The sequence below is a fragment of the Mesorhizobium sp. LSJC280B00 genome (assembly GCF_000502835.1).
GTDB lineage: Bacteria > Pseudomonadota > Alphaproteobacteria > Rhizobiales > Rhizobiaceae > Mesorhizobium.
In genome coordinates, this window is record NZ_AYVL01000015.1 from 1 (window position 1) to 54,161 (window position 54,161).

Annotated in this window: 56 protein-coding genes, 1 tRNA gene, 3 pseudogenes and 1 riboswitch (1 of these 61 running past the window's edge); of the genes and pseudogenes, 31 read left to right on the forward strand and 29 right to left on the reverse strand. The window is 63.1% G+C overall.

All coding sequences use genetic code 11. The features are described 5' to 3' along the window. Together X773_RS0138235 and X773_RS59595 are read right to left on the reverse strand one after the other, a co-directional pair. A pseudogene (locus X773_RS0138235) lies at positions 1–402 on the reverse strand (alpha/beta hydrolase); the annotation flags it as partial. An 11-nt stretch (positions 403–413) separates the two neighbouring features. Then, entirely contained in the window at positions 414–1,148 is a 735-nt protein-coding gene (locus tag X773_RS59595) for a phosphoribosyltransferase (protein ID WP_023677861.1), read from the reverse strand. A 316-nt stretch (positions 1,149–1,464) separates the two neighbouring features. On the opposite strand from X773_RS59595, the gene X773_RS59600 reads away from it, so the two are divergent. Continuing rightward, positions 1,465–1,875: a CBS domain-containing protein gene (locus tag X773_RS59600; protein WP_245274741.1), complete on the forward strand. Its 411-nt coding sequence runs from the start codon at positions 1,465–1,467 to the stop codon at positions 1,873–1,875. 88 nt (positions 1,876–1,963) lie between these two features. On the opposite strand, the gene X773_RS59605 is transcribed toward X773_RS59600, so the two are convergent. Then, on the reverse strand, positions 1,964–2,506 hold the full coding sequence (locus X773_RS59605; RefSeq protein ID WP_245274742.1) for an Hsp20/alpha crystallin family protein: 543 nt from the start codon (positions 2,504–2,506) through the stop codon (positions 1,964–1,966). Positions 2,507–2,708: 202 nt separating this feature from the next. Here X773_RS59605 and X773_RS59610 point away from each other — a divergent pair, with 202 nt between their 5' ends. Both X773_RS59610 and X773_RS59615 read left to right on the forward strand, forming a co-directional pair. After that, on the forward strand, positions 2,709–3,146 hold the full coding sequence (locus X773_RS59610) for a DUF2267 domain-containing protein (RefSeq protein WP_023677864.1): 438 nt from the start codon (positions 2,709–2,711) through the stop codon (positions 3,144–3,146). Positions 3,147–3,195: 49 nt separating this feature from the next. Continuing rightward, positions 3,196–3,666 (forward strand): YbhB/YbcL family Raf kinase inhibitor-like protein, encoded by a 471-nt coding sequence (locus X773_RS59615; RefSeq protein WP_023677865.1) that lies wholly within the window; start codon positions 3,196–3,198, stop codon positions 3,664–3,666. 21 nt (positions 3,667–3,687) lie between these two features. On the opposite strand, the gene X773_RS59620 is transcribed toward X773_RS59615, so the two are convergent. The 7 genes from X773_RS59620 to X773_RS59650 form a co-directional block, all read right to left on the reverse strand. After that, positions 3,688–5,163, reverse strand: a complete 1,476-nt coding sequence (locus X773_RS59620) for an FAD-dependent oxidoreductase (RefSeq protein WP_023677866.1) — start codon at positions 5,161–5,163, stop codon at positions 3,688–3,690. 1 nt (position 5,164) lies between these two features. Further along, positions 5,165–6,160 carry a hypothetical protein gene (locus X773_RS59625; RefSeq protein ID WP_023677867.1) on the reverse strand — a complete coding sequence of 332 codons (996 nt, stop codon included), beginning with the start codon at positions 6,158–6,160 and terminating at the stop codon, positions 5,165–5,167. 362 nt (positions 6,161–6,522) lie between these two features. After that, the gene (locus X773_RS59630; RefSeq protein WP_023677869.1) at positions 6,523–7,893 is read right to left on the reverse strand and encodes a TRAP transporter large permease subunit; all 1,371 of its coding nucleotides are present in this window, start codon (positions 7,891–7,893) and stop codon (positions 6,523–6,525) included. A gap of 3 nt (positions 7,894–7,896) precedes the next feature. Beyond that, the gene (locus X773_RS76470) at positions 7,897–8,946 is read right to left on the reverse strand and encodes a TRAP transporter small permease subunit (protein WP_023677870.1); all 1,050 of its coding nucleotides are present in this window, start codon (positions 8,944–8,946) and stop codon (positions 7,897–7,899) included. Between the two features lie 109 nt (positions 8,947–9,055). Further along, entirely contained in the window at positions 9,056–10,174 is a 1,119-nt protein-coding gene (gene dctP / locus X773_RS59640) for a TRAP transporter substrate-binding protein DctP (RefSeq protein ID WP_023677871.1), read from the reverse strand. Between the two features lie 572 nt (positions 10,175–10,746). Next, positions 10,747–10,823: transfer RNA gene (locus X773_RS59645), tRNA-Arg, on the reverse strand. 47 nt (positions 10,824–10,870) lie between these two features. Further along, positions 10,871–11,563, reverse strand: coding sequence for a helix-turn-helix domain-containing protein (locus X773_RS59650; RefSeq protein ID WP_023677872.1), 693 nt, complete (start codon positions 11,561–11,563; stop codon positions 10,871–10,873). 339 nt (positions 11,564–11,902) lie between these two features. Here X773_RS59650 and X773_RS59655 point away from each other — a divergent pair, with 339 nt between their 5' ends. The 4 genes from X773_RS59655 to X773_RS77405 all read left to right on the forward strand — a co-directional run bounded on the left by X773_RS59655 (position 11,903) and on the right by X773_RS77405 (position 13,477). Further along, positions 11,903–12,229: a DUF1330 domain-containing protein gene (locus X773_RS59655; RefSeq protein WP_023677873.1), complete on the forward strand. Its 327-nt coding sequence runs from the start codon at positions 11,903–11,905 to the stop codon at positions 12,227–12,229. A gap of 121 nt (positions 12,230–12,350) precedes the next feature. Next, the gene (locus X773_RS59660; protein ID WP_084641262.1) at positions 12,351–12,881 is read left to right on the forward strand and encodes a hypothetical protein; all 531 of its coding nucleotides are present in this window, start codon (positions 12,351–12,353) and stop codon (positions 12,879–12,881) included. A gap of 120 nt (positions 12,882–13,001) precedes the next feature. Then, on the forward strand, positions 13,002–13,292 hold the full coding sequence (locus X773_RS59665) for a DUF768 domain-containing protein (RefSeq protein WP_023677875.1): 291 nt from the start codon (positions 13,002–13,004) through the stop codon (positions 13,290–13,292). 41 nt (positions 13,293–13,333) lie between these two features. Continuing rightward, complete coding sequence (locus X773_RS77405) at positions 13,334–13,477, forward strand: hypothetical protein (protein WP_198023575.1); 144 nt, start codon at positions 13,334–13,336, stop codon at positions 13,475–13,477. Between the two features lie 72 nt (positions 13,478–13,549). Here the strand turns inward: X773_RS77405 and X773_RS59670 are convergent, their stop codons facing one another. Beyond that, the gene (locus X773_RS59670) at positions 13,550–14,713 is read right to left on the reverse strand and encodes a M20 aminoacylase family protein (RefSeq protein WP_023677877.1); all 1,164 of its coding nucleotides are present in this window, start codon (positions 14,711–14,713) and stop codon (positions 13,550–13,552) included. A 270-nt stretch (positions 14,714–14,983) separates the two neighbouring features. Here X773_RS59670 and X773_RS59675 point away from each other — a divergent pair, with 270 nt between their 5' ends. Together X773_RS59675 and X773_RS59680 are read left to right on the forward strand one after the other, a co-directional pair. Then, positions 14,984–16,162 (forward strand): D-alanyl-D-alanine carboxypeptidase family protein, encoded by a 1,179-nt coding sequence (locus X773_RS59675; RefSeq protein WP_023677878.1) that lies wholly within the window; start codon positions 14,984–14,986, stop codon positions 16,160–16,162. Between the two features lie 4 nt (positions 16,163–16,166). Beyond that, complete coding sequence (locus tag X773_RS59680; protein WP_023677879.1) at positions 16,167–17,294, forward strand: GTP-binding protein; 1,128 nt, start codon at positions 16,167–16,169, stop codon at positions 17,292–17,294. Positions 17,295–17,487: 193 nt separating this feature from the next. Here the strand turns inward: X773_RS59680 and X773_RS59685 are convergent, their stop codons facing one another. From X773_RS59685 to X773_RS59705, 5 genes are all read right to left on the reverse strand, one after another. Next, positions 17,488–17,763, reverse strand: a complete 276-nt coding sequence (locus X773_RS59685) for a sulfurtransferase TusA family protein (protein ID WP_023677880.1) — start codon at positions 17,761–17,763, stop codon at positions 17,488–17,490. Between the two features lie 5 nt (positions 17,764–17,768). Continuing rightward, the gene (locus tag X773_RS59690) at positions 17,769–19,094 is read right to left on the reverse strand and encodes a murein L,D-transpeptidase family protein (RefSeq protein ID WP_023677881.1); all 1,326 of its coding nucleotides are present in this window, start codon (positions 19,092–19,094) and stop codon (positions 17,769–17,771) included. A gap of 212 nt (positions 19,095–19,306) precedes the next feature. After that, positions 19,307–20,257, reverse strand: coding sequence for an acetyl-CoA carboxylase carboxyltransferase subunit alpha (locus X773_RS59695; RefSeq protein WP_023677882.1), 951 nt, complete (start codon positions 20,255–20,257; stop codon positions 19,307–19,309). A gap of 99 nt (positions 20,258–20,356) precedes the next feature. Then, positions 20,357–21,274, reverse strand: a complete 918-nt coding sequence (locus tag X773_RS59700) for a site-specific tyrosine recombinase XerD (protein ID WP_023677883.1) — start codon at positions 21,272–21,274, stop codon at positions 20,357–20,359. Beyond that, positions 21,271–21,420 carry a hypothetical protein gene (locus X773_RS59705; RefSeq protein WP_023677884.1) on the reverse strand — a complete coding sequence of 50 codons (150 nt, stop codon included), beginning with the start codon at positions 21,418–21,420 and terminating at the stop codon, positions 21,271–21,273. The genes X773_RS59700 and X773_RS59705 overlap by 4 nt, the downstream gene beginning before the upstream one ends. Before the next feature lie 158 nt (positions 21,421–21,578). Here X773_RS59705 and X773_RS59710 point away from each other — a divergent pair, with 158 nt between their 5' ends. The 4 genes from X773_RS59710 to X773_RS59725 are packed head-to-tail and all read left to right on the forward strand — an operon-like array spanning position 21,579 to position 25,060. Continuing rightward, entirely contained in the window at positions 21,579–22,181 is a 603-nt protein-coding gene (locus X773_RS59710; RefSeq protein WP_023677885.1) for a shikimate kinase, read from the forward strand. Next, positions 22,178–23,320, forward strand: a complete 1,143-nt coding sequence (gene aroB, locus X773_RS59715) for a 3-dehydroquinate synthase (protein ID WP_023677886.1) — start codon at positions 22,178–22,180, stop codon at positions 23,318–23,320. The genes X773_RS59710 and aroB overlap by 4 nt, the downstream gene beginning before the upstream one ends. Further along, positions 23,317–24,213 carry an HlyC/CorC family transporter gene (locus X773_RS59720; RefSeq protein WP_023677887.1) on the forward strand — a complete coding sequence of 299 codons (897 nt, stop codon included), beginning with the start codon at positions 23,317–23,319 and terminating at the stop codon, positions 24,211–24,213. Before aroB ends, X773_RS59720 begins: the two co-directional genes overlap by 4 nt. 40 nt (positions 24,214–24,253) lie before the next feature. After that, positions 24,254–25,060, forward strand: a complete 807-nt coding sequence (locus X773_RS59725; RefSeq protein WP_023677888.1) for an alpha/beta hydrolase — start codon at positions 24,254–24,256, stop codon at positions 25,058–25,060. A 3-nt stretch (positions 25,061–25,063) separates the two neighbouring features. Here X773_RS59725 and X773_RS59730 read toward each other — a convergent pair whose 3' ends face one another. After that, positions 25,064–25,366: a BolA family protein gene (locus X773_RS59730; protein WP_023677889.1), complete on the reverse strand. Its 303-nt coding sequence runs from the start codon at positions 25,364–25,366 to the stop codon at positions 25,064–25,066. A gap of 133 nt (positions 25,367–25,499) precedes the next feature. On the opposite strand from X773_RS59730, the gene X773_RS59735 reads away from it, so the two are divergent. The 6 genes and pseudogenes from X773_RS59735 to X773_RS59760 all read left to right on the forward strand — a co-directional run bounded on the left by X773_RS59735 (position 25,500) and on the right by X773_RS59760 (position 31,296). Further along, positions 25,500–26,129 (forward strand): J domain-containing protein, encoded by a 630-nt coding sequence (locus X773_RS59735; RefSeq protein WP_036238769.1) that lies wholly within the window; start codon positions 25,500–25,502, stop codon positions 26,127–26,129. A gap of 123 nt (positions 26,130–26,252) precedes the next feature. Beyond that, positions 26,253–27,312, forward strand: a pseudogene (locus tag X773_RS59740) (AAA family ATPase). Between the two features lie 11 nt (positions 27,313–27,323). Further along, positions 27,324–29,222, forward strand: a complete 1,899-nt coding sequence (cobT, locus tag X773_RS59745; RefSeq protein WP_023677891.1) for a cobaltochelatase subunit CobT — start codon at positions 27,324–27,326, stop codon at positions 29,220–29,222. Next, positions 29,219–30,244: an esterase-like activity of phytase family protein gene (locus X773_RS59750; protein WP_023677892.1), complete on the forward strand. Its 1,026-nt coding sequence runs from the start codon at positions 29,219–29,221 to the stop codon at positions 30,242–30,244. Before cobT ends, X773_RS59750 begins: the two co-directional genes overlap by 4 nt. A 201-nt stretch (positions 30,245–30,445) precedes the next feature. Beyond that, entirely contained in the window at positions 30,446–30,814 is a 369-nt protein-coding gene (locus X773_RS59755; RefSeq protein ID WP_023677893.1) for a metalloregulator ArsR/SmtB family transcription factor, read from the forward strand. Beyond that, entirely contained in the window at positions 30,811–31,296 is a 486-nt protein-coding gene (locus tag X773_RS59760) for an SRPBCC family protein (RefSeq protein ID WP_023677894.1), read from the forward strand. Before X773_RS59755 ends, X773_RS59760 begins: the two co-directional genes overlap by 4 nt. A 56-nt stretch (positions 31,297–31,352) precedes the next feature. Here X773_RS59760 and X773_RS59765 read toward each other — a convergent pair whose 3' ends face one another. From X773_RS59765 to rpmB, 3 genes are all read right to left on the reverse strand, one after another. Next, complete coding sequence (locus X773_RS59765; RefSeq protein WP_023677895.1) at positions 31,353–32,027, reverse strand: spermidine synthase; 675 nt, start codon at positions 32,025–32,027, stop codon at positions 31,353–31,355. A 62-nt stretch (positions 32,028–32,089) separates the two neighbouring features. After that, entirely contained in the window at positions 32,090–32,770 is a 681-nt protein-coding gene (locus X773_RS59770; RefSeq protein WP_023677896.1) for a queuosine precursor transporter, read from the reverse strand. A gap of 81 nt (positions 32,771–32,851) precedes the next feature. Beyond that, positions 32,852–33,148, reverse strand: a complete 297-nt coding sequence (gene rpmB, locus X773_RS59775; RefSeq protein ID WP_006328411.1) for a 50S ribosomal protein L28 — start codon at positions 33,146–33,148, stop codon at positions 32,852–32,854. Between the two features lie 644 nt (positions 33,149–33,792). On the opposite strand from rpmB, the gene X773_RS59780 reads away from it, so the two are divergent. Genes X773_RS59780 through X773_RS59790 form a run of 3 tightly spaced genes read left to right on the forward strand, consistent with a single transcriptional unit; the run spans position 33,793 to position 36,181 of the window. Continuing rightward, the gene (locus X773_RS59780; protein WP_023677897.1) at positions 33,793–34,584 is read left to right on the forward strand and encodes a DUF3108 domain-containing protein; all 792 of its coding nucleotides are present in this window, start codon (positions 33,793–33,795) and stop codon (positions 34,582–34,584) included. 41 nt (positions 34,585–34,625) lie between these two features. Further along, positions 34,626–35,513 carry an EamA family transporter gene (locus X773_RS59785; protein ID WP_023677898.1) on the forward strand — a complete coding sequence of 296 codons (888 nt, stop codon included), beginning with the start codon at positions 34,626–34,628 and terminating at the stop codon, positions 35,511–35,513. Further along, positions 35,513–36,181 (forward strand): lysoplasmalogenase family protein, encoded by a 669-nt coding sequence (locus X773_RS59790; RefSeq protein ID WP_023677899.1) that lies wholly within the window; start codon positions 35,513–35,515, stop codon positions 36,179–36,181. The genes X773_RS59785 and X773_RS59790 overlap by 1 nt, the downstream gene beginning before the upstream one ends. A gap of 96 nt (positions 36,182–36,277) precedes the next feature. On the opposite strand, the gene X773_RS59795 is transcribed toward X773_RS59790, so the two are convergent. Continuing rightward, the gene (locus X773_RS59795) at positions 36,278–37,798 is read right to left on the reverse strand and encodes an FAD-dependent oxidoreductase (RefSeq protein WP_023677900.1); all 1,521 of its coding nucleotides are present in this window, start codon (positions 37,796–37,798) and stop codon (positions 36,278–36,280) included. A 44-nt stretch (positions 37,799–37,842) separates the two neighbouring features. On the opposite strand from X773_RS59795, the gene X773_RS59800 reads away from it, so the two are divergent. Then, positions 37,843–38,340, forward strand: coding sequence for a MarR family winged helix-turn-helix transcriptional regulator (locus X773_RS59800; protein WP_023677901.1), 498 nt, complete (start codon positions 37,843–37,845; stop codon positions 38,338–38,340). A 229-nt stretch (positions 38,341–38,569) separates the two neighbouring features. Here X773_RS59800 and X773_RS59805 read toward each other — a convergent pair whose 3' ends face one another. Together X773_RS59805 and gloB are read right to left on the reverse strand one after the other, a co-directional pair. Further along, positions 38,570–38,998, reverse strand: coding sequence for a cupin domain-containing protein (locus X773_RS59805; RefSeq protein WP_023677902.1), 429 nt, complete (start codon positions 38,996–38,998; stop codon positions 38,570–38,572). A 21-nt stretch (positions 38,999–39,019) separates the two neighbouring features. Next, positions 39,020–39,787, reverse strand: coding sequence for a hydroxyacylglutathione hydrolase (gene gloB, locus X773_RS59810; RefSeq protein WP_023677903.1), 768 nt, complete (start codon positions 39,785–39,787; stop codon positions 39,020–39,022). Between the two features lie 98 nt (positions 39,788–39,885). Here gloB and X773_RS59815 point away from each other — a divergent pair, with 98 nt between their 5' ends. From X773_RS59815 to X773_RS59825, 3 genes and pseudogenes are all read left to right on the forward strand, one after another. Next, positions 39,886–40,668 (forward strand): methyltransferase domain-containing protein, encoded by a 783-nt coding sequence (locus tag X773_RS59815; RefSeq protein WP_023677904.1) that lies wholly within the window; start codon positions 39,886–39,888, stop codon positions 40,666–40,668. A 222-nt stretch (positions 40,669–40,890) separates the two neighbouring features. Continuing rightward, a pseudogene (locus tag X773_RS59820) lies at positions 40,891–42,809 on the forward strand (ABC transporter ATP-binding protein/permease). Between the two features lie 76 nt (positions 42,810–42,885). Then, positions 42,886–43,692: a DUF1194 domain-containing protein gene (locus tag X773_RS59825; protein WP_023677905.1), complete on the forward strand. Its 807-nt coding sequence runs from the start codon at positions 42,886–42,888 to the stop codon at positions 43,690–43,692. 18 nt (positions 43,693–43,710) lie between these two features. Here the strand turns inward: X773_RS59825 and X773_RS59830 are convergent, their stop codons facing one another. Together X773_RS59830 and X773_RS59835 are read right to left on the reverse strand one after the other, a co-directional pair. Beyond that, positions 43,711–44,736 (reverse strand): RNA polymerase subunit sigma-70, encoded by a 1,026-nt coding sequence (locus X773_RS59830; protein WP_023677906.1) that lies wholly within the window; start codon positions 44,734–44,736, stop codon positions 43,711–43,713. 42 nt (positions 44,737–44,778) lie between these two features. Next, positions 44,779–45,525 (reverse strand): SDR family NAD(P)-dependent oxidoreductase, encoded by a 747-nt coding sequence (locus X773_RS59835; RefSeq protein WP_023677907.1) that lies wholly within the window; start codon positions 45,523–45,525, stop codon positions 44,779–44,781. 234 nt (positions 45,526–45,759) lie between these two features. On the opposite strand from X773_RS59835, the gene X773_RS59840 reads away from it, so the two are divergent. Beyond that, on the forward strand, positions 45,760–46,080 hold the full coding sequence (locus tag X773_RS59840) for a DUF1330 domain-containing protein (RefSeq protein WP_023677908.1): 321 nt from the start codon (positions 45,760–45,762) through the stop codon (positions 46,078–46,080). 25 nt (positions 46,081–46,105) lie between these two features. On the opposite strand, the gene metW is transcribed toward X773_RS59840, so the two are convergent. Continuing rightward, complete coding sequence (gene metW / locus X773_RS59845) at positions 46,106–46,720, reverse strand: methionine biosynthesis protein MetW (RefSeq protein ID WP_023677909.1); 615 nt, start codon at positions 46,718–46,720, stop codon at positions 46,106–46,108. A 115-nt stretch (positions 46,721–46,835) separates the two neighbouring features. Next, a complete protein-coding gene (locus X773_RS59850; RefSeq protein ID WP_023677910.1) occupies positions 46,836–48,005 on the reverse strand; it encodes a homoserine O-acetyltransferase in 1,170 nt (389 codons plus the stop codon). 92 nt (positions 48,006–48,097) lie between these two features. After that, a riboswitch (SAM riboswitch) is annotated at positions 48,098–48,175 on the reverse strand. 138 nt (positions 48,176–48,313) lie between these two features. Here X773_RS59850 and hisC point away from each other — a divergent pair. Together hisC and X773_RS59860 are read left to right on the forward strand one after the other, a co-directional pair. Beyond that, positions 48,314–49,423: a histidinol-phosphate transaminase gene (gene hisC, locus X773_RS59855; RefSeq protein ID WP_023677911.1), complete on the forward strand. Its 1,110-nt coding sequence runs from the start codon at positions 48,314–48,316 to the stop codon at positions 49,421–49,423. Between the two features lie 6 nt (positions 49,424–49,429). After that, complete coding sequence (locus X773_RS59860) at positions 49,430–50,365, forward strand: prephenate/arogenate dehydrogenase family protein (protein ID WP_023677912.1); 936 nt, start codon at positions 49,430–49,432, stop codon at positions 50,363–50,365. A 134-nt stretch (positions 50,366–50,499) separates the two neighbouring features. On the opposite strand, the gene X773_RS59865 is transcribed toward X773_RS59860, so the two are convergent. Continuing rightward, the gene (locus tag X773_RS59865) at positions 50,500–51,501 is read right to left on the reverse strand and encodes a DUF2125 domain-containing protein (RefSeq protein ID WP_023677913.1); all 1,002 of its coding nucleotides are present in this window, start codon (positions 51,499–51,501) and stop codon (positions 50,500–50,502) included. 113 nt (positions 51,502–51,614) lie between these two features. On the opposite strand from X773_RS59865, the gene X773_RS59870 reads away from it, so the two are divergent. Next, positions 51,615–52,148 carry a gamma-glutamylcyclotransferase gene (locus X773_RS59870; protein WP_023677914.1) on the forward strand — a complete coding sequence of 178 codons (534 nt, stop codon included), beginning with the start codon at positions 51,615–51,617 and terminating at the stop codon, positions 52,146–52,148. 44 nt (positions 52,149–52,192) lie between these two features. On the opposite strand, the gene X773_RS59875 is transcribed toward X773_RS59870, so the two are convergent. Further along, the gene (locus X773_RS59875; RefSeq protein WP_023677915.1) at positions 52,193–53,173 is read right to left on the reverse strand and encodes a zinc-binding dehydrogenase; all 981 of its coding nucleotides are present in this window, start codon (positions 53,171–53,173) and stop codon (positions 52,193–52,195) included. A 345-nt stretch (positions 53,174–53,518) separates the two neighbouring features. On the opposite strand from X773_RS59875, the gene X773_RS59880 reads away from it, so the two are divergent. Then, positions 53,519–54,161 carry the 5' portion of an aldo/keto reductase gene (locus X773_RS59880; RefSeq protein ID WP_023677916.1) on the forward strand. 305 nt of this gene lie beyond the right edge of the window, so the window shows 643 of its 948 coding nt (coding positions 1–643); its start codon is at positions 53,519–53,521; its stop codon lies beyond the right edge, outside the window.

The window sequence follows — 54,161 nt, forward strand, 5'->3', positions numbered from 1 at the left end:
CGCGGCCTGGTCGGGCCGCTCGGCCGCCGCCACCAGGGCGGCACCGGCGCCCGTGCTCGCGCCGAAATAGCCAAGACGCAACCCCGACGTGTCCGGCGAGGCGCCGAGCCAATCCGTGACGCCGACCAGCCGGTCGGCGAGCAGTCCGATATTGAAGCGCAACTCGGCCGTGACCTGGTCGATCCGCTCCTCTTCGGCCGTCAACAGGTCGATGAGGAAGGTGGCGAGGTTCGCCTCGTTCAGCCTTTCGGCCACGTGGCGGTTGCGCGGGCTGTGGCGGCTGCTTCCGCTGCCGTGGGCGAAGAGCACAAGGCCGCGAGCATCCGGGGGCAACGAAAGATTGCCCTCAAGCGTGACAAGCCCCGCGGGAACATGCACGACGTGCTCGCTATCCCGGTCCATATCCACCTCCGCTATGTCGATCTGGTGCCAGGCGCCGGACCCGCGCTCGCGCGCCCAGCCAATTCCTCTTCGGAAGCGGCAGGCTTGTGGGAAGCCGCAGGCTTGGGCACGGACCTGGCGAGGAGCGCGCGGACCTCTTCATCGCTCGTCTGCGAGAAATCCACGTACCAGCGCCCGACACCCAGCAACGGCTCTGGTGTCGTCGCGCAAACGACCTCGTCGGCGTCCGCCCGCATCGCGTCGCAAGTGTCGGGGCTACCGACGGGAACGGCCGCGACAATATGGGCGGCGTGGTTTTTTCGCAGCGCCTTGATCCCGGCCCGCATGGTCGATCCGGTCGCAAGCCCGTCATCCACGAGGATAATGGTTCGTCCATTCAACTGCGGTGGGGGTCGCCCGTCCCTATAGAGGTGCTCGCGGCGCAGAAGCTCTTTTTCCTCCTTTGCAGCGACCGCGTCGATGACATGTGGCGGGATCGCGAGACCGTTGACGATTTCGTCGTTCAGGACACGTACACCTGAGGGCGCGATCGCCCCCATGGCCAGTTCCTCGTGACCGGGGACGCCGAGCTTGCGCACGACGAAGACGTCGAGCGGTGCCTTGAGTGCCTGCGCGACCTCGTAGCCGACCGGCACGCCGCCTCGGGGCAGCGCCAATACGATCACATCGTCGCGGCCGGCAAAGCGAACGAGTTCCCCGGCGAGTTGCCGCCCGGCCTCGCGGCGATCTGAAAAGATGATAGCCATGACCTTCAATCCGCGTGCATCTGTTTTCCCGGTGGATGTTTTTTTCACCAGCCTGCGGCCACATTCCGTGGGATGGCTGCGGCACCGGTACCATTTTGGAACTCGCTCGCTGCCTGGACGTTCCAAGAATAGTTTCGATCGCGAGGTGCCGGCACCGGCACGCGCCTCAGCGCGGATCGGGAAGATCGAAGATAGTGATCCGTACATGCCTCGTCCGGCCAGCTGGCAATCTAGCGATGCGTGGCAACAGGCCCGTCTGGCGACTTGTTGCCTCAGCAATCAGGGAAAGGAATATCCCATGCAAGTTCAGGAGATCATGAGCCGTCGGACCGAACTGGTCGGCCCGAACACGACAATCAGGGATGCCGCCCGGAAAATGCGGGCCGACAATCTCGGCGCCCTTCCGGTCGGCGAGAATGACAGGCTGGTCGGCATGGTGACAGACCGCGACATCGTGATGCGCGGCGTCGCCGAGGAGCGCTCAGCCGGCAACACGACCGTTCGCGAGGTCATGTCCGAGCATGTCTATTGGTGCTTCGATGACGCCGATATCACCGATGCGGCGAAGATCATGGCCAAGCATCAGGTGCGTCGTCTTCCGGTGATCAATCACGACAAGCGCCTCGTCGGCGTCATTGCCCTGGCCGACCTCGGGCGGACCGATGAGGAAGCCGCCAAGATCGCTCTCGAAGGCGTTTCCGAGGCAACGGACGATCCCCGGCGGTAGACGCTCGCCTGGGCGGTTGCCGCCGTGCTTGCCGTTCTTCTCCATCTGGGCTGAACGCCGCCTGCTCAGGCAGCCTTCAGTTTGGCAACTATCGCGCTTTCACTTCTATGCGGCGTGTCTTGTCCTTTGCAGCGGGGTTCTTGGGAAGCTCGACAGCCAAAACGCCGTTCCTGAAAGTGGCCTGCACCTTGTCGGCATCGATCTCCGCTTCCAGGGGGATGGTCCGCTGAAACCGGCCATAACTGCGTTCGCTGTAGGTGCGGCCGCCGTCGCCTTCCTTGTGCTCCGAACGCTTCTCGCCCGTGATAAAAAGGGTGTTTTCGCGCAGCTTGAGCTCAACGTCCTTCTGCTCGAGCCCCGGCAATTCGGCGGTGACCTTATAGGCTTGGTCTGTTTCATGTACGTCGACGCTCGGCCAAAGATCGCCGGCCGTAGTCGCTTCGGCCATCGGCGCGAAGAAGTCGTCGAACAGGCGGTCGATCTGCCGGTGGAATGACGTGAGCGGATCGCGCGCGGATGGGTAGAGGCTGCGCGATGGCGTCCGGGGCGCCAAATCGTGATGTGCCATGGTTCTTCTCCTGTTTTTTGTGTCTGCATCACTCGTCGCCATGTGATCGGCGACGGCAAACAAAACTCGTCCACCCATGAGGATGTTCCGGGTGCCGGCCAAGAAAGGTGGTCGAAAAACAGCGGCAAAAAAGCCGGCCCGAATTCCCCCATGACGGGACCTCCGACAATAAATGCGCATCAGGACATGCGCATCGGGGAACAACGGGCAGGTACGGCTGTTTGGTCACATCACCTAGTCGGATTTGAACGGAAGGAGGATTTCGATGAATGCCACCGGACTCGACGTATTCGACAAGACACTGCAGACCACGAACATCTGGCTCGACGAGATCATGGACGAGATTGGACCGGATCGGCAGGTCGCCTGGCACGTTCTCGGAGCGGTGCTGCACGCCCTGCGCGACCGTATGCAGCCGGATCTTGCAGCCCACCTCGGCTCGCAGCTGCCGATCCTGGTGCGCGGCGCCTTCTATGACCAATATCAGCCTTCCAAAGCTCCCGAGAAGATGCGGTCGCTCGACGAGTTTCTGGCCAAGATCAAGGCGGAGCTGGAATTTACCCGTCCGGTCGATTCCAAGGATGCATTCAGGGTCGTGTCCAAGGTGCTCGCCCATCACGTCGGAGAAGGACAGATGCACAAGGTCTGGGAATCCCTGCCAGGCGAGATAAGACGCGTCGCCGAAGCTCAGCAAGCGGCGTGAACGGCGCAGGCGCGGGCTTCTCGGTCGCAACCTCCTTGGGGAAATAGCAATGCCACTCACCCTTATCAGCCCGGCGTTCCGGGCAGGCGGAAGACTTCCCGAAAAATATGCGCGTGACGGCCAGAACGTCTCGCCGCCGCTGAAGTGGTCCGGTGTCCCGGATGGTACCAAGAGCCTTGTTCTTGTCGTGCGGGATCCCGATGCACCAAGCGGAATTTTCGGGCACTGGGCGGTGTTCAACATCCCGCCGGATGCCGGCGGACTCGCCGAGGCCGAAGACGGCAAGCCCGGCCCGTCGGCACTCAGGCAAGGCACCAACGATTTCGGCAATGCCTATTACGATGGTCCGCAGCCGCCTGCAGGGCACGGCGTCCACCATTACCACTTCCTGCTGGCCGCGCTCGATGTGCCGAGCCTCAGCGTACCAGGACAGGCGGGCGTGCATCAGGTCTGGAAGCAAGCCCAGAAACACGCATTGGAGGAGACGGAGTTGGTCGGAACCTACGAACGGCCGGCGTGACGCGGGCCGTGTCGGCCGCCTTCACAATGTAATCTGGGCAAGCGGTTTTCGGGCAGGGCCGTGGATGACCGAACCGTCGGCGGCGAAGATCGAGCCGTGGCAGGGACAATCCCAGGTGTGGTCCGCATTGTTCCAGGTTACGGTGCAGCCCTTGTGGGTGCAAATCGCCGAAACCGCCTGGAGTGCGCCTTCGGTGTCTCTCCACGCCGCAATCTTTTCGTCTCCCCTGACGATCACGCCACCCATGCCAGGCGCAATGTCGTGGGTGCTCGAGACGATCGATTGACTGCGGCCGTTCTTGTGGAAGTCCTCGGGATAGGGCCGCGCCGGATCGTAGAGTTTTTGCCAAGGGCTCGGGCGGCCGCAGATCAGGTCGGCGATCATCGTGCCCACGGCCGTCCCGTTGGTGATGCCCCAGGCGTTGAAACCCATGGCAATGTGGAAGCCGGCGGCCTTGGCGGGATCGGGCTCGCCGGCATATGGAATCCTGTCGGCCGTATCATAATCCTCGTTGCACCAGCGCCACGCGACGTCGCCGACCGGAAGGTTCTTTCTTGCCCATTTTTCCAGTTCGACAAACCGCCTCGCCACGTCGCCGTCCCAGCCGGTGTTGAACTTGGGGCCGAGCGTGACCAGCAGTGGACCTTCGGCATCACGGCCCGTCCGGATGGAATGCGTCGGGTCGTCGATGCCGATGAACATGCCGTCGGCAGGGAGGGGATCATCGATCCGAAAGGCCATGGCGGTGTGGCAGCGCGGTTGCGTCCGGTTCGCCATGCCGACGGGGCTCTTCACCGTCATGTTGGTGGCGACGACGACGTGCCCGGCATCAACGGCGCCGCCATCTGTGACGACGCGCCAGCGGCTTGCCTCGTCGATCGAGGTGGCGCGGCTGTTTTCGAAGATCCGACCGCCACGGGCCGTCACCGCTTCCGCCAGGCCAACCAGATACATCGCCGGATTGAACTGCGCCTGGTCGGGGAACCGTAATGCCGCCGCCGTTTCGAAAGGCAGCGGTACGCGTTCGAGGACCTCGGCCTCCAGCCCGACCTGGCGCGCTGCCTTCGCCTCGGCCGCGACCTCCGCGCGCCGGCTTTCATCGCAGGTGTAGCTATAGGCGTCCTTGCTCTCGAGATCGCAGGCGATAGCGTAGTTGTTAACCCAGTCGCGGATTTGTCGGGCGCCGGCGGAATTCGCATCGGCATAGGTCTGCGCCAGGTCCCGGCCTACGCTGTCAATGAGATGACGATAGATCAGCGCATGCTGCGTGGTGATCTTGGCCGTCGAGCGGCCGGTCACCTGGCCACCTGTCCGCAAGCCTTCCAAGACGATCACCGACCGGCCCGTCTCGCAAAGGCGAAGCGCCGTCGTCAGCCCGACGATTCCAGCCCCCACGACAACGGCGTCCGCACGGACCAAACCTTCGAGCTGGGGATAGTTCGTGGAGGTGGCCGTCGCCACCCAACAGCTCCCCGGTTTTCCCAAGAGAGTGGCCATTTCAACCGCGTTCCTTGCTTTTGCTTTTCGATGCACTTTCATCGACAACCGCGCCGGCTGAGGAACGTTCCCGAGCTTGGTCGCTTTCAATCATTGTCTCGCCACCCCGGGTTAGAAAAGCACCGGGAAGGTGCGAGGTGCAGGCCATCACCCAGGTGATCGCCTCGCGGTCGTATTCGTCGCCGGAGCGCCAGTCCTCGAAGAAGGCGTTCAGCCTATCGACACGCCCCGGCCAGATACCGGCGGCCTGCAGGCCGAGCGAAACGCCGTAATTGGTGAAGGCGAACTTGGTATCGCGCAGCCATGGCGCGCGGCTGAAATAACCGGGCGGGTCGACCCACATCGTTTCCAGAGTTCGCAGCGAACGCCTCGTCTGGGCCTCGGCCCACGGCTCGTCGGGAAAGAAATGGGCGAGCCACAGCATCATGCCGAGGCCGAGGTCCTGGTCGATGTCGAGGCTGCGCCAATCGCGCTCCATCAGGTCACGCATCTGCGCGATCTCGGGCGCCAGTTCCTCGTCGTCGAGCATTCGGTAAGCGACGTAGCCGTCATAGGCATCCATGCTGCCGAGGCCGTAGCCGGGGTAAGGACCGCTCAAATCCTCCTGCATCTTCCAGATCACGCCGCGGCCGGGGACCACAAACGCCGGGTGAATGTCCCGCGCCAGCGTAATGCCGCGCTTGCGGTATTCCGGCTTCAGATCGCCGAGACGCGCCAAGGCGAACAGCCACATCGCCAGATAGTGGAAATACTGGCCGTCGCGATCCGCCGCTTCGCCGATCCTCAGTCCGCGCCGGCGGCCGAGCATACGCTCGACATCGGCCACCAGCCGCTCGGCTTCGCCCAGCCAGCGCTCTTCGCCAGTTTCCGCATAAAGCGAGACGTAGAGCACGACCCCGAATGCATCGGTCCACAGATATCGCAAGCCGTTGGGCCAGATGCCTTCGCCGCGCATCCAGTCGAGTTTTTGCAGGACATAATCGACGTCACGCAGCATCGTCACGCAGCATCGCGCCAAGCCCCGAACTGGCAGAGCCGGCCCGTGTTCGGTGTCCCGCGATTGTGAGCATGCAGAATTTCGAGCATGTCTCTCCTCGTCCGGTTGATCTATCGCGAAACGATCTGATCGGCGGCGGGTTCCTTGGCCATCTCGGCAAGGACAGATGGCGCGGCATTCGCGGGGCGGCGTAGGCGAGATAACCAAGACTGGTCGAGTGCGATACACCCGCACTCGCAGCCAGGATTGTTTCAAGAAGCGATCTCATGACGACGCGCAAAGGAAGGCAAAAAGGTGACGCCGTTCAAGCGAAAAGCTATCAAATTCGACTGATCCTCGGTGTCGGCAAGCCGCAAATGTGGTCAATTGCCTCCGTACATGACCTTCGGGAGCCAGACGACGATTGAGGGGAACACGATGCACAGTCCCACTCCGATCGCCTGCAGGCACAAGAAGGGGACTGCGGATCGAAAGATCGTCGCCATCGAGATCTCCGGCGGCGCAACGCTCTTCAGATAGAACAGCGAATAGCCGAAAGGCGGGCTAAGGAACGCCATCTGCATGTTGACCATGAAAATGACACCATACCACAGTGGCACGTCTTCAGGAGCCACACCGGCTAGCCCAAACGTGCCGCCGAATTCGAGTGTCTTTAGGATGGGCAGAAATATCGGTACGGTGAGAAGGAGAATGCCCACCCAGTCCAGAAACATGCCCAGGACGAACAGAATGATCATCATCAGAACAAGAACGCCGTAAGGCGCCAAGCCTGTTCCGAGTATCGATTCGGCTACGAAGTTCTGCCCACCTTTCAGGATGAAGAAACCGACGAACATGGTGGCGCCGAAGAATATCCACATGACCATCGCCGTGGCCTTGAGCGTCGCGACACAGGCCTCCCGGATCGTGTCCCAGGTCAGGCGCCGATGTGCGGCGCAGACGATGAAAGCCCCGAACGTACCGATGCCCGCGGCTTCGACCGGCGTGGCAATGCCCATGAAGATGACCCCGAGCACAAGCAGGATCAGCAGTATCGGCATGAACGTCCGGCGCAAAAGCTTGAGTTTTTGGGCGAAGTCAATGCGCTCGTTCGGCGGCAACGCCGGGCCGAGTTTGGGGTCGATGTAACAGCGCGCCGTCACGTAGGCGACATACATCCCGGACAGCAGCAGCCCGGGAAATACCGACCCGATCAAAAGCTCGCCCAGCGACTGCTGCGCCACGACGGCATAGACGATCGCCATGACGGAAGGGGGTATGAGAATGCCAAGGGTCCCGCCAGCAAGAAGCGAGCCGCAGGCAAGCTTGGCGTCGTAGTTGCGGCGCAGCATGGCCGGGAGCGCGATCATGCCCATCGTCACTTCCGTCGCCCCGACGACACCGACCATCGCGGCCAGCAGAGTGCAGGAGATCACCGTGGCCGATGCGAGCCCGCCTTTGAGTCCGCCCAGCCATTTGTAGACGACATCGAACAGCTCCTCGATGATGCCCGCCTTCTCGAGAATCGCGGCCATGAAGATGAAAAGCGGCACCGCCGAGAGCTGATAATCCGTCATGAACGGGAAGACCCGAGACGGCAGCATGTTCAGCATGGCCGAATTGCCGAACAGAAAGAGGAAAAGCACGGCAAGGCTGCCGGTGCAAAAGGCCATCGGTAATCCGAGCAGCAAAAGTACGCCCAGACCCCCGAACATCAATATGCTGAGCCACAGGATCGGAAGCTCGAGGCCCATCGCTCAGCCGATCCTTCCAAATGCAGTGGCGATGTCTCGCATCAGCCGGGATAGGCCCTGAAGCAACAGGAGCGCTGCCCCGATGGGGATCGCGAGCTTTACCGGCCAGTATTGGATGCCCCATTCGGTGAATGAGCGTTCGCCAACCGCCGTGGCATCGCTCGCAAATCGCCATCCTGTGACCAGCATGGTGCCGGTGAACAAGAAGAAGAAGGCCGAGGTGATGATGTCGCAGACAGCACGACCGCGTTCGGAGAGATGGCTGTAGACGATGTCTACCCTGACATGCGTTTCGTCACGGTAGGCATAGGCGCCTGCCAGCATGTACTGGATGCCGAACATAAGAAACATGCTTTCATGTACCCAGTTGGTCGGTGAGTTGAAAACAAAACGGGCCACCACTTCGTAGTAGTACGCCACCACTGCGAGAACCGACCAATACGCGACGAACTCGCCCGTCACGCGTACCAGCCAGTCGACCGGCTGGAACAACGCGAGCGGTTGCTTGACGGGCGTGGCTGGCACATCGACTACGAGCGGATGGTCGGCCGCGGCGCGCGCGATCTCACGGGTGCGGGTGCGCCGCACAAGACCGGGTATTAGAAGGGCGTCGCCTGCGAGAGCGAGACCAAGCAGGAGTCCGGCAATTCGGCCAATGCTGTTGGCGCGCTCGAGCCCATGGGCGGCGGCGCTCAGATTATCGCGCGCCACCGTGGCGTCTGCCTCAGCTTTCGCCAGGCGATCGGCAGCGCCTTCTTTGCTGGCTGCTACATCTGCCTTGGCACGCGGCAACAGCCTTTCGGCGTGTTCGCTCAGGGATCGCGCGAGCGACACTGCCTCACGTCCGTCGCGTACCTGGGCGCTCGTCCAAAGCACTGCAATGAACAGCGGGATAAAAATGAATCCCCACCTGCTCTTCAGATAAAACCGGTGCATGCCGAGGAAGCCTGCAGTGACCAGGAACAGGTAAGCAAGAAAGAGATTTGGACGGCCGGCATCGCGCTGTGCCCGCTCGCGATGGACAAGGAAGACCGCAACGAGCGGGAAAAGCACGAGGCTTGACCAGTATAGCCAGTGCGGCAGCACAAATGTGAGTGAGGGCATCGGCGACTGCCTCTTGCAGGAGAGTGCGCCCGCCCGGACAGGACGGGCGCGGAGAGCCTCAGAGGTCGATCGACAATCCCTGATACATGTCCGGCGTCACGTAACCGACGGTCGGGTTCTCCATCACCTCAAGCTGCAGTTTGAAGATGCGCGCCGCGTCCTTATCCTTGTTGGCCCACTCGAACCAGATTGGCACCGCGATTTCCTGGAACTTCTGGAGGTCCTCCGGTCCAAGCCGATTGATTTCAATGCCGGCATCCAGGAATTTCTGCCAGGCCTCCATGTCGGCCTTCTGGATGGCCCCGAAATGGACATTGGAATAGACTTGGATTTCGTCTTCCACGAACTTCTTGAGGTTGTCCGGGAGTTGGTTCCAGACATTCATGTTGACGGCAAAGTCCATCAGGTCGACGGGCTGGTATACGGACATCAGACCGGCTGGGCCCATGGAAATGTACTTGGTCACCTGCTGGAACCCGAGCGCCCAGTTTACCGCCGGCCCAGTGTAGTCGGCTGCATCGATCGTGCCTTTCTCCAGCGCGGAGAACACCTCGCCGCCCGGCAGCAGCGTCGTCTTGGCGCCGGCTTTTGCGAATGTCTCGGCGATCATGCCGCCAGGCACGCGCAGCTTCAGGTCTCTGAAATCCTCGATCGAGCGGATCGGTGTCTTTGAGTGGATGATGTTCGGGCCGTGATGAATGCGGTTGACGTAGTAAAGACCTTGTTTCGCATAAAGGTCGCGCGCGGCCTGCAGACCACCTTTCGAATAGAAAAAGATGTCCCATTCGTGCGGATAGCGTAGCCCCATCGTGTAAGAGGAGAGGAACGCCGCAGCGGGAAGCTTACCGGCCCAGTAAAGTGAAAACGAGTTCATCGCTTCCAGAACGCCGTTCTTCACCCCGTCGAGGAGTTCGAAGTCACCAACGATGTCCTTTGCCTTGAACGGCTGAAATTCGAGTTGGCCTCCGGTCTTTTCCTTGATGGTCCCACTCCAGCTCTGGAAAGTTTCAAGTCCGACGCCAGCCGGCCACGAGGTTTGAATTTTCCAGATGATTGTGTCAGCGGCTCCTGCCCTTCGAACCCAGGGAGCGGTAACCGCCGTCGCCGTCAGCCCGGCGACAAGTCCGCTCAACTTCAGAAAGCTTCGCCTTGATTTGGAATGCGATTCTCCGTCCATTGTCTTCCTCCCTGTTCGGCAAGCGGACAAACGATAGGCCCACCGCCGGTCTCAAAAACTGAAAACTAATGACACACCCTTTTTGAGGGATCAGAGCATGCCAGCGCCACGAACGACAGAGAAAGAAACGGCGCAGCATCCAAATAACATAGCGCGACGCAAGCATTTTCAACCACTGCGCGCCCGACCCGTAATATGCTCGTGCGTTTCAATAAATCCACGGTTTTAGTGGGTTATCGGCTAGTCAACGCGGCGTTCCTTCGGCTTATACGAAGCTCGGTGCGGCTTCCGTCCCTGCTTCTCAAGCCGAAACATTGGCCGGGTGACTGCACTCCATGGTCCTGGTCTGCGTCGAAACGCCAGCGGTGCTGACTGCCGCCTTGGTGGCAAAGGCAATGCAACGGATTTGGAGCGCTGACTGCATTGCGGCTTGGATTTCATTCCAAAGAACTCTCCAACTTCCGGTCGTGCGGCGCTGATCGTGCCAGAACCATGGGATCTGCAAAAAATTCGTCGTACTATTCCTCAGAAAAAAGTACGGCGGCGATTTCGCGCTAAGTACTTGAAAAACATGGTGATCCCGACAGGAATCGAACCTGTGACCTACAGATTAGGAATCTGCCGCTCTATCCTACTGAGCTACGGGACCATCGCGCCCGACACATAACCGCTTCGGATCGTTTCGCCAAGAGGTAGCTAGGCCGCTCGCTTGGGTTCGACCGCGAACGGGCTCAGGCCCAGCCAGGTCTGCATTTTACGGGCGATATCCTGGTCTCCCGTCAAGATGACTTTCGTCCCTGCCTTCTCGACGGTGATCAGCCCCATCCAGATTTCGGTCATGGTGTGCAGGTCGGTCGAGACGTAGAGATCGACATCGAAGCCCGGGTCGTACCAGCAGAGGTCGACCTCGCCGTGCTTCTCGACGATCAGCCACCATGACCGTTTCGAGGCGGGGAGCTCCTGATACAGAAATTGTATCACCGTGCGCCCGTCGGGCAGCGGCGACGCGTTGAGGTTGCGCCGCATGTCCCACATCAGCAGCGACGGATCGAGGTTCTTCAGCGACAGCCGCGACTCGACCCATTTCTGCCCCCAAAAGCCCATCGCCTCGACAACGGAACGCAGATCCCTGCCTGCCTCGGTCATCCGGTATTCGAAGATGCCTTTCTCGCCGCGCACCTCCTTGCGCTCGACGATCCCGGCCAGCTCGAGCTCCTTGAGGCGTTGCGACAGAAGGGTCGGCGACATTTTGGGGACGCCGCGGCGCAGATCGTTGAAACGGGTCGAGCCCGCCACCAATTCGCGAAGCAGAACCATGGTCCAGCGGGTGCACAGCACCTCGGCGGCCATCGATAGCGGGCAGAACTGCTTGTATCCGGACTGGGTCATGATGTTGCCTTCCCCTCAAACTCAGCCGGGATCATAGGCCTTCCCCGGCGGCACGGCGAGTACAGAAACTGTACCGGCCCAGTGTGGTGGATTTGAAGTTCCTGCTTTCTGGGTGGCATCAGCGTTAGGAACTTCAAATCCAAAACCACACTGGAAATCCAAGCACTTGCTGGTGTGGCTTTTGAATCCGAAATTCGCTCGCTGCGTTGCTCCAAAGTGAATGCGAATTTCGGATTCGCCACACCAGTACAGATCGCGGACTGGCTGGCGCCGGCCTTGCCGTGCGAGCCCTTGGCCGCTGCACGGGATACCCCTGTGCACGACCAGGAGACATGACCCATGACCGCTTACGTTATCGCAGACATCAAGGTGAGGGACCCGAAGTGGATGCCGGCCTATGCCGCGTCGGTCCACGACCTCGTTCACAAGCACGGCGGCAGATATCTGTCGCGCAGCGGCAATGTGAAGACGCTCGAAGGCAAGCCGCTCGACACGACGCTGATTGCCTTGATGGCGTTCCCGACCGAGGCCGCGGCGCGCGCCTTCACCGACGATCCTGCCTACGCGCCGTTCGTTTCGGCCCGTCAGGGCGGCAGCGACAGCCGTTTCCAGCTGATCGACAACTCCGATCTGGCCGGAACCATCCCGTATTTGCCGAAGGGATGATCTTCCCCTGCATTCGTCGCATCGGGATAGGGATCTCCCAGCAACAACAGCCACAGCGCCCACCTGCCGGACCTCCTTACTTCCGGCGGCCGGCCGGGCTGTGCTTTTCAAGAAGAATGGAATGACTATGACAATCAACTTTCGCAATAGAGTTCTCGCTGCCGCGGCGCTGCTGTCGGCCTGCACTGCGTTGGCGCAGGCGCATCAGGCAGCGCCCGCGTCCGGTCCCAATCCGCTGGCCGACAAGGTACGCGCGGCCAACAGCCGCTTCGAGAATGTGGCGGCGGCGACCGCTGAGGGCTATGCGCCGATCCCCTGCGCCAGCGGCATCACCGGCGGCGCCATGGGCATCCATTACGTCAATCCCGACTACCTCAAGGACGACGCTGTCGATGTCGCCAAGCCGGAAGCCGTGATGTACGAGCCGATGGCCGACGGCACGCTAAAACTGATCGCGGTCGAATACATCACCTCGAAAGGCCCGGCCTCGCTCGATGGGCATCTGTTCAACTTCAACAGCGCGCCCAATCGCTATGGCCTCGGTCCGTTCTATGAGCTGCATGTCTGGGCCTGGAAGGGCAACCCGACCGGCGCGTTCGCGGATATGAACCCGAACGTGTCGTGCGAACCGACGACTGCTGTCAGCCAGTAAGCAGCCGAGCCAGGCGGCGCCAACGCCGCCTGGCCGAATGTGGGAGCAGGCCCCAAAGAGGTCGGGATAGCGGAACTTTCGGGACGCCGGCGCGCTTTAGTGTCCCGAAGGAGACACCGCATGAGCGCCACCAAAGAGTTCTTTCAAACGTGGCTGCAGGAGAATGTCGGCAATCTGCCGGCCGAGAGCGAGGTGAGCGTCGCCGTCCTGGCGCAGCAATTCGAACAGGATGCCGACGCTGCCGGCTATGGCCACGAGGTTCGCGAAGACGAGCTCGGCAATATCCAGGAGGCGATCGAGGCAGCCCTGACGAAGGCGAGGACAGGCGAAGAGCCGCAACCTGCCGACGACAATGAGCTGGCGCCGGTCATGGAGGCGCTGGAGGTCGAGGATCCGAAGAGCGGACCGTAGCGGTTGCGGCTCTTCCCTTCCACGCTACATGACCGGGCATAATGGATGCCAAACACCTCACACTCGGCGTCGTGATCGGCGTGGCTATCGGCGTCGTGTTGGACAACATTGTTGCGGGCATCGGGATAGGTATTGCTCTGGGCATTGCCTTCGGCCTTGCCCGGAAGTCGTCCGGCCGGAAGTGACCAGCAGAACATGTCCTGCCCGGTTTTGCCGCCCAGAGGTGCGGCGGTTGCCGCACCGCCGATGCCGAATGGCTACGCCGCCAGCGCTGTTTCCGCCAGCTTCACCCAATAGCTCATGCCGTGCGGGATGACCTCGTCGTTGAAGTCGTAGGCTGGGTTGTGCAGGCCGGCGGTATCGCCATTGCCGATGAAGATGAAGGCGCCCGGCCGCGCTTCAAGCATGTAGGAGAAATCCTCGCCGCCCATCACCGGCTGGATCGCGCGGTGCACATGGCTTTCGCCGGCGACGTCGGCCGCGATGTCGCTGGCAAAGACCGTCTCTTCCGGATGGTTGAAGGTGACGGGGTAATTGGCATTGTAATCAACCTCGATTGTCGCGCCGAAGGCAGCGCCCAGGCCTTGGCAAAGTGCGCGGATGCGCTCTTCGGCCTTCTTGGCGACTTCCTTCTTCAGCGTGCGTACGGTGCCGGCGATCTCGGCGGTCTCGGGAATGACGTTATAGGCGTCGCCGGCGTGGAATTTCGTCACCGAGACGACCACCGCCTCGACCGGATCGGTGCTGCGCGAGGCGATCGTCTGCAATGCGCCGACGAGCTGGCTGGTGATGACGATCGGATCGATGGTGCCGTGCGGCATCGCCGCGTGGCCGCCCCGGCCCTTGACGGTGATGGTGAATTCGGCGGTCGCCGCCATGATCGGGCCCGGCCTGATGGCGAACTGGCCGACCGGCAGGCCCGGCATGTTGTGCATGCCGAAAACCTTGGAGATACCGAAGCGCTCCATCATACCGTCCTTGACCATCTCGTTGCCGCCGCCGCCGCCCTCTTCGGCCGGCTGGAAGATGACCGCGACGGAGCCGGCGAAATTGCGCGTTTCGGCGAGGTATTTGGCGGCACCCAACAGCATCGCGGTGTGGCCGTCATGACCGCAGGCGTGCATCTTGCCGGGGACGGTCGAAGCATAGGATTTGCCGGTGATCTCGTTGAGCGGCAGGGCATCCATGTCGGCGCGCAGGCCGATGGTCGAGCCTTCGCCGTGGTGGCCGCGGATGATGCCGACAACGCCGGTCTTGCCCAAACCCGTCACGATATCGTCGCAGCCGAAAGCCTTCAGCTTCTCGGTGACGAAAGCGGCGGTCTTGAAGACGTCGAAATTCAGCTCCGGCGTCTGGTGCAAATGGCGGCGCCAGCCGGCCACCTCGTCCTGCATTTCGGCGGCTCGGTTCAGGATCGGCATGATGGTTCCATTTCGCTGTTGGAGCAGGCGGTCTTGGCCTGCTGCTTTGCAATTGTGCCTGCTGCCTTGCAACCATGCACGCTGCTTTGCATTGTGCTGCTGCTTCCACATTGTGATCGGCAGCACTTTGCCATGTTGACGTCACATAGAGTAAATAGCACCGCGACTGTGGTCCGGGAACAGAGGGCCGGACCATTATCCTGGCGATCGTGTAACGAAATCTTACGGAGCCAGGTGGGACTGCGGCAAGAGGCTATTTCGGTTTTCATGATGCGCTACAGGCATTTCCTCAAACTGTTGGTGGCGGGCACGGTGGTGCTTGCGTCGCTGGCCGGGCCCGCCTTGGCCAATCCGACAATCCTGTTCGACCTGAACAGCGGCAAGATCCTGCAGCACCAGGAGGCGTTCAGGCGCTGGTACCCGGCTTCGCTGACCAAGCTGATGACCGCCTATGTGGCGTTTCGGGCGATTGCCGCGGGCGAGGTCCAGCTCGATTCGCCGATCAAGGTAACGAAACATTCTGCCGGCGAGCCGCCGAGCAAAATGGGCTTCGAGCCGGGCTCGGTGATGCGGTTGGACAATGCGCTGAAGATGATGCTGGTCAAATCGGCCAACGATATCGCCATGGCGGTCGGCGAGAATATCGGCGGTTCGCAAGCGGCTTTCGCCGAACGCATGAACGCCGAAGCGCAGAGGCTCGGCATGAGCGGGTCGCATTTCGTCAATCCGAACGGGCTCTATTCGCCGGACCAGTATACGACAGCGCGCGATCTCGCTTTGCTGGTGATGGCGATTCGCAAGGAATTTCCGCAATATGCCCCCTGGTTCTCGATCGAAGGCCTTGCCGTCGGCAAGAAGGCGATCTCCAACTACAACCTGCTGATCGGCCGCTATCCGGGTGCCGACGGCATGAAGACGGGTTTCGTCTGCTCGTCCGGCTTCAACATGATCGGCTCGGCGACCCGCAACGGCCGCACCCTGGTCGCCGTGGTGCTCGGCGAGCAATCGGCCATTACCCGCGCCGAGGCGGCGGCAAAATTGCTCGACCAGGGCTTTGCAACGCCGGCGCCGAGCTGGCTGACGGTAGCGGCGCTACCCACCTATGGCGATACCATGTCGGCCAACGACATGAATGACGAAATCTGCAAGAAGAAGCCGGTCGAGGAGCAGTCGGAAACCGCACCCGCCGTCGGCGACAAGGGCAAGGACGTGCCGAAATCGCCCTATCAGGAAAAGCTCGACCATGTACCGACGCTGATCGCCGTCGGCCTCGGCGGCGCCACGGGACCGAAGCCGAAGGCGATGCTCGACGCCTCCGGGCAGGAATATGCCGACGTGCCGCTGCCGACATGGCGGCCGGACCGGGCGCCGCCGGCCGGCGCCGAGCCAGTTGTGGCCGGATCCGCCACCGCCGCGCAGGTCCAGCAGCCGGCCAAGGCGCTGAACTAGCCGCATGGCCGGCTTCCCGATCCCCGTTTCGGTGCTCACCGGCTTTCTCGGTGCCGGCAAGACGACGCTGCTCAACCGGCTGCTCCGGGATCCGGCGCTCGCCGACACCGCCGTCATCATCAACGAGTTCGGCGAGGTGGCGATCGACCATCTCCTGGTCGAGCAGGCCTCCGACGGCATCATCCAGCTCTCCGACGGCTGTCTCTGCTGCACGGTGCGCGGCGAGCTGGTCGACACGCTGGCTGACCTCGTCGACCGCCTGCAGACCGGCCGCATCGACCGGCTTGCCCGCGTCATCGTCGAAACCACCGGGCTCGCCGATCCCGCCCCCGTACTGCAGTCGATCATGGCACACCCGGCCCTGGTCCAGGCCTTCCGGCTCGACGGCGTCATCACCCTGGTCGATGCCGTCAACGGCAATGCGACGCTCGATGCGCATGTCGAGGCGGTGAAGCAGGTGGCCGTCGCCGATCGCATCGTGCTCAGCAAGGCCGACCTGACCACGGATGCAGGCGATGTCGAGGCGTTGCGGGCGCGGCTCAGGCAGCTCAACCCGGGCGCCGTGGTGCTCGACGCCGGCGAGGCAAGCACCGCGACCCTGTTCGATAGCGGCCTCTACAATCCGGCCACCAAATCCGTCGATGTGCAGCGTTGGCTCGGCGAAGAAGCCGGCCACGACCATGACCACGGCGGGCATGACCACGGCGGGCATGATCACGACGGGCATGACCATGCCGACCATGATCACCATGACCACAGGCACGATTCCCGCGTGCGTTCGTATTCGCTGGTTCATGACGGGCCGGTGCCGTTTTCGGCAATCGAGATGTTCCTCGATCTGTTGCGCTCGGCGCATGGCGAGCGCCTTTTGCGGATGAAAGGCGTCATCGAGCTTGCAGAAGACCCGTCGCGGCCGCTGGTTATCCATGGCGTGCAGAAGATCCTGCATCCGCCGGTGCAACTGCCGGCCTGGCCGGACAGCCAGCGCGGCACCAGACTGGTGCTGATCACGCTCGACATGCCCGGAGACTATGTCCGGCGGCTGTTCGCCGCCTTCACCAACCGGCCGTCGATCGACACGCCGGATCGCGCAGCACTGGAAAGCAACCCGCTGGCTATTGCCGGATCGTGATCTCCCCCCTTGAGGGGGAGATGTCGCCGAAGGCGACAGAGGGGGTCGCCTCGGCTGGCGCGACGCCCTGTGGGACGAGAGAAAAGGTTGGCGCTTCACGCGCGGCAACCCCCTCTGGCCTGCCGGCCATCTCCCCCTCAAGGGGGAGATTATCCCGCTCAGCCGCTTTCGCCAGAACGAGCTAAGTCGAGACTCAGCCGATCCCGCACTCGACCAGGAAGCGGTGGCCGCCCGATATCGCCGTCGTCTCGATCAGCCGATGGCCGGTCTCGGCGCAGAAGGCGGGAATGTCGATGACGGCGAGCGGATCGGTGGTTTCGAGCCACAGCCGGCTGCCCGGCTGCATTGCGGCCAGGCGCTTTTTTGCCTTGAGCACGGGCAACGGGCAGTTCAAGCCTTTGAGGTCGTAGACGGCGGCGGGGCTAGTTGAGGGCCCGTGTTCCTGGCCCCCATCTTCTTGCTCAAGCATGAAGTTCAGCCGCCAAACATGCCGAGCAGCTTTTTCTTCAACCTTGTCGCCGTGCTTTCGGCGTCCGCAGCCTGCGTTTCGACTGCCGGGGCGGCGTCCGATGGCGCTGCGGTGGCGGTGGCGACAGGCATCTCGGCGGCGGTCTTGGCAGCTTCCTTTTCGGCGAGCGCCTGGGCTTTGGCAGCTTCCTTCTCGGCCAAGGCCTGTGCCTTGGCTGCCTCTTTCGCGGCCTTGGCCGCTTCTATGGCGGCAAGCCTTTGTTCCTCGGCCTTCTGCTTGGCGGCCTTTTCGGCATCGAGCGCCGCCATCTTGCGGCCGGCCGGCGAATCGATGCGGCCCATGCGCGCCGTTTCGGCCACGGTGCCGTCCGGGTTGAGCGAGGGCGGCTCGATCGGCACGCGTTCGCCGCGCGCACGCCGTTTCGACCAGTCGGAAACGATGCTGGCTTCCTTGATCCCGGCGATGGTCGGCTTGGGTGCCGGCACGCTGGCCTTGACGGCGCCGTTGAAGGCCGCCTCATAGGTGCTTTGATAGGCGTTGATGGCGCTCTTCAGCGAATCGGGCTGGGTGGTCGCAGGGCAAGCGCCGGTCGGATTAAAGGTCGAGCCGTCGGCCGCAACCTGGTTGAAGACGTAGCGCTTCTCGCAGACGTCGACTTTCGGCGGCACCTTGGTAACCTCGAAATTGTCGTAGCCGACCTTCAGCATCTTCCAGAATTCGTAGTTCGGATCGTTGCGATAGCGCGCCATGTTGGCGGCGGTCATGCGGAACGGAAAAGCCTGGATCTGGAACTCGGTCTGGCCGCCCTGGAAGGCGTCGCGGCCGAAAGCGTAAATCTGCTCGATCTGCGCGTCGGTCATCGAATAGCAGCCAGACGACGAGCAGGCGCCATGGACCATCAGGTTGGAACCGGTGCGGCCATTGGCGCGGTCATAGGCGTTCGGGTAGCCGATATTGAAGGACAGGTGGTAATTCGACCGCGGGTTCATCTGTGCCGGGCGGACCGTGTAAAAGCCTTCCGGCGCCTGGCGGTCGCCTTCGGTGAATTTTGGCCCGAGCTTGCCCGACCATTTGCAGATGTCGTAGCTGGCGACCAGGTCGTAGCGGCCGTTGGTCTTGGCCTTCCAGATTTCGAGCTTGCCTTCTTCCTTGAAGATGCGGGCCATCACCGAGGAGGTGCGGACCATGCCCTTGGCCTTCATCTCGGCCAGAATCTTGTCCGGCAGCGGCTTGTTGGCTTGCGGCGCAAAATCCTTCATCGAAGCATCATTGCAGCCGGCGACGCCGATCGCAGCGATCAGAACTCCGGTGCGGGCAAGCTTGGCAAACATGGATATGGCTATCGTCTTCATCTCTGCGCCGCGGATGCCGCGGCTGCTAAACTGACCGCTGACGGACCCTAAGCCCGTTAACCTTGAAAATTCCTTACCGCAATCATGCTGGCGCGTCCCCTTACGGCAACCCCACTGAGCCGAATGCAGCGGCATTTTTGTGGCGAAACTGGTTCACGCCGCCACATTTCGGGCCGCGTGCCTGCCGGATGTTATAGATTGCGGCCCATCGCCAGGTATTTCTCGCGGCGATGCTCGCGGAAATCGGTGTTGGCGCCGGAGAATTCCTTCATCGTCCTGGCGATGTGGTCGCCGGTTGCGGCGATCACTGTTTCGGGGGCGCGATGGGCACCGCCGAGCGGCTCGGCAATGATGGCGTCGATGATCTTCAGCTCCAGCAGGTCCTGCGCCGTGATCTTCATGTTGGTCGCCGCGTCCTTGGACCGCGTGGTGTCGCGCCACAGGATCGAGGCGGCGCCCTCCGGCGAGATCACCGAATAGATGGCGTGTTCGAGCATGTAGACGCGGTTGGCGGTGGCGATCGCTATGGCGCCGCCGGAGCCGCCTTCGCCGATCACCACCGAGATCGACGGCACCTTCAGGCCAAGGCAGGCCGAGGTCGAGCGGGCGATGGCTTCCGCCTGGCCGCGCTCTTCGGCGTTGACGCCGGGATAGGCGCCGGCAGTGTCGACCAGCGTCAGCAGCGGGATTTGGAAGCGGTCGGCGAGTTCCATCAGCCGCACCGCCTTGCGGTAGCCCTCCGGCCGGACCGAGCCGAAATTATGCTTCAGCCGGCTTGCCGTGTCGGAACCTTTTTCCTGGCCGAGGATCGCCACCGGCTCGCCACGGAAGCGGGCGAAGCCGCCGACGATCGCCTGGTCCTCGCCGAAATTGCGGTCGCCGGCGAGCGGCGTGAAATCGGTAAGCAGGCCCTTGATGTAGTCGATGCAATGCGGCCTGTCCGGATGGCGCGCCACCTGCACCTTCTGCCACGGCGTCAGCGCCTTGTAGGCGTCGCGCAGCGCATCGCGCGAGCGCTTCTCGAGACGGGCGATCTCATCGCCGACATCGACCGCCTCGCCGTTCTCGGCAAGCTTCTTCAGCTCAAGGATCTTGCCTTCGAGATCCTGCACAGGCTTTTCGAAATCGAGGTAATTGTACATTCTTGGGCGGACCGGCAAGTCGGAAGGCAATGACTGACGCAAGCCTGAAAATGCAGGCTGGGCGCGGTGGAACGTCGTTCTCACATAGCGGCATGACGCCTAGTCGGCAAGCGGATGATGATCGTTGACCAGACGCACCAGCCGCTCCTCCAGCACATGCGTGTAGATCTGCGTCGTTGAAATATCGGCATGGCCAAGCAACTGCTGCACGGCCCTGAGATCAGCGCCGTTCTGCAGCAGATGGCTGGCGAAAGCATGGCGCAGCACATGCGGCGATATCTTCGCCGTGGCAATGCCGGCCCGAGCGCCAAGCTCTTTCAGCTCGCGGGCAAAGACCTGTCTCGAGAGATAGCCGCTGTCGGAGGCAGCCGGAAACAGGAACGGGCTGTCGGCAAGAGCCGGCACCGCCCCCCGTGCGGCAAGCCATGTCCGCATCGCGGTGCGCGCCTTGGCCGACAGCGGCACCATGCGCTCCTTGTTGCCCTTGCCTCGCACCATGAAGAAGCGGTCGTCGCGCTGTGCCACCGTCACGGGAAGGCCGACCAGCTCCGAAACGCGCAAGCCGGTGGCGTAGAGCACCTCGACCAGCGCGTGCAGGCGCAGCGCCGCCAGCCTGTCGCCGTCATGCATGGAGGGGTCCACCGCCTCCTGCGCCGCGCGGTCGAGCAGCCGGCCGGTATCGGCCTCGCTCATCGTCTTAGGCAGCGGCCGGCCTTTCCTCGGACTGTCCAGCGTGCCGGTCGGATCGTCACCCCGCAGGCCTTCGGCGTAGAGGAACTTGAAGAACTGCCGGATCGCCGACAATTTGCGCGCCTGCGAGGTGGCGGCAAAGCCGCGCGCGGCGATGTCGTCGAGATAGGTACGGATGTCGGCGCTGGTGGCAGCGGCAAGCCCACCGCCGATCCCGACGGAAGCGTCTTCGAGGTCGCGGCGATAGGAGGAAAGCGTGTTTTCGGCCGCGCCGCGCTCGGCGCTCATCATCTCCAGGAAGGCTTCGATGCGGGCGGCGCTGTTCATTTTTTGGGATTGAGCTTTTCCGGAGGGATACGCACGCTCATTTCCGCCTTCCTCGGCTCGACGAACATGACCAGGGCGAACATCGCGCCATAGACAATGCCGGCCAGAATCGCGAGCGTCACGACAAAGCGAAACAGTGTTGGCATTAATTTTCGCCCGTCGTCTTATTCTGCATTTCCAACCCTGTGCCCTTATGAGACGCCAATCCGGCCAATTCAAGGGTGAAGCCCATAGTCCCGGTTGCGCCGCGCTTGACGCAAACAGGCTTTTGATGTCGATACGCCGCCAAAGAGGCCCTAGAAGCATGAACGCGCTACCAGCAAATCCTCCGGGCGAGAGCCATGCCGCGCTGCTCGGCCGGCTGGGCGGCCGTTCCATCGTCTTCGTCGGGCTGATGGGCGCCGGCAAGACGGCGATCGGCCGCAAGGTGGCGGTGATGCTGGCACTGCCCTTCATCGACAGCGACCAGGAGATCGAAACTGTTTCGCGCATGAGCGTCCCGGACCTGTTCGAGCGCTATGGCGAGGCGGAGTTCCGAGCACTGGAGCAGCGCGTCATCCTGCGTGTGCTGGAGCACGGGCCGCAGGTGCTGTCGACCGGCGGCGGCGCCTTCATGAACGCGCAGACGCGCGAGGCGATCGCCAGCCATGGCGTGTCGGTTTGGCTGAAAGCCGAGATCGACCTGTTGATGGAGCGCGTTTCCAAGAAACAGAACCGGCCGCTGCTGAAAAGCGCCGATCCACGCGCCGTGCTGGAACGGCTGATGGCGGAACGCTACCCGGTTTATGCCGCGGCCGACGTCGTCGTGCCGACCCGCGACGACCGCAAGGAGATCATTGCCGCCGAAGTGGTGGACGCGCTGCGCGGCCATCTCGGCGTTGCCGATATTGACGAGGTGCGGTCGTGAGCGCTGATGCAACGGTCTCTGTCGAAGTCGGGCTTGGCGAGCGTGCCTACAATATTTTGATCGGTCCCGGCCTGCTGTCACGCGCCGGCGCCGAGATTTCGCGCCGTCTGCCGGGGACGCGGGCGGCGGTCGTCACCGACGAAAACGTCGCGGCCGCGCATCTCGCGACGCTTGCGGCCGGCCTGGCAAGCGGTGGCATCCAACATGCCGTCATCACGTTGCCGCCAGGCGAAAAGACCAAGAGCTTTGCGCATCTCGAAGAGGTGGTCGACGGCGTGCTGGCCGCCAAGCTGGAGCGCGGCGACGTCGTCATCGCGCTCGGCGGCGGCGTCGTCGGCGACCTCGCCGGCTTTGCCGCCGGCATCGCGCGGCGCGGCATGAACTTCGTGCAGGTTCCGACCTCGCTGCTGGCGCAGGTCGATTCCTCCGTCGGCGGCAAGACCGGCATCAACAGCAAGCGCGGCAAGAACCTGGTCGGGGTATTCCACCAGCCTAGGCTGGTGCTGGCCGACACCGAAGTGCTCGACACGCTGCCAATCCGCGAGTTTCGCGCCGGCTATGCCGAACTGGCCAAATACGGGCTGATCGACCGGCCCGAGTTTTTCGCCTGGCTGGAAGAAAACTGGCGTCAAGTGTTTGCCGGCGGGCCGGAGCGGGCTGCGGCCATCGCCGAGGCCTGTCGTGCCAAGGCCGACGTCGTTGCCCGCGACGAGTTCGAGACCGGCGACCGCGCGTTGCTCAATCTCGGCCACACCTTAGGTCATGCGCTGGAGGCGGCGACCGGCTATGACGGCGCAAGGCTCGTGCATGGCGAGGGCGTCGCCATCGGCATGGCGCTGGCGCACCGCTTTTCGTCAAGGCTCAATTTGGCGAGCCCCGACGACGCGGCGCGTGTCGAGGCGCATCTTCGCGCCGTCGGTCTGCCCTGGCGCATGGCCGACATTCCCGGCGAACTGCCCGATGCCGAGACGCTGTTCTCCTTCATCACCCAGGACAAGAAGGTGTCGCGCGGCGCGCTGACCTTCATCCTGACGCGCGGCATCGGCCAGGCCTTTATCGCCCGGGATGTGCCGGCCTCGGAAGTGCTGGCGTTCCTCCGGGAGAACCATCCGGGTCGGCAGGAAAGCCGCCCGGGATGAGCCAGGCCGGCTGGATCGCGGCTGCCGTGCTCGCCGGCCTCGGCCTGCTGGGCTTCGTCTTGCGCCGGCGCCTGCTCGCCGCCTTCGGCTACGAGCTGCAACGCATCGAGCCGCAGCGCTCTGCGCGCGAGGAACTGCGCGGCGCCGTCGACGATTTCCGCCGCGACGGCCAGGTGGTGCGCGAGGACCGCGCCCGCATCGGCGGCCTGTTCGACCTCGAGGAGCTCGAAGTGTCGGACGTCATGGTCCACCGCACGAATATGCGCTCCGTCAACGCCGACGACCCGCCCGAAGCGGTGGTTCGCGAGATCCTGCAGAGCCCGCACACCCGCATGCCGTTGTGGAAGGGTTCGCTCGACAACATTGTCGGCGTGCTGCACGCGAAGGATCTGCTGCGCGCGCTGAACGAGGTCGGCAACGATTTTTCCAGGATCGACGTGATGAAGATCGCGTCGAAACCGTGGTTCGTGCCCGACACCACGACGCTTCAGGAGCAGCTCAATGCCTTCCTGCGCCGCAAGGCGCATTTCGCCATCGTCGTCGACGAATATGGCGAGGTCGAAGGGCTGGTGACGCTGGAAGACATCATCGAGGAGATCGTCGGCGAGATCGCCGACGAGCACGACATCGACATCCAGGGCGTCAAGCAGGAGGCCGACGGCTCCGTCGTCGTCGACGGCACGGTGCCGATCCGCGACCTTAACCGGGCGCTCGACTGGAACCTGCCGGACGAGGAAGCCACCACCATCGCCGGCCTTGTCATCCACGAGGCGCAGTCGATCCCGGACGAAAAGCAGGCCTTTACGTTTCACGGCAAGCGCTTCGTCGTCATGAAGCGCGACAAGAACCGTATCGCGCGGCTGAGGATCAAGCCGGCGATGCTTGGAGAATGACAGTGCGCACCTTGTGGCAGCCGTGGGCAGTCAGGAGTTGATGACGATCGATCGGCGAAGCCTGCTTCTGGCGTCGATGGCGGCGCTGCTGCCGGGACAGGCGGCGGCATTGCGGCTGCGTTCGCCGTCGCCCGAAACCTTCGACTATGGGCCGGCCAAGCTCGACATCTATTCCCGCGATGGCGCAAGCGGCCTGCCGGTCGTCTTCTTCGTCCATGGCGGCGCCTGGCGGGTCGGCAACCGCAACAATGTCAATTCCAAGCCTGGTTTCCTGCTCGACAATGGCTTCGGCTTCGTCTCGATCGACTACCGGATGCTGCCTGAAGCCGACGTCGCCACCCAGGCGGCAGATGTCGAACTGGCCTATCGTTACGTCCGCGCCAACATCGCCAGGCATGGCGGCGATCCGGACCGGATCGTCGCCATGGGCCATTCGGCCGGCTGCCATCTCGTCGCATTGACCGGGCTGCGCGGCGGCCTGCCCGGCGTCGCGGCGCTGGTTCTCGACGACACCAGGGCCTACGATCTGGAGGCGCTGGCCAGAAGCGGCGGCATGGCAGGGGTCTATGCCCGCGCCTTTCCCGATCCGGCGCAGTGGCGCGCGCTGTCGCCTGTCACCTATGTGGAAGGCCGCAAGCACCCGCCGACCTTCATCGCCCATTCGCGCGCGAAAGCCCGCGCGGCGGACGCGCAGGCCTTCGCCGAGCGTCTGCGCGCCACCGGAACCAAGGTCACGCTGTTCGACGGCAGCGACTATTCGCACATGTCGATCAATCGCGACTTCGGCACCGAAGGCGATGCATTGACCGCAGCGGTGATGGCCTTCCTGAGGGCGAGCCTCGGCTGAAATTTACCAGCGGGTCTTTTCACCGGGCGCCACCGGCTCGATTGCCAGGGCGTGGACGCCGGATTTCAACTCCTCGGCCAGCAGATCGTTGACTGCGCGGTGACGTTCGACGCGGCTCATGCCGGCAAAGGCGGGGGCGACGATGCGGACGCGGAAATGCGTCTCGCCAGTGCCGTCGAAGGTGGCGTGATGGCCGGAATCCACATGATGATGCCCGGCATGGAGATGGCTTTCGTTGATGACGTCCAGCCGTTCCGGCGAAAACGCCTTTTTCAGCTTACCTTCCATCGTTGCCTGTATGGACATCGCCGCTTCCCTTCACCACATCTATGTCATCGCACAAAATTCGCAATTCGCCGGTTTTATGCCGCGATTCAGCGGTTAGGGCGATCATCGCGAAAATGTCAATTCTTGTTTCGCATCAGCGAACAGCCCATAAATGGGTGAGATGAAGCCGTACCCAAAATATTTCGAGAAGATTCGCATCCGCCCGGAGAAGGACGCGGAGCTGAAGTCGCGTTCGCCGATCTGCCAGTGGGATGGCTGCAAGGAGGCCGGTACCCACCGTGCCCCGGTCGGACGGATGAAGGAAGGCGAGTATTTCCAGTTCTGCTTCGACCATGTGCGCGAGTACAACAAAGGCTTCAATTATTTCTCGGGCGTTCCCGACACCGAGATCGCCCGCTTCCAGAAGGAAGCCATGACCGGCCATCGGCCGACCTGGAAAATGGGCGTCAACGGCGCCTCGACCCGCTCCTCGCCGGACTTTGCCCAGGCGCGCTCCGGTCGCGCCGGCTACTACAATCGCATGCGCGATCCGTTCGACCTGTTCAAAGGCCCGAAAGACCCGCGCGAAGCACGCGAGCGCAAGGCCAAGCCGCTTGAGGCCAAGGCACTGGAAACGCTTGGCCTTGATACAAAGGCAACTGGCAAGGATATCAAGGCGCGCTATAAGGAACTTGTGAAACGCCACCACCCGGATGCGAATGGCGGCGACAGAGGTTCGGAAGACCGGTTCCGCGATGTGCTCCAGGCGTATCGCGTGCTCAAGCAGGCAGGTTTGTGCTGAGCGACCATACGGTTCGTGTCGCTTTCCAACTTTCATAAGGTTGGAAAAGGCTCTAAGACCGCCCCCGAACAAAATCGATTGCCGGCGAAACGCGGCGTTTCGCTTGTGGAGACGTTGATAGAGATGAACAAGGTCGATCGCGACATCGCCAACCTGCCCGACACCACGGTGTCGGTGAAGGAGACATTCGGCTTCGACTCCAAGATGGTGGTGCCGGCCTATGCGGTGACGAGCGAGCATGTCCCCGACATCGATCCGGACTACCTGTTCGACAAGAACACGACCATGGCGATCCTCGCCGGCTTTGCCTACAATCGCCGGGTCATGGTGTCCGGTTACCACGGCACCGGCAAGTCGACGCATATCGAACAGGTCGCCGCCCGCCTCAACTGGCCCTGCGTGCGTGTCAATCTCGATAGCCATGTCAGCCGTATCGACCTCGTCGGCAAGGACGCCATCGTGGTCAAGGACGGGCTGCAGNAATCTCGATAGCCATGTCAGCCGTATCGACCTCGTCGGCAAGGACGCCATCGTGGTCAAGGACGGGCTGCAGATCACCGAATTCCGCGACGGCATCCTGCCCTGGGCCTACCAGCACAATGTCGCACTGTGCTTCGACGAGTACGATGCCGGCCGTCCGGACGTGATGTTCGTCATCCAGCGCGTGCTGGAATCGTCGGGCCGGCTGACGCTGCTCGACCAGAGCCGGGTCATCCGCCCGCACCCGGCCTTCCGGCTGTTTTCGACCGCCAACACGGTTGGGCTGGGCGACACCACCGGCCTCTACCACGGCACCCAGCAGATCAACCAGGCGCAGATGGACCGCTGGTCGATCGTCACCACGCTGAACTACCTGCCGCACGACAATGAAGTGAACATCGTGCTGGCCAAGGCCAAGCACTACCGCGATGGCAAGGGCAAGGAGATCGTCAACAAGATGGTGCGCGTCGCCGACATGACGCGCTCGGCCTTCATCAACGGCGATTTGTCGACGGTTATGAGCCCGCGCACGGTTATCACCTGGGCCGAGAATGCCGAAATCTTCGGCAATATCGGCATGGCGTTCCGGCTGACCTTCCTCAACAAATGCGACGAGCTGGAACGCTCGCTGGTCGCCGAATTCTATCAGCGCGCCTTCGGCGAAGATCTGCCGGAATCGGCTGCCAATGTGGTGCTGGGCTAAGCAGAGTCTCGATGGCGGGTCCGGGCGACAACACGCGAAACAAATCCAAGACCGGCGCTGAGAATGACAGCTTCAAGCGCGCCGTCACCGTCTGCATGCGCGCCATTGCCGGCGACAAGGATCTCGAGGTCGGCTTCGCCAAGGACCGGCCGGCGCTGGCCGGCAGCCGCGCCCGGCTGCCCGAATTGCCGAAGAAGGCATCAAAGGCCGACATCGCCATCACCCGCGGGCTCGGCGATTCCATGGCGCTGAAGCGCGCCTGCCACGATGCGCGCATCCACACCAGGCTGGCACCGGAAGGCAAGCAGGCCCGCGCCATCTATGACGCGGTCGAGCAGGCCCGGGTGGAGGCGATCGGCAGCCGCGCCATGCAGGGCGTCGCCGACAATATCGGCTCGATGCTGGAGGACAAATACGCCAGGGCCAACCTCATCGACGTCAAGGACAAGGCCGACGCGCCGATCGAGGAGGCGCTGGCGCTGATGGTGCGCGAAAAGCTGACCGGCCGCACTGTGCCGAAGAGCGGCGAACGGCTGGTCGATCTCTGGCGCCCTTGGGTCGAGGAAAAGGCCAGTGCCGATCTCGACGGGCTGTCGGCAAAGCTCGACGACCAGCAGGCGTTCGCCCGCGTGGTGCGCGAGATGCTCGCCTCCATGGAAATGGCCGAGGAGCTCGGCGATGACCAGGAGACGGAAGACTCGGAGGACAACGACGAAAACCAGCCGCAAGGCGAGGAGCAGAGCGAGGAGGGCGGCGAAGACGATTCGGGCTCCGAGCAGTCGCAGTCCGAGGATACAGAGGCATCGTCGGACGACGAGCAATCGGCCGAGACAGAGGCCTCCGACGCCACCGCCGAGGATCTCTCCGACGATGACGACGCCGATGCGGAGACGCCCGGCGAGGCGCGCCGCAACGACAATCCCTTCACCAATCTGCCGAAAGAGATCGACTACAGGGTCTTCACCACGGCCTTCGACGAGACCGTAGGTGCGGAGGAACTGTGCGAGGAGGAGGAGCTCGACCGGCTGCGCGCCTTCCTCGACAAGCAGCTCGCCAACCTTTCCGGCGTCGTCGGGCGGCTGGCCAACCGGCTGCAGCGCCGCCTGATGGCGCAGCAGAACCGCTCCTGGGATTTCGACCTCGAAGAAGGCTATCTCGATCCGGCACGGCTGGTGCGCGTCGTCATCGACCCGATGCAGCCTTTGTCCTTCAAGCAGGAGCGCGATACCAAATTCCGCGACACGGTGGTGTCGCTGGTGCTCGACAATTCGGGTTCGATGCGCGGCCGGCCGATCACAGTCGCCGCCACCTGCGCCGACATCCTGGCGCGCACGCTGGAACGCTGCGGCGTCTCGGTCGAAATCCTCGGCTTCACCACCCGCGCCTGGAAGGGCGGGCAGGCGCGCGAGAAATGGCTGAAGGAAGGCAAGCCGCCGAACCCCGGCCGGCTCAACGATCTGCGCCACATCATATACAAATCCGCCGACCATCCGTGGCGGCGGGCGCGCCGCAATCTCGGCCTGATGATGCGCGAGGGACTGCTCAAGGAAAACATCGACGGCGAGGCGCTGCTGTGGGCGCACAACCGGCTGATCGCGCGGCCGGAGCAGCGTAAGATCCTGATGATGATCTCGGACGGCGCGCCGGTCGACGATTCGACGCTGTCGGTCAATCCGGGCAATTATCTCGAGCGGCATCTGCGCGCCATCATCGAGCTCATCGAGACGCGCTCGCCGGTCGAGCTTTTGGCCATCGGCATCGGCCACGACGTCACCCGCTACTATCGCCGCGCCGTCACCATCGTCGATGCCGAAGAACTGGCCGGCGCCATGACCGAGCAGCTGGCCTCGCTGTTCGCCGAGGAAACCGTGCGCGATACGCGGCGCGGCGGCATGCGGCGCGCCGGATGATTTTTTCCCGCGGCGGCTTTTGGCAGAAGCTTTTGGCCGCCATTGCGTTGTTCGGCATCACTTTGGCGCCGGCTGTCGCTGCCGGGCCGGCCTCGGTCGAGCCGGCCGAAATCTCGGCCCGGCCCATAACCCAGTTTCGCATCGGCAATGACGAAAAACAGTTCGGGCCGCTCGAATTCGTCGGCGGGCTCGAAATGACCTCGCCGACGCGCGATTTCGGCGCGCTGTCGGCGCTTCGGTTCCTCAAGCCCGGCAGCGATTTCATCGGCGTTGCCGACACCGGTTTCTGGTTCTTCGGCACCCTCGTTCACGATGCCGACAAGCGGCCTTCCGGCATCCAGAATTTTAGCATGCAGCAGATGATCGATGCGGCCGGCCAGCCGATCGACGAGAAATGGGCGGTCGATGCCGAAGGCCTCGCGGTCAAGGACGGCATTGCCACGGTCGGTTTCGAGCGCGATCACCGTATCGCAGAGTTCAACATCGATCCGGACGACATGAAGGCGCCGTTCAGGCAATTGGACTTCCTGATTCCGGCCTGGGAACTTCGCCGCAATCGCGGCTTCGAGACCGTCACCCGCGCCCATCCTTACGGGCAGCACGCGGGCGGGCTGGTCGTGGTGTCGGAAAAGAGCCTCGACAAGACCGGCAACATCTTTGCCGCGATCATCGAAGGGCCGCGCAAGGGCGTCTTCACCATCAAGCGCAATGGCGATTTCGACATCACCGACGGCGCCTTCCTGCCGGATGGCGACCTGTTGCTTCTTGAGCGCAGTTTTTCGATGGCCGGCGGCGTCAAGATGCGGCTGCGGCGCATCTATGGCGAAAGCGTCGAGAAGGGCGCCGTCGCCGACGGGCCGGTGCTGCTCGAAGCCGACATGGGCTACCAGATCGACAACATGGAAGCGCTCGACGTCTGGACCCGCGACGATGGCGCGCTGATCGTGTCGCTGATGTCCGACGACAACCACTCGATCCTGCAGCGCAATCTTTACCTGGAATTTGTGCTGCACGAGGATTGACGCGCGACCGGCCTGTTGGCTGACAGCATCGCTGGCGTTTCCGCGCCGTTTTGCAGCGCTGGCAATTTCCCTTGCAATTTCCCCTGGCGATTTTCTCTGGCAATGACCCGCGTCGCGGGTTTTCCAGCCGGCTTTCACCATCTGCAAAAATACTTTAGTTGTGACTTGACAATTCGTGTCATCGGCGAAATACTCAAGTCCATGCTTAAGTATTCCGAGATCGACAGCATCCTGCGGGCTCTTGCCGAGCCGACGCGCCGGGCAATCCTGGAAAGGCTGAGCCGCGGGCCGGCCACCGTCAGCCAGTTGGCGGAGCCGTTCGGCATGACCTTCGCCGCCGTGCTCCAGCACCTCCAGGTGCTTGAAGCGTGCGGGCTGATCCGCAGCGAAAAGATCGGGCGCGTGCGCACCTGCCGGATCGAGCCCGGCGGGCTAGCCCCGCTTGCCGACTGGATCGCCGCGCGCCGTACGCCGGCCGAACGCCAGCTCGACCGTCTCGGCCAGATCCTGGCGGAGACTGACCAATCGAACGCAACAATCCACGAGCAGGAAAAGGACGAAAAGAAATGAACCAGATTGCCCCTGTTAACGACGAGCACTCCGTCATCCATTCGACCTTCACGATCGAGCGGACCTATCCGCAATCGCCCGAACGCGTCTTCCTCGCCTTTGCCGACAAGGTGACGGTGCGGCGCTGGCGCGTCGAAGGCGACGGCTTCACCATCGCCGAATTCACCTTCGATTTCCGTGTCGGCGGCGGCGAGGTTTCGCGGTTCAGCTACCAGGGCGGCCCGGAGATCAGGCTCGATGCGCAGTTCCAGGACATCGTCCCTGACCGGCGCATCGTATTTTCATACCGGATGGCGGTCGGGGCGCAGCCGCTGTCGGCGTCGCTCACCACGGTCGAGCTTGCACCTTCCGGCGAGGGCACCCGCCTGACCTATACCGAACAGGGTGCGTTCTTCGATGGCGTCGATTCAGCGCAAGGGCGCGAGGAGGGCACACGCGGGCTGCTGCAGGCGCTCGCCGCCGAGCTTCAGAAGGCGAAGTAGAGGTTCGTCGGCGTACCGGGCGGCGTCCACAAGGCCCGCCCGGATTGCGAGGTGGCCTATTGCCCCTTGCTCGCGAGCCAGACGATGTGACGGGCGCCGCGCTTGCCGTGAGCCCGCACCTTGACCTCCTCGACCGTGAAGCCGGCCTGCTTGAGCCTTCGGGTGAAACCTGCGTCAGGGCCCTGCGACCAGACCGCCAGCACACCGCCGGGCTTGAGAGCTGCTCTCGCGCTGATCAGGCCGGCTGCGCTGTAGAGCGCATCGTTGGCCTTGTAGACGATGCCCTCGGGGCCGTTGTCGACATCGAGCAGGATCGCGTCCCAGGCCGAAGCTTGCGATCGGATGAGCTGACCGACATCGGCCTCACGAATGCTGACGCGCCGGTCATCAAGGCAGCCGCCGAACAGCTCGGCCATCGGGCCGCGCGCCCAAATCACGATGGCCGGCACCAGTTCGGCAACGGCGACCTGCGCATCGTCGCCGAGCTCGGCCAGCGCCGCGCGCAGCGTAAAGCCCATGCCGAGGCCGCCGATCAGGATGTTTGGGGTCCGGCGGCCGGCAATCCTTTGACAGGACAGTTTCGCCAGCGCTTCTTCGGAACCGCTGAGCCGGCTGTTCATCAGCTCGTTCGCGCCAAGCATGATCGAGAATTCGCCGCCGCGCCGTTTCAGGCGGAGTTCCTGTCCGCCGTCAGGCGTTTTTGCCGAGTCCAGTTGAAGCCAGGGGATCATGCTCGATAGTCTTTGAGCATGATCTTGTCCGAAAACCGGTTCCCACTTTTCGGGATCACGCTCTATGCCGCCAGTGCCGGCTGGCTCCAGCGGGCGGCAAGCAGCCGGTAGGGGATCAGCGCCACCACCGCTATGACCAGCTTGACGCCGAGATCGCCGAGCGCCCAGGAAATCCAGCGCATCGTCTCGACCGGCAGCACGCCCATCAGCGGCGCGGTTTCCAGCGCAAAGCCGTCATTGGGCCCGGCGAAGGCGAACGCCGCCGCGAAGGCGACGGTGAAAAACACCACCGTATCGAAGACGGAGCCGACCAGGGTGCCGACGATCGGCGCGCGCCACCAGCTCTGCCGGCGCAGCCGGTTGAACACGGTGACGTCGAGCAACTGCGCGGTGAGAAAGGCCGCACCCGACGCCGCGGCAATACGCACCAGCCGGTCGGCGGCGGTCTCGAATTCGATCAGGCCGTGGCGAAACAGCAGCGGTGGGATGACGATCGAGCAGACCACCGCTGTCATGAAGCCGACAAAGACGATCCTGCGCGCCACCGCCGGCCCATAACGGCGATTGGCGAGATCGGTGACCAGGAAGGAGAACGGATAGGTGAAGGCGCCCCAGGTCAGGATGTCGGCCAGCGACAACCCGCCGATTGCACCCTGCATCGGGAACTGCACGAGGATGTTCGAGGCCACGACGACGAGCGCCATGGCCGCCACGAAGGGCAGGTACCGCGAGAGGAAAATCATTTTTTTATCCTGGGTAATGGAACCAGCGGAACGCGATCCGCAACCCGGTCGCGCCCTGGAAGGCGGCCGCCGCCGAAAAACTCAGGCGGCCGGCTGTTCGGCGAGCTTCTTGGCGATCTGCTTCTTCAACAGGCGGGCGCGCTGCGACAATTCCTTGGCATCGGCCTTGGCCAGGAAGGCATCGAGGCCGCCGCGATGCTCGACCGAACGCAGCGCGTTGGCCGAAATGCGCAGGCGCACATTCTGGTTCAGCGCTTCCGAGATCAGCGTCACATTGACGAGATTGGGCAGGAAGCGACGCTTGGTTTTGTTGTTGGCGTGGCTCACATTGTTGCCGGACATGACTGCCTTGGCAGTGAGTTCGCAGGTGCGGGACATGGTTCTAACCTTCGGTTCTCGGTCCTGGCCAAACATTCGACCCGCGCCGGGTGGCGCGCGGTTTCGGTCAGGCGGCCTTATGGAAAAAGTTGGCGTTCCATAGTTGCATTTCGCCGATGCGTCAAGCTTGGGGTTGCTTCGGGGATGGGGAATCGCACTTTCGGAGTAGGTGTCGTCGGTGAAGCTGCTGATCGCCCCCTCAGGAGGAGATGTTGCTGTCCCGCAGATCTCTCAAGACCTAGGTTCCTCGCCCACCGCGAAGCGGGGGAGAGGTGGCCGCGAAGCGGCCGGAGAGGGGCCTTTTCGTAGAGCGCGGTTCCCCCTCTCCGTCTCGGCTTCGCCGAGCCACCTTTCCCCCCGCAACCCTTTCCCTCTGCCGGGCCGAGGCAGATCGGCAGATTCGTCGAGGGCGCCACATTTGTTCTTGCTTTGTGCCGGCAGCTATGCTACTAATTTCGGTATGGTGCTAATTGGCTCCAACGACCCGCCCGCCGAGGCGGGTTTTTTATTTTGGCCGTCGACCAGCCCCAACGTTGCCTGCCGACGGCGCCTTTCACATTAAGGCCGGAATTCAGCCTATAAGCGGTCGCACAGGGACATGCCAGACCGGAGCCGCCCGTCCGGTCGACAATCAAGGACCCGCCATGCCTCGTTCTTTCCTCCATGCCCTGGTCGTGCTGATGGCCGTCGCGCTTTCGACGACGGTTTCGGCCGCTGAGCCGCAATCCTTCACGGGCGAATATTCGGTGTCGTTCCTCGGCCTCTCCGTGGCCAAGGCGAAATTCTCCAGCCATTACGAGGGTGACACCTATTCGATCGAGGGCAGCGTTTCCGCCGCCGGGCTCGCCACTTTGTTCGACGATACGCGAGGCACGATCTCGTCGAAGGGCAAGATTTCGGGCAAGCAGTTGCAGCCGCAAGCGTTCCACGCCGACTACACGTCCGGCAAGAAGGCATCGATGATCGACATCCAGTTTGCCAACGGCGTCGTCACCTCGACCAAGGTCGTGCCTGAGCCGAAGAAGCGCAATCCTGAGAATTGGATACCGCTGGTCGGCAGCCATCTCGTATCGGTCCTCGATCCGATGGCCGCGACCGTCATCCATGCCGACAGCCTCGACCAGGTCTGCGGGCGCACGGTGAAGCTCTATGACGGCGAAATGCGTGCCGATCTCAAACTGACCTACGAGTCCAAAGGGTCGATCTCGGTGACCGGCTACGAGGGCGATACGGTCACCTGCAGGCTGGGCTTCGAGCCGGTGGCCGGCTACCGCAAGAACCGCAAGGCGCTGAACTACCTGAAGAAACGCAGCCGCATCATGGTGACGTTTGCACCGGTCGGCCAAAGCGGCGTATATGCGCCGATCCGCGCCACGGTCAGCACGCAAATCGGCCCGTTGACGATCAGCGCGGAGCGGTTCGAAGCGAACGAATAGGCGTGATGGTGCGCCGCCAACGGGGCACGGGGGCGACGGATATGGCGCGCGCAACACTGATCGGCTTCTCCGCGGTCGCCATGTGGGCGCTGCTGGCGCTGCTTACGGATGCTTCGGGCGCCGTTCCGCCGTTCCTGCTTTCCGCAATCACCTTCACGATCGGCACTTGCGTCGGGCTGGTTGCCCGGCTGTTCATGCCGGCAGCCGGCGGCGCCGCGAAGATACCGCGCCAGGTCTGGGTGATCGGCATTGCCGGCCTGTTCGGCTACCACTTCTTCTACTTCACCGCGCTGCGCAATGCGCCGGCCGTCGAGGCCAGCCTGATCGCCTATCTGTGGCCGCTGCTGATCGTGCTCGGATCGGCGCTGATGCCTGGCGAGCGGCTGGCCTGGAACCACGTCGCCGGCGCGCTGCTCGGCCTTGCCGGCACGGTCCTGATCGTCACCAAGGGCGGCGGGCTTGCCTTCGACGCGCGTTATGCCTTCGGCTACGCCATGGCCGGCGTCTGCGCGGTGCTGTGGTCGTCCTATTCGCTGTTGTCGCGGCGCTTCCCGTCGGTGCCGACCAGCATCGTCACCTGGTTCTGCGCCGCCACCGCGGCGCTTTCGCTGGTCTGCCATCTGTTGCTTGAACAGACGGTGCTGCCCGCCGGCGCCGGCCAGTGGCTGGCCGTGCTCGGCCTCGGTCTGATGCCGGTGGGGGCGGCGTTCTATGCCTGGGACATCGGCGTCAAGCGCGGCAACATCCAGGTGCTGGGGGCGGCGAGCTATGCCGCGCCGCTGCTGTCCACCCTGGTGCTGATATCAGCCGGCTTCGCCGAGCCGTCATGGCGCATCCTCGCCGCCTGCGTGCTGATCACCGGCGGCGCGGCACTGGCGGCGAAATCGCTGTTCCTGCGCAAGAGGGCTACAAGCGAGGCAAACGCTTGATGCCGTTTCCCGGTGGCATCGATGCCAATGCCAATGCGACGCTGGTATTTTCGCTGGCGGCGGCGGTGATTTACGCGTTCAGCCTCGGCATGCCGCCGCGCCTTTCGCGGTCGGCGGCAAGGACATTGGCGGTGGCGATGCTGGCGGTGCTGGTCGCGCAGCAGGGCGGCCCATGGCTGCTCGTCGCCGCGCTGGGCGTCAGTGCCATCGGCGACGCCTTCCTGTCGCGCGACGGCGAGAAGGCATTTCTTGGCGGCACGGCCAGTTTTCTTGCCGCGCACGTGCTTTACGTCGTGCTGTTCCTGCGTGCCGGCGGCGGCCTCGGGCTGCTTTCGGCCGAGCCGTGGCGGGCAGCGATCGTGCTGGCGATGATCGTGTCGGTGCTGGCCATGCTTTTCGCGCTCCGGCGCCGCATCGGCCCGGCCTTGCGTTTGCCGATCGGTGTGCATGCCGCGGCACTGCTTGCCATGGGCATTGCGGCGCTCACCCTGAACAGCGTCGGGGTCGTCGGCGGCGTCGTCCTGCTCATGCTGTCCGACGGGCTGCACGCCGCGGAAAAGTTCCTGCTGCCCGCCATCTCGCCACACCGCATTTGGGTGCGCCATGCGGTCTGGGCGCTGTATTACGTCGGCCAGCTGGCGATTACGCTGGGTTTGCTGCTGGGCTAGGTATGTCGATATTCAGGTGATGCCGGCCTGCAAGCGGCGGAAGATCCGACGCGCCATCCGACGCGCCAGCCTCATTCTTCGAACACCTCTCGACGCTCATTTCGATTCTTCTTCGGGTTGGACTACACCCATGCAGCCCAAATAGATTTCGAGCTTCGCGGTTCGGTCTGCATCAAGAATCGTGATCGCACCGACATACCCGTCCGGCCGGATCAGCACACACTCGCCCGGTGCCAGTGCATAAGCATCGCGAAGGTGTCCCCAGGCATCGATGATATCGCCTTGCGGGCCGATGTAGTGGACATGCAGCCCCTGGCGTGGCCCAACCGTCTCTCTCCCGGCTTCACGGACGAGCAGCGTCCAATGCGGCCCTTGGAGCAGTTGGAACAGTCGCGATGGTTGGCCCGCCGCGCCCCTGACTGGGGCATCCGGCGCGCGGTCCCCCGCACGCAGGCCGCTGCTGCGTTCGGCCAGCTCCCTGGAGAGCGGCGAGTCCGGATAGCCGATATCGAGCTGGCGCACCTCGCGGCCGCGGCGCATTCCACCCTGTTTCTGGGCGTCGAGCAGCCGGGTCGAAAGGCCGAGAACCGATTCCGCAACGGGACGCCGCTCCTCCTCATAGGTGTCGAGCAGGCAATCATCCGCACCGCCGAGCACGGCGGCGAGTTTCCAGCCCAGGTTATAGGCATCCTGCACGCTGGTGTTCAGGCCTTGGCCGCCCGTTGGCGGATGGATATGCGCCGCATCGCCAACGAGGAAGACGCGATCAACCCGGTAGCGATCGGCAAGCCGGGCGTTCATCATGTAGGCCGACGCCCAGGCGACCGAATCCACCTGCACATCGGCGCGGCCTGTCCGCTCAGTAATCAAGCGGCCCAGTCCTTCTACCGAGAGGTCCACTTCGCCGTCTAACGGAATGGGTGCCTGAATTTGGAAGAGATCGGTTCCGGCGAGCGGGCAAATCGCGACCATTCGCTCCATGTCACCGTCGTTGAACTGGTGCCACGCATCGCGGTCTAGCCCGGTCAACAGCACAGCCGCCACGATCGCACGCACGCCCAGCGTCTTGCCGGGGAAATCCAAGCCGAGCGTGCCCCGCACGAAGCTACGCCCGCCGTCCGCCCCGACAAGATAGCCTGCGCGAACGGTTTGCTCGCCATTCGGCCCCGCAAGACGTGCCATGACACCGTTCTCGCCTTGCTCGAACCCAACCAACTCACATCCGTACTCGACCCTATGGCCTAGTTCGGCTAGCCGCTCTCGCATGATCCGTTCGGTGAGGAATTGCGGGATCATCAGCGCGATATGGTAAGGCTCCGCCGGCGTCGGATCGGGACGCTCGCCGGTGTCCTTTTCGGTATAGCTGCCGTCATCGCTATACACGCGCAACGGCGGATAGACGCCGCCTGCGGCAACGACCTTGTCGAGAATGCCGAGGTCTTCGAAAATCTCCTGTGTTCTGGGCTGGATACCCTTGCCGCGCGAGCCACGGAAGGGGCCCCTCATCTTCTCGATCAGCCGGAAAGACATCCCGCGCCGTGCAAGCTCGATCCCCAGCGTCAGGCCAGCCGCTCCTGCGCCGCAGATGAGCACATCTGCCGCAAAACCATTTGTCATGTCGATCTCCTTGTGTGTAAAATGCACATAATAGGAGAGTTGGAGTGCCGTCAATGAAAAAGGTGAAAAATACACATATCGAAAGTCGTCAGATTCGCGAACTCCACGGAGCGCTGATCGAGATTGCCAGCCTTATGAACCGGCCTCAGCGCGATGAGCAGATGGTAAAGGAGGCCGGAATTGCGCTCGACCGCGCACTGTTTCCCCTGCTGGTCGGGATAGAGCGGCTTGGGCCGATCGGGATAGTGGACCTCGCTGACCGGGCTGGCCGCGATTACACCACCGTCAGCCGCCAGGTGGCAAAACTCGAAAGCCTTGGCTTGGCCGTGCGCCGGCAGAGCGAGACAGACCGCCGTGTGAATGAGGCTGTCGTCACGCCCAAGGGCAAGGCGACGACCGACAAGATTGACGCTGCACGAGAGAGAAACGCTCGCGCCATCTTCGAAAACTGGGACGCACACGACATCGACGAACTTGTGCGGCTTATGCGCAAGTTTGCCGACGCTGTGAAAGAAGAACCAGAGGACTCTAGCGCGTCCTGAGATGTCACATTATTCCTAAATTTTGTGACCAGATCGCCGACACGGAAACGTCAGGGAAAATTCCGTCGCAAAATTCGGACGCAAAACTCGGCATTCCGCCAATGACTTTCGCGACAGCCAAGATCATCGTCCTGTGTCAGCTTTCTTGAAAATCTTGAACAAACCGGACCGTCTCTTTCCCACCCTGAGCGTCTGTTGTCGTTGGGTACCAAGCGTCAAAACTTCATCACTAGGGCGTGCCCGGCAGCCAGCCTGGTTCGGCGAGTTCGAAGGCGGAGAAATCGAAACCCGGCGCCACGGTGCAGCCGACCAGCGTCCATTCGCCGAGGCTGCGCGCCGACTGCCACCAGCCTGCCGGTACGACGATCTGCGGCCGCTCGCCCGCGGCAAGCGCCGTACCGAGGATCTCCTCGATGACGGGGCCGCCTTCTCGATGTATCGACAGCGCCAGCGGCGCGCCGTCATAGAAGTGCCAGACCTCGGCCGCGTCCTTGACCCGATGCCAGGCCGACAATTGGTCCTTCTCGAGGAGGAAATAGATCGCCGTCGAATGGCCGCGGGCGCCTGCCGCGCCGTCGCGAAAGGTCTCGGCATACCAGCCGCCTTCCGGATGCGGCTTCAGGCCGAGCAGGGCGATGATTTCGGCGGAACTGGTCATGACCCTAGCTCCTGGCGCCGCTCAGAAATTGTCCTTGCGCTTGCGGATCTCGGCGAACACTTCGGCGTCGGAGGCGTTCTCGAGGCCGAGATGCCTGCGGATCGCCGGATCGTGCCAGCGCAGGAACGGATTGGTCGACAGTTCCTCGCCGATCGTCGTCGGCAGCGTCGGTTTGCCGTCGGCGCGCAGCGCCTCGACCTTGGCGGCGCGCTCTTTCAGCGCCGAATTGGTCGGGTCGACGGTGAGCGCGAAACGGGAATTGGCCAGCGTATACTCATGGCCGCAATAGACGACCGTTTCGGCCGGCAGCGCCGCGAGCTTCTTCAGGGATTCGTACATCACCGGCGGCTTGCATTCGAGCAGCCGCCCGCAGCCGAGCGCAAACAGCGTGTCGGCGGCGAATGCCACTTTCGACGCCGGCAGATGATAGGTGACATGGCCGGCGGTATGGCCGGGCGTGGCGATGACCTCGATCCGCTCGTCGCCGAGATGGACGACCGAGCCTTGCTCGACGGTTTCGTCGATGCCGGGAATCTTCGCCTTTTCGGCTTCCGGCCCGACAATGCGCAGCTTGAAACGCTCCTTCAGCGCCAGATTGGCCTCGACATGGTCGAGATGGTGGTGAGTGGTCAGGATCATCGTCGGGGTCCAGCCGGTGCGCTTGATCGCCGCCAGGATGGGCGCCTCCTCGGGCGCATCGATGAGCGCCGTCTGGCCGCTTTTCGGGTCATGCACCAGCACGCCGAAATTGTCGCTGCGGCACATGAATTGTTCGATCTCGACCGGCATCGCATCTCTCCCTTTATTGCCGCAGACATAGGGCGCCTGCCAGCCGATGTCATCTGCCTTTGTTGAACTTGGACTGCTTCGAAGCTACCGTTCCGCGCATGCATTCAGACATTGTCGATCTCCGTTCGTTTTATTCGACCACGCTCGGCCGCCTGGCCGAACGCTCGATCACCATGGCGCTGTCCTCGATATGGGCCGTCGTGCCCAACGAGCGGCTGGTCGGCCTCGGCTACACCTTGCCGTGGCTGGAGCGCTTCGGCAGCGATGCCGAGCGCGTCTTTGCCTTCATGCCGGCAACGCAGGGCGCGGTGGTCTGGCCGGCGACCGGGCCGACGGCGACCGCCCTGGTCTTCGACGAGGAACTGCCGCTGGTTGATTCCTGCATCGACCGCATGCTGCTCGTCCATTCGCTCGAACATGTCGAGAACCCACGCGAGACGCTGAACGAGATCTGGCGGGTGCTGTCGCCGGCCGGCCGTGTCGTCATCGTCGTGCCCAACCGGCGCGGCGTCTGGGCACGCTTCGAGCATACGCCTTTCGGCAATGGCCGGCCGTTCTCGCGCGGCCAGCTGACCGAATTGCTGCGCGAAGCGAATTTCACGCCGGCGGCGTGGTCCGATGCGCTGTTCTTCCCGCCGTCGCCGCGACGTTTCATGATGCAGTTCCATAATGTGCTGGAACGCGCCGGCCGGCGCTTCTGGCCAATCTTTTCTGGCGTTATCGTCGTCGAGGCGCAGAAGCGGCTCTATCAAGGCGTGCCGGTTGCCCAGCGCGCGTCCCGCCGCGTCTTCGTGCCGGTTCTCTCGCCGCATGGCGCGCCGACGCTTGGCCGGGCTGTCGCGGGCCGGACGTCCGACACCGCCAGGATGACGCGTTCGTGATCCGACGCAGGCTTTTTCTCACCAAAAGCGCGTCGCATTAGACCGGCCTCGTACGACGCGCTTTAGGTTGTTGTTTCATGCATGTCGTTATCGCAAAACCGCTGCACACTTTTGCGCGACATGCATTGTCTGTCGCGGACGGGTTGGCTACCCGATTGAAGGCATACGCGGTCGATTCTATGACCGGGTTTCAGCATCGCTTCCGAATGCAAGGATCCACTCATGGCTGATCTTCCGGATGTCGAGGCCAGCGCCCAGAAGCTTGCCACGTCGATCGAAGCCAGCAGCCTGCGTGAGCAGCTGGCAACAATCAAGATAGCGCTGACCACCTCGCCGGTGCGAAAACAATTGCTTTGGGCAGCGATCGGCATCGTCGCCGTCATCGTGGCGAGCTCGATCGGGCAGGTTCTGCTCAATCGCTGGAACCAGCCTTTCTACGACGCGCTTGCGCGGCGCGACATGCCGGCTTTCCTGCATCAGCTTCTGGTCTTTGCCGGCATCGCCGGCGGGCTTGTGGTGCTCAATGTCGGCCAGACCTGGCTCGACCAGATGCTCCGCCTGAAGCTGCGCGAGGCGCTGACGCTCGACCTGATCGACGAATGGATGCGGCCGGCGCGTGCCTTCCGGCTGACCCATGCCGGCGCCATCGGCGTCAATCCCGACCAGCGCCTGCAGCAGGATGCCGGGCATCTCTCCGATCTTTCCACCGGTCTTGGCATCGGCCTGCTGCAGTCCTGCATCCTGCTTGCCTCGTTCGTTGGGGTCCTNCTCCGATCTTTCCACCGGTCTTGGCATCGGCCTGCTGCAGTCCTGCATCCTGCTTGCCTCGTTCGTTGGGGTCCTGTGGTCGCTGTCTTCCGGCTTCGTCTTCCACATAGGCGGCCATTCGCTGGCCATACCCGGCTACATGGTCTGGGCGGCGATCCTTTATGCCGGCACCGCCTCCTGGTTGAGCTGGCTGGTCGGGCGACCGTTGATCCGCTTCAACAACGATCGTTATACGCGTGAGGCGGAGCTGCGCTCCTCGGTGGTTCGCGTCAACGAGAATGTCGATGCCATCGCGCTGGCGCATGGCGAGGCCGATGCCAGGCGCCGGCTCGAATTCGATCTCGGCATGGTGCTGGGCGCCATGCGGCGCATCTACAGCGCCCAGATCAATCTTTCTTGGGTTACCGACACCTATGGCTGGATCACTGTCGTCGCGCCGATCCTGGTCGCCTCACCGGTCTATTTCGCCGGCGATATCAGCTTTGGCGGCTTGATGATGGCAGTCGGCGCTTTCAACCAGGTCCATTCGTCGCTGCGCTGGTTCATCAACAATATCGGCGGCATCGCCGATTGGCGCGCTACGCTGATGCGGGTCGCCGACTTCCGCATCGCGCTTGCCGACACCGACGCGCTGCACCATACGGAAAGGCGCATTTCGTTCGGCGAAAACCCGGACGGCAGCCTGACATTCGAGAAACTCGAGATCGCCTCGCCGGAGGGATGCACCAAGCTTGCCGAGCCGCATGTCGAAATCCGCGCCGGCGACCGGGTCATGATCACCGGAGATCCGGGCGCCGGCAAGACGCTGTTCTTCCGGGCCATTGCCGGTCTGTGGCCATGGGGCAGCGGACGGATCGGCATGCCGGCCGGAGAAGCGCCGATCTTTGTTCCGCGTACCCCCTATTTTCCGCTCGGCAAGCTGCGCGAGGTGCTCAACCATTCAGACGGCGCGGCGGAGGCGAGCGATGCCGAGATNTGCCGAGATCTCGGAGGTGCTGGCCGATGTCGGGCTGCAACGCCTGTCGTCCTCGCTCGATCGCTCGGCGCGCTGGGAGCGTGAGCTCAGCGACGACGAGCAGCGTCTGCTGGCCTTTGCCAGGCTGGCCTTGCGACGGCCGAAATGGGTGATCATCGACGAGGCGCTGGACGCGTTCGACGGCCCAACGCTGAGGCAAGTGCTGTCGATGCTGGAGAAGCGCCTTCCCGACGCCGCGATCCTCAATATCGGCCGCGGCCAGCACAATGCCCGCTTCTTCCGGCGGGCGTTGACCATCGTCAAGGATGCCGGCCAACCGCCACTCAAGCCGGCCCGTATCAGGGCAGGTGCCATCGAACCGCCGCCGGTTATCGTTTCGGCTGGCCGAAAGAAATAGAAGGCAAGCTTTATTTCGCCGCGATCGCGGCGAAAAACTGTCGCGATCGTTTCAGATGGGAACGTTCCGATCAGCCATGCTTGACGCTCTCGCCCTGCTCGCCTGCCTTGCCTGCACCCCGGCGGCACCTGCGGCCGCACCGGCCAATGCAATTGCCGTCGATGTCGAGCTGGTGCTGGCCGTCGACATCTCGCAGTCAATGGATGAAAGGGAGTTTGCCCTGCAGCGCGCCGGCTATGTCGCGGCGCTGCGCCACCCCGACTTCATCAACGCCGTGCGTGCCGGCACCTTCGGCCGCATCGCCATCGCCTATTTCGAATGGGCCGGCACCATCCGCGACGATGCGGTCATTGCCTGGCAGGTCGTCGACAGCAAGGAGAGCGCCAACGCTTTCGCCGACAAGATCGCGGCCCGCCCGTTCAGGAGCTTTCGCGGCACCTCGATTTCCGGTGCTGTGGCTTTCGGCGCCGAGCTTTTCAACGGCACGGCCTTCACCGGCAAACGCCGCGTCATCGACGTCTCGGGGGACGGCCCAAACAACACCGGCTTGCCGGTCACAACGGCACGCGATGCGGCGCTGGCGAAGGGCATCGTCATCAACGGGCTGCCGATCCTGATCAGCCCGTCACCCACCTTCAGCCATCTCGACCGGTATTATGCCGAATGCGTTACCGGCGGGCCGGGCTCGTTCGTGCTGCCGATCTATGCTGCTTCCGAATTCGCCACCGCCACTCGCCGCAAACTGATCCTCGAGGTCAGCGGCATCGAGTATCCCAAGGTGGATCCGAGGACGATCCGCATCGACGCACCGATCGACTGCCTGCAAGGCGAGCGCGACCGAAGGTTTTTCTCGGACCCATATTTCCCGGAACTTGACCGATAAGGCTGGCCCAGGGGTAAGCTAGGCTGGTGGCAGGCCGAAGGCCGGGAACAGAGATGGCCCGAGCGGCCCTATGAAGATCGTCAAGGAAGCGATCCCGCCCTCGGCTGCGTCGAACACATGCAGGGAATGGGCCCGCCATTCAGGGCCATCGTGGCTGCGGGAATAAACCCCGACCGCCGGCTGGGCATTGGCCCGGGTGGCCAGCGTGCGAAAGCCGCCAAACCTCGGCCAGACGGTCTCGAAGAAACCGCGGATCGCTTCGCGGCCTTGATACCATTCACGCCAAGGCGGCATGGTGTAGATGGCGTCCTCACGCAGCAGCTCGATCAAGCTGTCGAGATTGGCGGCCTGCCAGGCCTGCATGTAGCGTTCGAGCAGCAGGCCTTCTTCGCGGCTGGGCCGTGATCGGCTGGCCGGCCGTCCCTGAGGATAGCGCGCCGCCAGCGTTACGCGGGCCCGCTGCAACGCGCTGTTGATCGAAGCCGTCGATCCGCCCAGCAAACGCGCCGTCTCGACAGCCGACCATCCGAGGACGTCGGCAAGCAGCAGCGCGGCGCGCTGCCTGGGCGGCAGATCCTGGATCGCCGCGACGAAGGCGAGCTGGACGGCCTCGCGGCTCTCGTAACGGGCTTCCGGACCTGGCTCGCTGCCGGCAATGTCTGGAAGCTCGGCGTCGGGGTAGGGCTCCAGCCAGGCGATGTCGGCTACGGGCCCGCCTATGGCCGCCCCGTGCGAGGGCTGCCGTCCGGGTTCCCGGAGAATGCGACGCGCCCTCGACCTCGCCTTGATGGCGTTGAGGCAAGCGTTGGTCGCGATCATGTAGAGCCAACCGCGAACCGAACCTCGCCCGTCGAACTCCGATCTTGCGCGCCAGGCGCGAAGCAACGTGTCCTGGACGAGGTCGTCGGCCTCGTGCAGCGAACCCATCATGCGATAACAATGCAGCTTGAGCTCGCGGCGATGGGCGGCCGTGACCTTCTCGAAGGCCAGCCGATCGAGGATCGGCTGGCGTGCTGGTTCCAGAGGTGGTTGAGCGTCTGTCATGTGGCTTGTGCGGTTACGAGCGAGCGTTGCATTACGCGCCCCTCAGGCGGCCGGGGCAAGCCCGCTACCGCTCACCATGAAGGAACTGCCTTGCGGCTGGCCGGTGGCGAGTGCGACCACCGCCCGTCCGACATCGGCCGGCGTTTGCATGTCGGTCATGGCGGCGATGAAGTCCGCCGGCTGGATGCCCATATAGGCCGCTATGCTGTCGACGCCGGCCTTGCCCACGCCGGTTTCCGGCATGATGCGCATCGGCGCGAGCGCCATGAAGCGCAGGCCGAGGCCAAGCCGGTCGGCCTCCTTCTGGCTATGACCGGCCAGGAACATCTGCATGCGTTTTGCGCCGGCATAGCCGCCGGCGTTCGGTGGTCCGCCGGTCAAGGCCGCGCCGCTGGAGATCAGAACGATCCGGGTCCCCGGCTTGAGCGGACGCCGCAGAGCGGCCCGGCAAAACAGGAACGACGCCTTGACGTCCGTGTCCCAATTTGCCGAGAACGCCTTCCAGTTCTGTTCATGCACCGGCGCAGAAGGCGCCAGCGCGCCTGCACAGATCACCAGCACGTCCGGCTCAAGCGCGGCGAAGACCTTATCCGGGGCGGAGTCCACCGTAGCATCGACCGCGAGCGTCTTCACGCCCGAGACCTCCCAGGCAAATTGCGCCAGGGCCTGTTTTCCGCGGGCAACGGCCAGCACCGCCGCTTTCTCCTTGAGAGCGGCCTCCGCGATCGAGCGGCCGACACCACGGCTGCCTCCGACGACGACGACATTCTGATTTTGCAACGATCCCATGGATCACCTCTCGTTCCCGGCCGCCGGACCATCCAGGCGCGCTCATCGATAAGGACAGCGCAGGTGTGCCAAAATCATCGGTGCCAGGTGGAAATATCTTTCAGGTGACGGCAGCCGCGCTTCGTTTTTGTATTCAGTGTCATTACCTCTGGGGTAATCGACCAGCGCATTACGTCTCGGCAAACTGCTCCCATCAAGCCGGTTGTCCGGCCTTCGACCACAAGGAGATACGCCATGACCGCCTACGCCGTCGCCCATATGCGCCAGGTCACGCCGGGGCCGCAGATCGTCGAGTACCTGCACAAGATCGATGAAACGCTGGAACCGTTTGGCGGCCGCTTCGTGGTGCACGGAGGCGAGGTGGAAGTCGTTGAAAACACCTGGCCGGGCCACCTCGTCATGATCGAATTTCCAGACATGCAGCAGGCGCGCGCATGGTACCGCTCGCGCGCCTATCAGGAGATCTTGCCGCTGCGCACCGAGAATTCTCAGTCCGACGTGGTCCTGGTCGATGGCGTTGCGCATCCGCACAAGGCCACCGACGTTCTCGAATAAGGGGACGATCTGCGACGATTGGCTCTTATCGTTTCAGCAGAAACACCGCCTGCTGGCCGAAAAAATTCCAGAACCACCACGGCATCGAGAAGCCGATCCGCTGGCCATTGGCGTCGAGCGCGGTCGCCTTTTCCACCGTCGCGCCAAGCTCGTCGCACAGATTGACGAAATCGCGAATGGTGCAGAAATGGATGTTGGGGGTGTCATACCAGGAATAGGGCAGGTCCCTGGTCACCGGCATGCGGCCGTTGAAGAGCAACGAAAAGCGCACCCGCCAGTGGCCGAAATTCGGGAATGAGACGATGGCGCGGTTGCCGATCCGGAGCAGTTCGTCGAGCACCAGCTTCGGATTGCGTGTCGCCTGCAAGGTCTGCGACAAGACGACGAAGTCGAAGCCCTTGTCGGGATAGAATTGGAGATCCTTGTCGGCATCGCCCTGGATGACCGACAGGCCACGCGCCACGCATTCGTTGACGCCGCGCTGCGACAGCTCCAGGCCGCGGCCATCGACCTTCTTGGTCGCCTGCAGCAATTCGAGCAGCAGGCCGTCGCCGGAACCGACATCCAGCACCCGCGACTGCGGCGGGATGAGATCGGCGACGACTTCGAGGTCGACGCGCTGGGCGCGGTTGACGCTCATGCGTTCGCCTCTTGCCTGGCGCATGATCCTGATCCGAAAAGTCTGCAACTTTTCGGGGTCATGCGCTGATGCCTGGCGCATGGTCCTGATCCGAAAAGCCGGCAACTTTTCGGGGTCATGCGCCGAGCCCTCTCGCCCGAGCGGCCGAGGCGATGAAGCCTTTGATGGCGGCGAACAGTTCGGGCTCGTCGAGCAGAAAGGCGTCGTGGCCGCGGTCGGTCTCGATTTCGACGAACGATACCGAGGCGCCGGCCGCGTTCAGCGCGTGCACGACCGAGCGGCTCTCTTCGGTCGGGAACAGCCAGTCGCTGGTGAACGAAACCAGGCAGAAGCGCGTCTTGGTGCTGGCGAAGGCATCGGCCAGCCGGCCGCCATGGTCGGCGGCGAGATCGAAATAGTCCATCGCCCGGGTCATGTAGAGATAGGAGTTGGCATCGAAGCGATCGACGAAGGTCATGCCCTGATGGCGCAGATAGCTCTCGATCTGGAAGTCGGCATCGAAACCGAAGGTCAGCGCTTCGCGGTCCTGCAGGTTGCGGCCGAACTTGCGATGCAGCGCTGCTTCCGACAGATAGGTGATGTGGGCGGCCATGCGCGCCACCGCCAGCCCCTTTTCCGGCCGCTTGCCATGCTCGAAATATTTGCCGCCGTGCCAATCGGGGTCGGCCATCACCGCCTGCCTGCCGACCTCGTGGAAGGCGATGTTCTGCGAAGAATGGCGGGCGCCGGTCGCGATCGGCAGCGCCGAGAAGACGCGCTCGGGATAGCTGGAGGCCCATTGCAGCACCTGCATGCCGCCCATCGAGCCGCCAAGCACGCTGAACAACTGTTCGATGCCGAAATGCTCGACCAGCATCAACTGCGCCCGCACCATGTCGCGGATGGTGATGATCGGCAGGTCGAGCCCGTAAGGCTTGGCTGTGGCGGGATTTGTCGAGGCGGGGCCGGTGGAGCCGAGGCAGCCGCCGATGACGTTTGACGAGATGACGAAGAAACGGTCGGTGTCGATGATCTTGCCGGGGCCGATCAGCACTTCCCACCAGCCCGGCTTGCCGGTCACGGGATTGGTGTTGGCGACGTGCTGGTCGCCGGTCAGCGCATGGCAGACGAGGATGGCGTTGGAGCGCGCGTCGTTGAGCGTGCCATAGGTCTGGTAGGCGATCTGGAACGGCGACAGCAGCGTGCCGGCGTCGAGCTTGAGCGGCTTGTCGGCGCCGAAACGCAACACCGGGCTCGACGGCTGGTCGGCCTCGTTGTTGGTTTTTCGAGCGCGCAAAGCGACCATTACATCTCCTTGCCCGGCCTTCCGTTGTCCGCCGGTCTGGGCAACAGCCAGTCAGGGCAACAAAAAACCGGCCATGCCTTCGCAAAGCCGGTTACAAGATGCAAACGGCCCTTTAGCAAGTTGTTTAACGTGGCTGCAAGCCGACCGGCCAAATCACCACGGAACTGTTGCTGCTCTTCTAGGACCGACGCATGGCTTCGTCAACGGCAAGTTCTTGATCCCGAATTGCCGCCCCTCGACATTCCGAGCCACGGCTTGTATTTCCGCTGCGGCCTCCGGATGGAGGCACTCTCGACGGATTTCATGAAATGAGCCAGACACCGGATCAGACACGTCCAAGGCCCCGCGCCGGCATCATGGACATCGAAGCCTATGTGCCCGGCAAGAGCGCGGCGCCTGAAGGTGTCGCCAAGGTCCATAAATTGTCGGCGAACGAGAACCCGCTCGGTCCTTCGCCAAAGGCGATAGAGGCCGCGCGCGCGGTCGCCGACAAGCTCGCGGTCTATCCCGACGGCAGCGCCAGGCGCCTGAGGGAAGCGATCGCCGAGGTGCACGGGCTCAACCCGGCGAACATCGTCTGCTCCAACGGCTCCGACGAGATTCTGGGCCTGCTGGCGCAGACCTATCTCGCACCCGGCGACGAAGCCATCATCACCGAACACGGCTTCATGGTCTACAAGATCTACATACAGTCGGCCGGTGCCGTCCCGGTAACGGTCAAGGAGACCGATGAACGCGCCGACATCGATGCGATCCTCGCCGCGGTGACGCCGGCTACCCGGATCATCTTCCTTGCCAATCCAAACAATCCAACCGGCACCTACGTGCCGTTCCAGGAGGTGCGCCGCCTGCATGCCGGCCTGCCGCGAAACGTGCTTCTGGTGCTGGATGCAGCTTACGCCGAATATGTCCGGCGAAACGATTATGAAGCCGGCGTCGAGTTGGTGGGCAGCGCGGAAAACGTGGTCATGACCCGCACTTTCTCCAAATTGGGCCTGGGCGGGGCGCGGATCGGCTGGATGTATGCGCCAATGCACGTCATCGACGCGATCAACCGCGTGCGCGGGCCTTTCAACGTCAATGCGACGGCGATCGAGGCCGGCATCGCGGCGATCCACGACCGCGCCCATATCCAACGCAGCGTCGCGCACAACGAGACCTGGCTAGCCTGGCTGAGCGAGCAACTAAGCGGGCTCGGGCTGCGGGTGACGCCGAGCGTCGGCAATTTCATCCTCATCCACTTTCCCGAGGACAAAAAGCATTCGGCGGCGGCCGCCGACGACTACCTCAGTGCGCGCGGCTACATATTGCGGCGCGTTTCCGGCTACGGTTTTCCGAACGCGCTGCGCATGAGCATCGGCACCGAAGAGGCCAATCGCGGCGTTGTCGCAGCACTCGCGACATTCCTGAAAAGCTAGAACACCATGACCTCACCGATGTTCGAAAAGATCGCGCTGGTCGGCATCGGCCTGATCGGCTCGTCGCTGGCCCGCGTCATCCGCCGCGAGGGACTCGCCGGCCAAGTCGCGATTTCGACGCGCAGCGACGCGACGCTGGCACGCGCGAGCCAACTCGGCCTTGGCGACACCTATACGACGGATGCGAAAGAGGCGGTTCGCGATGCTGATCTGGTTATCGTTTCGGTGCCGGTCGGCTCTTCAGGCACGGTCGCCGCAGAGATCGCGCCGGCGCTGAAGAAGGGCGCCATCCTCACCGATGTCGGCTCGACCAAGGCGTCGGTGATCGCGCAGATGCAGCCGCACGTGCCTGATGGCGTGCACTTCATCCCCGGCCACCCTTTGGCCGGCACCGAAAAATCGGGACCGGACGCCGGTTTTGCCGAACTGTTCGAGAACCGCTGGTGCATTTTCACGCCGCTGCCCGGCACCGATCCCGCGGCACTGGAAAAGCTCTCGGAATTCTGGCGCCGCTGCGGCTCCAACATCGACACGATGGACCCGCAGCATCACGACATGACGCTGGCCATCGTTTCGCACCTGCCGCATATCATCGCTTACAACATCGTCGGTACCGCCGACGATCTGGAGTCGGTGACCAAGTCCGAGGTCATCAAATACTCGGCTTCCGGCTTTCGCGACTTCACCCGTCTCGCGGCGTCGGACCCGACCATGTGGCGCGACGTCTGCCTGCACAACAAGGACGCCATTCTCGAAATGCTGGCGCGGTTTTCCGAGGATCTGTCCTCGCTGCAGCGGGCGATCCGCTGGGGCGACGGCGAAAAACTGTTCGACCTGTTCACCCGCACCCGCGCCGTCCGCCGCTCGATCATCGAGGCCGGCCAGGATATCGACGTACCGGATTTCGGCCGCCAGGCAGTCGAACACCCGCCGAAGGGATAAGCCGCGGCAGGCCGATCGCAGGCCGGCTCGGCTTAGAGCGGTTCATCGTTTCACAGAAACGCCGAACCGCTCTATCTCTTTGTTTTTGCGCAATTCCGGACGGAAAACCGTTTCACACTTTTCCTGGAATTGCTCTAGTCGAGCGGCTTGATCTTGCCGAGCGGGATGAAGCCGAGCGAGGCCTTGCCCCTGACGATCTTCAGCGGCATCGACGGCTGGTTGCCGAGCAGCGCCAGTCCGGCAAAGCCGGTTTGGATCTCTTTCTTCTGCTCGGGGATGGCGGTGGCGAGGATTGCCGCCACGGCCTTCGGATCATTGAGCCTGATCGTCAGGTCGGCATTTATGAGACCATCGTCATCGACCGACAGCGGTCCGGAAACGGTGATGCGCGCAGTTCCGGACGACAGATCGAGCTCGTGGATTTCGGCCGCCTGGCCGCGCAGGCTCTTCGGATTTGCCTTGATCAGCGTCACGCCGTTCTTCAGCGTCACGTCGCCGCTGCCGTCGAGCGGCGGCAAGACGCGGCCGTCGATGGCCGCCGCGTCGATTTCGAGATCGGTGAAATTGCCGGTATAGTCGATGTCCGGGCCGTTTGGGCGCAATTGTCCGGTGGCGGTTCCGGCGCTGAACAGCGAGACGGGATCGGTGTCGTCTGCCGGATCGGTCTGGCCGGACAGGCCTTCTGCCTGCAGCGAGAGGCGTCTCGGCAGCGGCCAGGACAGCTTCATGTCGGCCCGCAGATCATCCCAGTCGATCCAGAGCGGGGTCATGCCGGGAACAGAGGTCCTGAGCGGCCCCCTGAGCTCGGCGGCAGGCGACAAAAGCCGGGTGATCTGCGTGGCGGCGTTGATCTTGCCTGTCGATGCCGCGACGTTGCGGCTGTCGTCCTCGTAAGCCAGGCTATCGCAGGAAAGGGTGAAGCTGAAGGGATAGCCGCTGATCGCGAGATTGGCGCAGTCGGCCCTGATGCCTTTGTCGTCGAGATCGGCGACCGCCTTGTCGGTCGCGCTCTCGACCAGGTCCGCCAGGTAGAACCAGCCCGCGCTGTAGATGCCGAACAGCACGAGAATGAAAGCGGCAAGCCACAACAGGCGGCGACGTTGGCTGGGCGGCGGGCGCTCGTCACTTGACGTCATGCTGCGGCTTTCGTTAACGCGGGTGGCACGGGCGGGCTGTCGCTTGCGGCAACAACAGGTAGACGGACTGAAACACCACCGGTGGGTGGTTCGTCACAATCAGGCTTGGCGATATGGGCGATTTTTGGGTTTTTGGCTACGGCTCACTGATCTGGCGACCGGGATTCGCGCATGTCGAGACGCGGCGCGCCCGCCTGCATGGCTACCGCCGTTCGCTGTGCGTCTATTCTTTCGTGCATCGCGGCACGCGCGAACGGCCGGGCCTGGTGCTCGGCCTCGACCGCGGCGGCTCCTGCATCGGGCTCGCGTTCCGGGTTCCAGGCGAGCTGCGCAACGAGGTCATTACCTATCTGCGCGAACGCGAGCTGGTCACCAACGTCTATCTCGAACGTGTGCTCAGCGTTCGCCTCGACAAGGGTAAAACGGATGGGGGCGAGACGGTCGACGCCGTCGCCTATGTCGTGGACCGCAGCCATGAGCAATATGCCGGTGCGCTCGACGCTGCCGAGGCGGCGGCCGTCGTCCGCGGCGCCGTCGGCCAGTCGGGGAGGAATGAGGATTACGTGCTCAGCACGCTGGAGCACCTCGAAGCACTGGGTATAAGCGACCACTGGCTGGAAGACGTGACAAGACGGGTCGCGACGTAGCGCCTTTTATCGTTACCATGATGTTTTCGGTGTCGTGAAGCGGGCTACATCCTGAAAATCTGTTTTCCGAGATCGGCGCGATCCAGACTGTTTGCCACGGCAAGCTTGAACTCGGTCAGCGCGTGGAGACCGCCGACAGGGACGTGGAAGCCCGGCTGGCCGAAGGTGTCGATGATCTTGCGTAGGACAGGCCGGTCGGCTTCGGCAGGCGGCGAAAAGAAGTAGCGATAGATATTTGCCCTGATTTCGACGCCGCTCAGCAAGACATCGAAATTGTGCAGTTCGAAGCGCTCGGAACTCATGCCGCCATTGATCACCATCTGTCCGCCAAGCGCCAGGGTGCGGATCAATTCGCCGCTGACAGGTCCGCCGACATTGTCGATAATCCCGTTCAATCCGGCGCCACCGGTGATATCCATCACCGCTTCCCGGATGCTTGCCTTCAACTCCGAAAGGTCAAGAGTGGCGGCGGCGCCAAGCGCCTTCAGGTCGAAGCTTTGGTGCGAGCGCCGCACAAGAGCGATGACGTTGATGCCGCGTCGTTGGGCGAACTGCATCACCATTGTCGAAATTGACGAATAGCCGGCCGTGACAGCCAGCCACTGGCCAGGCCGCACACGGGAATCCACCAGCAGATCCCACGCGGTAATGGGGTTCACCATCTGCCCGGCGCGTTCGACCGGATAGCCGGCAGGCAACGGGATCAGCCATTCGGCGGGAATCGCCGCGTACTCGGCCCAACTGCCATAATAGCTGAATGCGACAAGCGTCCCCGGTTCCAGCAAAACGTCCGCGCCAACGGCTTCGACGATGCCGGCGCCATGGTTTCCCGTGATCTGCCGGGGAAAATGCGGCTTCTTCGGTTCGGGATAGAGGTTCTGGATAAACAGGAAGTCGCCCGGATTGATCGATGCCGAGACCATCCTGACCAGCACCTCGCCGTCGCCGATCCGCGGCATCGGCAGGTCGTCCACATAGAGCACGTCGCGCGGCGAGCCGATAGCGTCAAATACAATTGCTTTCATTCCGGTCTCCACAACAAACGATCCGGGGCAAACAGTCTGTGCTTGGCCAGATCGTGCCGAGACTTGCGTCGGCGCGGCGGAACCTACGGTCGGCCGGCAAAAGTCAGAATTGGCAGATTTGACAATCTATATGCCAAACTTGCCAGATTGTTTCTTCAGAGAATGCTGGTTTGGATATCCCGGACCACCGCCTTGAGGCCGGACACGCCGCGGCGGGTCGCGGCTTTGTGAAGCGCCGGCGGGTTGGAAAAGAGGCTATGCGTTTGACGTTGCCACGGCGCGACATAGGTTAGCCCGGTCGGCGGCTCCCATCCGCCCCAGCATGAATCACCATGGAGATCAGCCTTGCAGAAACGTCGTCTCGGTCGCACCGACCTATCCATCGCGCCATTGGTCCTGGGCGGCAATGTGTTCGGCTGGACCGCCGATGAGAAAACCTCGTTCGACCTGCTCGACCGCTTTGTCGACGCTGGCCTCAACGCCATCGACACGGCCGATTCCTATTCGCGCTGGATTGCCGGCCACCAGGGCGGCGAATCCGAAACCATCATCGGCCGATGGATGAAGAGCCGTGGTAACCGCGACACGGTTGTCGTTATCACCAAGGTCGGTTCGGATATGGGACAGGGCAAGAGGGACCTGTCCGCCGCCTATATCGAAAAGGCCATCGATGCTTCGCTGAAGAGGCTGCAGGTCGATAGCGTCGATCTCTATCTGTCGCACTGGCCTGATCCGGCCACTCCCTATGAAGAAACGCTCGGCGCCTACCAGAAACTGCTCGACAAGGGCAAAATCCGTTATGCCGGCGCTTCCAACCTCGACGCCGCCCAGTTGCGGGCTGCACTCAACGTAGCAAGCCTGCGCGGCCTGCCGCGCTACGAGGTGCTGCAGCCGGAATACAACCTTTACGACCGCTCGTCCTTCGATGGTCCGCTGCGCGATCTGTGCGTGACCGAGGACATCGGCGTCATCACCTATTTCAGCCTCG

What these genes read in the sequence shown, in the direction of transcription:
- X773_RS59865 (WP_023677913.1), bottom strand. Translation starts at nt 51,501, where the DNA reads ATGACGTCAAGTGACGAGCGCCCGCCGCCCAGCCAACGTCGCCGCCTG.
- X773_RS59790 (WP_023677899.1), top strand. Translation starts at nt 35,513, where the DNA reads ATGCCGTTTCCCGGTGGCATCGATGCCAATGCCAATGCGACGCTGGTA.
- X773_RS59725 (WP_023677888.1), top strand. Translation starts at nt 24,254, where the DNA reads ATGACGATCGATCGGCGAAGCCTGCTTCTGGCGTCGATGGCGGCGCTG.
- X773_RS59630 (WP_023677869.1), bottom strand. Translation starts at nt 7,893, where the DNA reads ATGGGCCTCGAGCTTCCGATCCTGTGGCTCAGCATATTGATGTTCGGG.
- X773_RS59755 (WP_023677893.1), top strand. Translation starts at nt 30,446, where the DNA reads ATGCTTAAGTATTCCGAGATCGACAGCATCCTGCGGGCTCTTGCCGAG.
- X773_RS59835 (WP_023677907.1), bottom strand. Translation starts at nt 45,525, where the DNA reads ATGGGATCGTTGCAAAATCAGAATGTCGTCGTCGTCGGAGGCAGCCGT.
- X773_RS59830 (WP_023677906.1), bottom strand. Translation starts at nt 44,736, where the DNA reads ATGACAGACGCTCAACCACCTCTGGAACCAGCACGCCAGCCGATCCTC.
- X773_RS59815 (WP_023677904.1), top strand. Translation starts at nt 39,886, where the DNA reads ATGCATTCAGACATTGTCGATCTCCGTTCGTTTTATTCGACCACGCTC.
- X773_RS59720 (WP_023677887.1), top strand. Translation starts at nt 23,317, where the DNA reads ATGAGCCAGGCCGGCTGGATCGCGGCTGCCGTGCTCGCCGGCCTCGGC.
- X773_RS59760 (WP_023677894.1), top strand. Translation starts at nt 30,811, where the DNA reads ATGAACCAGATTGCCCCTGTTAACGACGAGCACTCCGTCATCCATTCG.
- X773_RS59860 (WP_023677912.1), top strand. Translation starts at nt 49,430, where the DNA reads ATGACCTCACCGATGTTCGAAAAGATCGCGCTGGTCGGCATCGGCCTG.
- X773_RS59625 (WP_023677867.1), bottom strand. Translation starts at nt 6,160, where the DNA reads ATGCTGCGTGACGTCGATTATGTCCTGCAAAAACTCGACTGGATGCGC.
- X773_RS59765 (WP_023677895.1), bottom strand. Translation starts at nt 32,027, where the DNA reads ATGATCCCCTGGCTTCAACTGGACTCGGCAAAAACGCCTGACGGCGGA.
- dctP (WP_023677871.1), bottom strand. Translation starts at nt 10,174, where the DNA reads ATGGACGGAGAATCGCATTCCAAATCAAGGCGAAGCTTTCTGAAGTTG.
- X773_RS59690 (WP_023677881.1), bottom strand. Translation starts at nt 19,094, where the DNA reads ATGTTTGCCAAGCTTGCCCGCACCGGAGTTCTGATCGCTGCGATCGGC.
- X773_RS59655 (WP_023677873.1), top strand. Translation starts at nt 11,903, where the DNA reads ATGACCGCTTACGTTATCGCAGACATCAAGGTGAGGGACCCGAAGTGG.
- X773_RS59825 (WP_023677905.1), top strand. Translation starts at nt 42,886, where the DNA reads ATGCTTGACGCTCTCGCCCTGCTCGCCTGCCTTGCCTGCACCCCGGCG.
- X773_RS59615 (WP_023677865.1), top strand. Translation starts at nt 3,196, where the DNA reads ATGCCACTCACCCTTATCAGCCCGGCGTTCCGGGCAGGCGGAAGACTT.
- hisC (WP_023677911.1), top strand. Translation starts at nt 48,314, where the DNA reads ATGAGCCAGACACCGGATCAGACACGTCCAAGGCCCCGCGCCGGCATC.
- X773_RS59710 (WP_023677885.1), top strand. Translation starts at nt 21,579, where the DNA reads ATGAACGCGCTACCAGCAAATCCTCCGGGCGAGAGCCATGCCGCGCTG.
- X773_RS59795 (WP_023677900.1), bottom strand. Translation starts at nt 37,798, where the DNA reads ATGACAAATGGTTTTGCGGCAGATGTGCTCATCTGCGGCGCAGGAGCG.
- X773_RS59670 (WP_023677877.1), bottom strand. Translation starts at nt 14,713, where the DNA reads ATGCCGATCCTGAACCGAGCCGCCGAAATGCAGGACGAGGTGGCCGGC.
- X773_RS59750 (WP_023677892.1), top strand. Translation starts at nt 29,219, where the DNA reads ATGATTTTTTCCCGCGGCGGCTTTTGGCAGAAGCTTTTGGCCGCCATT.
- X773_RS59870 (WP_023677914.1), top strand. Translation starts at nt 51,615, where the DNA reads ATGGGCGATTTTTGGGTTTTTGGCTACGGCTCACTGATCTGGCGACCG.
- X773_RS59780 (WP_023677897.1), top strand. Translation starts at nt 33,793, where the DNA reads ATGCCTCGTTCTTTCCTCCATGCCCTGGTCGTGCTGATGGCCGTCGCG.
- X773_RS59600 (WP_245274741.1), top strand. Translation starts at nt 1,465, where the DNA reads ATGAGCCGTCGGACCGAACTGGTCGGCCCGAACACGACAATCAGGGAT.
- X773_RS59700 (WP_023677883.1), bottom strand. Translation starts at nt 21,274, where the DNA reads ATGAACAGCGCCGCCCGCATCGAAGCCTTCCTGGAGATGATGAGCGCC.
- rpmB (WP_006328411.1), bottom strand. Translation starts at nt 33,148, where the DNA reads ATGTCCCGCACCTGCGAACTCACTGCCAAGGCAGTCATGTCCGGCAAC.
- X773_RS59840 (WP_023677908.1), top strand. Translation starts at nt 45,760, where the DNA reads ATGACCGCCTACGCCGTCGCCCATATGCGCCAGGTCACGCCGGGGCCG.
- X773_RS59620 (WP_023677866.1), bottom strand. Translation starts at nt 5,163, where the DNA reads ATGGCCACTCTCTTGGGAAAACCGGGGAGCTGTTGGGTGGCGACGGCC.
- X773_RS59675 (WP_023677878.1), top strand. Translation starts at nt 14,984, where the DNA reads ATGCGCTACAGGCATTTCCTCAAACTGTTGGTGGCGGGCACGGTGGTG.
- X773_RS59610 (WP_023677864.1), top strand. Translation starts at nt 2,709, where the DNA reads ATGAATGCCACCGGACTCGACGTATTCGACAAGACACTGCAGACCACG.
- X773_RS59705 (WP_023677884.1), bottom strand. Translation starts at nt 21,420, where the DNA reads ATGCCAACACTGTTTCGCTTTGTCGTGACGCTCGCGATTCTGGCCGGC.
- X773_RS59875 (WP_023677915.1), bottom strand. Translation starts at nt 53,173, where the DNA reads ATGAAAGCAATTGTATTTGACGCTATCGGCTCGCCGCGCGACGTGCTC.
- X773_RS59850 (WP_023677910.1), bottom strand. Translation starts at nt 48,005, where the DNA reads ATGGTCGCTTTGCGCGCTCGAAAAACCAACAACGAGGCCGACCAGCCG.
- gloB (WP_023677903.1), bottom strand. Translation starts at nt 39,787, where the DNA reads ATGCCGGTCGAGATCGAACAATTCATGTGCCGCAGCGACAATTTCGGC.
- X773_RS59735 (WP_036238769.1), top strand. Translation starts at nt 25,500, where the DNA reads ATGGGTGAGATGAAGCCGTACCCAAAATATTTCGAGAAGATTCGCATC.
- X773_RS59680 (WP_023677879.1), top strand. Translation starts at nt 16,167, where the DNA reads ATGGCCGGCTTCCCGATCCCCGTTTCGGTGCTCACCGGCTTTCTCGGT.
- X773_RS59665 (WP_023677875.1), top strand. Translation starts at nt 13,002, where the DNA reads ATGAGCGCCACCAAAGAGTTCTTTCAAACGTGGCTGCAGGAGAATGTC.
- X773_RS59785 (WP_023677898.1), top strand. Translation starts at nt 34,626, where the DNA reads ATGGCGCGCGCAACACTGATCGGCTTCTCCGCGGTCGCCATGTGGGCG.
- X773_RS59595 (WP_023677861.1), bottom strand. Translation starts at nt 1,148, where the DNA reads ATGGCTATCATCTTTTCAGATCGCCGCGAGGCCGGGCGGCAACTCGCC.
- X773_RS59650 (WP_023677872.1), bottom strand. Translation starts at nt 11,563, where the DNA reads ATGACCCAGTCCGGATACAAGCAGTTCTGCCCGCTATCGATGGCCGCC.
- X773_RS77405 (WP_198023575.1), top strand. Translation starts at nt 13,334, where the DNA reads ATGGATGCCAAACACCTCACACTCGGCGTCGTGATCGGCGTGGCTATC.
- cobT (WP_023677891.1), top strand. Translation starts at nt 27,324, where the DNA reads ATGGCGGGTCCGGGCGACAACACGCGAAACAAATCCAAGACCGGCGCT.
- X773_RS59695 (WP_023677882.1), bottom strand. Translation starts at nt 20,257, where the DNA reads ATGTACAATTACCTCGATTTCGAAAAGCCTGTGCAGGATCTCGAAGGC.
- X773_RS59730 (WP_023677889.1), bottom strand. Translation starts at nt 25,366, where the DNA reads ATGTCCATACAGGCAACGATGGAAGGTAAGCTGAAAAAGGCGTTTTCG.
- metW (WP_023677909.1), bottom strand. Translation starts at nt 46,720, where the DNA reads ATGAGCGTCAACCGCGCCCAGCGCGTCGACCTCGAAGTCGTCGCCGAT.
- X773_RS59770 (WP_023677896.1), bottom strand. Translation starts at nt 32,770, where the DNA reads ATGATTTTCCTCTCGCGGTACCTGCCCTTCGTGGCGGCCATGGCGCTC.
- X773_RS59660 (WP_084641262.1), top strand. Translation starts at nt 12,351, where the DNA reads ATGACTATGACAATCAACTTTCGCAATAGAGTTCTCGCTGCCGCGGCG.
- X773_RS59805 (WP_023677902.1), bottom strand. Translation starts at nt 38,998, where the DNA reads ATGACCAGTTCCGCCGAAATCATCGCCCTGCTCGGCCTGAAGCCGCAT.
- X773_RS59685 (WP_023677880.1), bottom strand. Translation starts at nt 17,763, where the DNA reads ATGCTTGAGCAAGAAGATGGGGGCCAGGAACACGGGCCCTCAACTAGC.